The sequence below is a fragment of the Pseudoalteromonas sp. 68 DY56-GL68 genome (genome assembly GCF_041414825.1).
In the GTDB taxonomy this organism is placed as follows: Bacteria; Pseudomonadota; Gammaproteobacteria; order Enterobacterales; family Alteromonadaceae; genus Pseudoalteromonas.
The window spans coordinates 461,373-519,043 of sequence record NZ_JAOCZL010000006.1 but is presented as its reverse complement, the minus strand read 5'-3'; the positions used below and the strand labels follow the sequence as shown (position 1 = coordinate 519,043).

The following is a 57,671-nucleotide window of genomic DNA, read 5'->3' as shown; positions in this document are numbered from 1 at the left end:
AAATCCCCACGGCCTAAATAAGTGTTTAGGATCATTCTTGTTATAATCAAGATCGAGTTGCCAGTCGTGAGAATAATGCTCCCAAATAAATTGTCGGCTATGTTCAGTTAGTTTAACCGTAAAGGTTTCTGCAAGTAGCTTGGCTCGTGCTAAGTAGCGGGCATTATTTGTTGCTTCAAAACACATGAGTAAAGCTTCGCATAAATGCATATTGGCATTTTGACCACGGTAGCTATCTGCTTGACTCAAGTCACCTGTTCGCTCGTCTAAATACGCGTTGTGATGTTGTTCAAAGTAATGTTTTTCGAGTAAATCCCAAACTCGCGATATTGTTTGCTCACATTCAGTTACTCCTGCCTTAAGAGCAACTGCATTAGCAAGTAACACAAATGCAAGTCCATAACAGTGGTTTGTATCATCTAAAATAGTGACGCAACCGGCTTCGTCTTGCTCTAACAGCCATGCGTAGCCACCCGAGAGTTGTTTATGAACATTTTCAAGATGATCTAGACCATGTTTTGTCAGTGTCAGGTAGTCAGGGTTTTTAAACTCGATATAAGCCATTGCATAGTTGAACACAAAACGCGTACTAGATACTAAATGGCGAGTTTGTTTGTCGTAAACTTCACCATCATTTTTAAAATATTGGTAAAAGCCACCGGCCCCATTTGAAGCCTGATCAACACAATGAGGGTGATAAAAAGCAAGCGTATCTTTTATGTGCTGCTGTAAAAAAGGCACCGATTTGAAGTTGATGGTTTGCACATCTTCTCCAGCTGAATATTTAAGATAATACAATCATAGCAGGAAATTAAATAATTGGAACGTTCCTATTAAATCCTTGTGCTATTTTTACATCAATGTGTAGAATCGAACACAACTTGTTAACGGAGTGAAAACCACGTGAGTGAAATTAATACAAACCAATCGTTTGTCGCTGATGGCTCGCAGCAAAATAAAAACTATCTGCTACCACTGACGGCAATGACAACCCTGTTCTTTTTATGGGGCTTTATCACAGTTCTTAATGATGTGTTGATCCCACGCCTAAAAGGGGTGTTCGACTTAACTTATACAGAAGCGATGCTGGTTCAGTTTTGCTTTTTTGGTGCTTATTTTATTGTGTCATTACCTGCGGGTATGTTGGTGAAAAAGCTTGGTTATAAAAATGGCGTACTAACAGGCCTTGTGGTGGCATCAATTGGCTGTATGTTATTTTACCCAGCAGTCGTTGTGCATGAATACTGGTTATTTTTAGGTGCATTATTTGTTTTAGCCTCGGGTATTACGGTATTACAAGTGTCAGCTAACCCTTATGTTGTTGCGCTGGGCCCAGAAAAAACTGCATCATCACGTTTAAACTTAGCACAAGCACTTAACTCACTAGGTACCACTGTTGGCCCTTATGTAGGGGGGATTTTATTCTTCGGTACAGCAGGCACGTTAGCTGCGAATGCTGCAACAGCTGAGTCTGTTAAAGTCCCTTATCTGATGTTAGCTGCAGCACTTTTAACGATTGCAGTGGTATTTGCATTTTTTAAATTACCAGTGATATCTGAGCATTCAGAAGAGCAAGACTGCAAAGCAAAAAATCACAGCCTTAAAGAAGCGCCACATTTAATAATGGGTGTTGTGGGGATTTTTTGTTATGTGGGTGCTGAGGTATCAATTGGTAGCTTCTTAGTTAACTATTTTGGTGAAGCACACATTGCAGGCCTTGAAGAACATGCAGCAGCAAGCTTGATTGCTTACTACTGGGGCGGTGCAATGGTAGGTCGCTTTATTGGCTCTGCGGCACTACAAAAAGTGGCCCCTTCAAAAGCATTATTTTTTAATGCAATGATGGTAATTGTATTATTGCTCGTGACTATTTTCACAGAAGGTGATGTGGCACTTTACTCTGTACTGGCAATTGGTTTATTTAACTCAATTATGTTCCCAACAATCTTCTCAGTTGCAATCGAAAGCTTGGGTTCACTGACGAGTAAAGGCTCGGGTTGGTTATGTTTAGCCATCGTTGGTGGTGCACTTGTACCATTAGTACAGGGTGTTGTTGCCGACACTGTGAGTATTCAACAGAGCTTCTTCGTTCCTGTAGTGTGCTACGCATTTATTGCTTGGTATGGACTAAACGTGGTTCGCTTAGCGGATAGCTGGAAAAAGCGAATTGCATAGTCACTTTTAATGATGGAAAACCCCGCACAATGTTGCGGGGTTTTTTATGCCTAATGAACACTGGACAAGTAAATTTACATGATATAACTGTTTAATGAATACGTATTCAAGGTGCAAATATTGCGTTGGCCGTAGGAACGTTCCAATTGTTAATTTGAACATAGTTCATTTATTAACTTTAGAAGCAAAGCTGCCAGCCGTTAACAAAGTAATTGATTTATATAGAAAGCGTTTACTTTAAATTGGGACGTTTTTACTGTTTTAGCCTAAATTTATAAGACAAAGAGGTTTTAATTTGTTAAAAATAAACAGCTAACAACGAAAAAAATAACAAATAGGTTTGTCATGCAAAGCACTCTTAAATTTACCACCAAGGTAACTGTGGCAGCATCACTGGTTTTAGTGATAGTGCTCGGTTTATTTACCATTAACAATTTCATCTCTATGCGTAGCCAAACGCAGGAGCAGCTTTCGCTCGTTCTTCAAGAGATTTCTCAATCGGTATCGCAAAATATAGCAAATTGGCTAAACGCGAAGCTGGCTATTGTTTCATCTGTTGCCGAAACCTATCAGTTAGGAGACAGTAAAAGCCTAACACTGACACAGCTAAACACAGCGGATAAAGCAGGCGATTTTAAAAACACCTACATTGGTATTACCGATGGTACCTTTGTTTTGAATGACCAATCAGTTGTATTACCACCTGATTACGATGCCACGACCCGCCCGTGGTACAAGCTTGTTGAAAACAAAACAAACACCGCATTTACTGCACCTTATATTGATGTAACCACTAACGAGCTAACTATTTCTGCTGTTGCGCCTATGCAAGCCAATGGTGTTTTTAGTGGGGTTGCAGGTGCCGATATCGATATGAAAACCATTACAAAGATCGTTAACGAAATTGACTTTTTAGGGTTTGGTTATGGCTTTTTACTCGACAGTGAAGGGCGCATATTAAGCCACCCAGACACAAAATTTAACGATAAGAACATGCGCGATTTGTTTGGTAAAAGTCTGTCTTTACAATCTGAGTTTGTTGAAGTGCAAGTTGGTGGTTTAGAAAAACTCGTGTCGTTCACTAAAATTAAAGGAATTCAAAACGTTGACTGGTATTTAGGCGTGGTGATTAACGAAGAAATTGCTTACTCATCGGTGGCTTCATTTAGAAACATGGCGGCCATTTATATGTTAGTGGGTATCGCCGCCATTGTGCTAATGATGCAGTTTTTACTTCGTTATTTAATGCGACCAATGCAGCGTTTAAACGATGCCATTAAAGACATTGCTCAAGGTGAAGGGGACTTGACCCGCCGCCTTGAAGTTGAAAACAATGATGAGTTTGGTGAACTAAGTCACTACTTTAATGCTTTTATTGAAAAAATTCATGGCTCTATCGAGCAAGTTAAAAACACCACAGTAGAGTTAGAGCGCTTGGTAGAGAGCTTGGTTAATCAAACCCAAGGCACATTAGCTATGTACGCAGATCAAACTAAACGTACTGATAACGTGGCAACCGCAATTAACGAGCTAACTTCAAGTGCAGTGGAAATATCCAACAGTGCAAGTCATGCATCAACACTTGCTACAAGTGCTAATAACCAATCGCTTCAAAGTCAGGCTGCACTGGCAGATAACCTTGCTGCAATTAATGCACTGTCACGCAATATGGAACAAGCACAAAAAACAATCAACAGCCTAGATGCACATACCGTAAGCATTGGTCAGATCCTTGAAGTGATTAAAGGGGTGAGTGAGCAAACTAATTTACTGGCACTAAATGCTGCGATTGAAGCTGCTAGGGCTGGTGAAGCAGGGCGAGGCTTTGCCGTTGTGGCAGATGAAGTGCGTCAGTTAGCACATCGTACACAACAATCGACGCAAGAAATTGAAGAGATGATTTCGCAGCTTCAGCAGGGTTCTGCCTCGGCAGTAGAAGTAATGACTGCGAGTATAAAAGACAGTGAAAAAAGTGTGGTACAAGCCAATGTTGCGGGCGAAAAAATGTCTGAAGTCACCCATGCTATAGAGTCAATAGATGAAGTAAATCATAGTGTTGCTAACGCTACGACGGAACAAAATCATGTTATACAGAGCCTCGATAGTGATATTCACTCAATTAGTGAGTTGTCTAACCAAGGTCAAAACAACTTAAATAACACCTTGAATGAGTGCACTAAACTCAAAGCACAGTTTTATGAGCTAGAAAAGCTCGTGTTAACCTTTAAAGTTTAATTAACAACGGAATTATACTGTATTGGACCAAAATTGGCTTACAGCCGTAACCACAAAAACCGTTGACACGGCGGATAAACAACGCCGTGCCTTTACCTTGTTTACAATGGCATTTTTTGCACTTGTATTGATTACATCGTTAGTCATTTCTAATTTCCATATTTATGAAATGCCACTAACTGTGATGTTAATTGTTAGTGATATAACAATCGTGCTTTGTTTGTTGTATTACTTTAAAACAGGCAACCTAATGACAATTGCCTGTATTATTATGTCGATCGTTTTACTTTTGTGTATTTCTCTTATCTACACTGGAGGAAAAGAGAATACAGCTCTTTATTGGGTTATGTTTTACCCTGTGGTTTCTTATGTCACATTGGGGTTGATGTTTGGCAGTGCATTAATGGCTGTGATGTATATCAGTACTTTATTAATGCTATTTGGCCCCAACTTTGGGCAAGTGCAGTATGGCGATGTTGAAGTTTCTCGTTTTTTGGCCTCATTTTCGCTGGTTATTTTATTTTCTGCGATAAGTGAATACTTTAGAAAAAAGAGCCATCAAAAAATTGCAGATATTACATTGATAGAGAAGCGAGATGCATTAACCGATCCCCTAACTGGCCTTGCCAATCGGCGTTATATTTATGAACACATTCAGCCAAGGCTTGATACAGAAGCGAACAGTTATTTACCTATGTCTGTGTTATTAATCGACCTAGACAACTTTAAAGTGCTCAATGACACCTATGGCCATGACTTTGGCGACCAGGTTTTAATTGCCTTTACCTCCATGCTTCACGATAAACTACGTGGCACAGATATAAAAGCACGCTATGGCGGTGAAGAATTTATGATTCTATTACCAAAAGCAAGTTTGAAAACAGCCCATGGTGTTGCTGAAAAACTACGTGAATACGTATCAAATAAGCAAATAGCTTATGATGTTGGCCAGTCTATTTCTATTACTTGCAGTATTGGTATTGCAAACCTTGAACAGGGTAGCCAATTTAGTAAAGCGATAAAGCAAGCTGATGATAATTTGTATAAAGCCAAAGCAAAAGGGCGTAATGTGGTGGTGTCTGATTTCCATGAGGTGAGCTAAATGGCAAAGCTGATTTATGTATATGACCCAATGTGCAGTTGGTGCTGGGGTTATAGAGAGACCTGGTTAAAACTGAAAGAAGCCCTAGGGGATAAACTCGCTATTGAATATAAAGTGGGTGGTCTTGCGCCCGATTCTGATGAACCAATGCCTGAAGATATGCAGCAATTTTTACAGCAAACATGGCAACGTATAGAACAGCAGCTTGGCACTAAGTTTAATCATAACTTTTGGTTGAATACTCAACCACGCCGCTCAACTTACCCTGCATGCCGTGCTGTGCTTGTTGCAAGGCAATACAACAAAGAGCTTGAGATGCTCTACGCAATTCAAAAAGCCTACTACCTAAATGCACAAAACCCATCTGACATAAGCACGCTTGCCAATCTAGCCGAGCAAATTGGTTTAGCAAAAAACACCTTTATTACAGAAATTCAAAGTGAAAAAATCAATTCTTTACTAATGAATGAAATAAACGAGGTTAGGAGCTTGCCTGTCCAAGGTTTTCCGTCTTTAGTTATTGAAAATAAAGGAAATTACTATGCTGTGCCTGTTAATTATCAAGACTGGCAAAGCACTTACCAGCAGGTTATGCAATTTGTGTCAGCGCCACCAAATTAAAGAATAACAGTCAATTTAAATAAAAATATGCCATAAGGCATGCCAATAAAAACATTGAGCTAAATGTTATAAATAAAACATAATAAAGCTCAAACCAAATCTGCAAGTTTTTGGGAACATTTTCTCTTTTCTCCATTACTTTATAGCGTCTTGCATACCTGTCGAATAGAAAGATAGAATCATAGTGCAATGCGCCGCTACCAGCAGTTATGATATTTAATGAGTAAAAACGATTACCATCATCAAGAGTATCCTCTATTAGCTGAGTTTTCTTATCTTTTATAGCTATTAGCATCGGTAATATTATAAAAAAGAAAAGGCCAGCTGATGTAAGAAATAGAGTTAAAAACCACAACTTAAGAGGTTCCATTGCTTTTCAACAACCTCATATATTTAACTTGCCTGTAACTATACTACACCACAAAATAATGTTCCTTCAAAAGGTAAAACCAAAAAATTACATTACATTAATGTATAACCTCCAAGTTAGCCTAGCCCTGCACCTCCAGCTTTGCCTGTCTCAACATATTTAGCCTAGTACAAGCTTACTAATTTCATTCTGTGTAATTTTAGTGCAACATAATCTATTACATCACTCTAAAATTGATTGCCTATTTTCACCTAGACTATAGAATGCTGACAATATTGACATGGAATGTGGATATTCTGCGTGCAACACTTTTTTACGCAATACCTCGTAATTCCATTTATAAATTAAGAGGTTCAAATGTCACTCATCGATAAACTCCAATCCTTTAGCACAATAATTCAGCCTCTTTTAGATAAGTTTGGCACATATAAAGTGCATTTGTGCCCAGAGGTTACAGGCCGCTTAACAAATAATGGTGAACCTTTGGCCAACGTAAAAATTGAGCGTGGTTTATATTTTTGTGACGGAAAAGCAAGAAAAGATGCGACTTACACAGACGCACATGGAAACTTTAATTTTCCTGAATGGATAATACGTTCTGATCAACCAGGTATTCCTTTCGTCGATATGAGAACTGCTCAACAGATTAAATTTTTTTATAAGAAGCAGGAATATTTATTATGGGCTGTAACCCTATACAACATACATCCTATGCACGAATACTCGCAAAAATTAAAGGAATTAAACGGAGATATTAATAATAAAGAAGTCTTTTTTAAGTTTGATAATCCAGAGCAACCAAACTTATTGCTTACAGGTTCATCAATTTGTAGGTGGGATCAAGACTTCACTATAATTGACCCACAGCAAATTATTGATGAAGCTAATAATTTAAACTAAAAATTCAACATTTTATTACGGAAGATAAATATGATTTCATTACAACCAACACAAGCAGCACATTTTGCCAACATTGCCTATGCAACTCTTAAGCAGGGCGGATTAAAAACTTCTGCTAGCTACCCCTATCTAAGCCCTTTATTTAATTTTGATAACTACAATATTACAGGTATCAGTGGCTCTATTTTAGAACGAATTTTTCGGCACCAAACTCCATTTGGCTATATTGCTAAAGGAAGAACAGGGGGCGTTTAAAGATCATTATGTACTAGCACTTCGTGGTACAGCAAAAATGCGCGATTGTCTCACTGATTTACATTGCGGTGTCGCAACAGGACCTAATAATCAGAGTGTACATGCGGGATTTAATTAAACTTTTTATTCACTTAAATCACAACTAGAGCAATATTTTTCGCAAAACCCTTCGGCACCAGTCCATGTTGTTGGCCACAGCTTAGGTGGAGCGTTGGCTAAAACAACGCTTTAAAGTACCTGTGAAACTGTATACTTTTGGTGCACCTAGAGTTGGTTTTTTAAGTTTTGCAAGTCATACTGAGCAAGCGTTACAAGGTGTATATCGCTGTGTTCACGCAGGTGATCCCGTACCTATGGTGCCTGTTTGGCCTTTTGTACACACCACAGACGAATATATTTTAAATTCGGCACAGAATATCTCTCCTGGTGCACATAGTATGACTAACCCGACCCCTGGATATTTAAATACGGCATCAAAATACAAAAGCTATGCTGATATTCAAAAAGGGTTTGAGTTACGTCACCAAGAAGCTATTCGCCTTGATTTTGAAAAACGTCATCAAGCTCACTTTTCTGTTCGCTGGGCCAAAAAGATAGGCGCCGCGCTGCTCGACTTTTTAAATAAAAAAGGTGTATTACATTCGATACAAGCAAGTGTAACGGGCTTACTCACTATTTATGATGCTATTGCGACCTATTTAGCAAATGAGATAGAAACAACTCAGGCCTATGCAGCTGAAGTAAAAGGGATAGTGGGTCATATGTATGTATTCTGTGGCCTGCCCGCAGGAAAGTTCATAGATTTTAGTTACCGTGGTATTCGCTTGATTTTTAAGAAGATGCTTATGAAACTTTCTCAATTAGCTAAATTTTCAATAGAAATGGCTAGTCATACAGCTCCTCTACTTGTATAAACTTATCATATGCCAGCAGTTACTAGTGCTGGCATATTTAAAACAACTTCTATTATCAAAAGACATAACTTTGTGAAAAATATCTGTTGGTCGCGCTCTATAGTTGATTAAACTAACTTCAACCCAAGCGGAATTTGTTATCACTTTTCTTAACTGTAACCCCAAATAATAATCCCATAGTCTAAACAAAATAACCCTTAAACTTCATACCAGTATCACTTCCTTTTTAGCCTAATATAAACGAATTGTTACAGCTGTCATATTTTTGTATTTTTTGCGCAACATGCTTGTCATTTTTCATCGTTATCCTTTCGCACATTAAAACAAACCCACTAGCAAATTAAGCTAACTTAACGAGTAAAGGTGTATGCGATGAAAGGCGTTAAACCACTGATTTTAGCAGGTATTGTAGCGGCATCTGCAACAGTACATGCAAACGATCTAGATAAAGTAATTGATAAAAGCAGCGAAATAAACAACTCTGCCGCGCAATCACAAACAAAAATCGACAAGATTGCAGATTCAATGCAAGGTCGTTTACAACAATTTAAAGCCCTTAATAAAGAAATTGATGGCTTAACTGTTTATAACGCGCAGCTAACTAAGCAATTAAACAATCAAATTGCAGAAATGGACGCGTTAAACGAGTCAATGGATCAGGTATCAGTTATTGAGCGTCAAATTACGCCGTTAATGATGCGCATGATCACAGGTCTTGAGCAATTCGTTGCATTAGACGTGCCTTTCTTAACTGAAGAACGTAGCAAGCGTATTGCATCATTAAAAGAAATGATGGACCGAGCAGACATCACTTCAAGTGAAAAATTCCGCCGCTTACTTGAAGCATACCAAGTAGAAGTTGATTACGGTCGCACTATCGAAGCGTACACATCATTACTTAATGTAGATGGCCAAGAACGCGAAGTAGATTTCTTACGCATCGGTCGTTTAGAACTTATTTATTTAACACGCGACGGCAAAAAAGCAGGTAGCTGGGACACACAAACAAAATCGTTTGTTGAATTACCAGATTCTGCAATCAGCCAAATCAATAAAGGTTTACGCATTGCACGTAAGCAACTTGCCCCAGATATGTTAACACTGCCAGTCCACGCTGCTGAATAAGAGGTTTGAGATGAAATTATTAACGAAAATGACAAAAATGGCCGTGTTTGCAGCTGGTCTTGGTTTTGCTGGTAGCAGCCTAGCGGCTGAGCCAATGGATTTAGATTCATTACTAAAAACATTAGAGCAAGGTAAAGCACAGCAAAGCGTTGAGAATAAACAACGTGAGCAAGAGTTCGTGGCGCGTCAAAACGAACAAGTACAAATGCTTAAAGATACGCAAGCAAAACGTACTGCAATGCTAAACGAGTCGGAGCGTTTAGAAACTCAGTTTGAAGAAAACGAAGTAAAACTAGCTAACTTAACCGAAACACTTTCAAACCGCATGGGCTCACTTAAAGAGCTATTCGGTGTGTTACAACAAGTAGCGGGCGATTCAAGCAACAAATTCATGACGTCAGTTGTTTCTGCAGAGCTTCCAGGTCGTAGTAACTTCATGGATGAGCTAGCACAAAAAATGGGTTCAACGTCAAAGCTTGCTTCTATCGATGATATCGAAAAAGTATGGTTTGAATTACAACGCGAAATGACTGAACAAGGTAAAGTATCTCGCTTTACAACAGATGTTATCGTTGAAGGTGGCAGCAAAGCACAAAAAGAAGTGGTGCGTGTTGGTGCATTTAACTTAATCGCTGATGGTAAATACCTAGAGTACACACCGGCTACAAATACAATTAGCCAGCTTACACGTCAGCCTAGCAGTCGCTACACAGCAACTGCGACTGACTTACAACAAGCAAATTCAGGTGTTGTACCGTTCGCGCTTGACCCTACAGGTGGCTCAATCTTAGGTCTTTTAGTACAAGCACCAGATACTGAAGAGCAAGTTCACCAAGGTGGTACGGTTGGTTACATTATCTTAGGTGTTGGTTTAATCGCTTTACTAATCGCACTTGAGCGTTTTGTATCTCTGATGATTATGGGTAGCAAAATCCGTCGTCAGCTTAAAGACACAGTGGCACGTGATGACAACCCACTTGGTCGCGTAATGAAAGTGAAAGATCAGTACCCAGATGTAGCGTATGACACGCTTGAACTTAAATTAAGCGAAGCAATCATTCGTGAAATGCCAAAAATTACTCGTAACCTGACGCTAATTAAGATTATCTCTGTGGTAGCACCATTACTTGGTCTACTAGGTACGGTAACCGGTATGATTAACACCTTCCAAGCAATTACCTTGTTCGGTACAGGTGACCCTAAACTAATGGCGGGTGGTATATCTCAGGCACTTGTAACAACGGTACTTGGTCTGGTTGTGGCTATCCCAACAGTATTCTTATACACACTTCTTAACACGCGTTCTAAAAACATGCTGTTGATTTTACAAGAGCAAAGCGCAGGTATCATCGCAGAGCGAAGCGAGAAAGGAGCATAAATCATGGTGCTATTGATTGATGCAATCAATGCTCTACGTGATTTCCTCGACACAGGTGGCCAAGTTCTCTTGGTCATCGGGGTCCTCATCTTCGCGATGTGGTTATTGATACTTGAGCGTTTTATGTACTTTTTTGGTGGCTTTAAACGCTACAAGAAAGACGTAAAAAGCACTTGGAGCAATAGAGCAGAGCGTAACAGCTGGAACGCAGAGCAAATTCGCCAAGCGATGATTTCACGCGCTGGCATGCAATTAAATAATAACCTTGCGCTTATCAACGTAATGGTTGCGTTATGTCCACTTTTAGGTCTGTTAGGTACCGTAACCGGCATGATCGAAGTATTTGATGTAATGGCAATCACAGGCACGGGCAGTGCACGTTCGATGGCATCAGGGGTGTCTAAAGCCACTATCCCAACAATGGCCGGTATGGTGGGTGCACTTTCAGGGGTTTTCGCATCAACGTTCTTACAACGTCGTGCAAAACGCGAAGTGCAATTACTTGAAGACAACATGGTCTTAGACCACTAAACGAATTTTAGGGTGATGTGAGCATCACCCACTAGGAGACTAACAATGAGAGCGCCACTAGGTAACTTATTTCAAGAAGACGACGCAGAAGAAATCAACATGACGCCAATGCTAGACGTTGTTTTCATCATGCTTATCTTCTTTATCGTAACAGCATCATTCGTAAAAGAAGCCGGTATTGATGTAAACCGTCCTGAAGCGGCAACAGCAGTTAAAAAAGAGCGTGCCAACATCTTAGTTGCTATTTCTGACAAGGGTGAAATTTGGATCAACAAGCGCCAAGTCGATGTTCGTGCTGTTCAGGCAAATATCGAGCGCTTAAAAGCTGAAAACCCACAAGGTAGCGTGGTTATTCAAGCAGATAAAAAAGCCACAACCGATGTACTTATCAAAGTAATGGATGCATCGCGAGCTGCAGGCGCATTTGATGTGTCGATTGCTGCGCAAGAAGCATCATAAGGAATGTGAGCGATGCGTTATATAGTTGCATTAATCATCGCTGGTATCGTGACTGTCATGCTGTTTTTAGGCATGCAGGCACTGATCACCGGTGGTGAAGGGGCCATGTCTGAGCCTGTAAAAGGAAACGTACTTGATTTTGTTCGTCTGAAAAAAGAAGAGACGGTGCAAAAGAAAGAACGTAAACCGCAAAAGCCACCAACGCCAAAAGAGCCACCTCCGCCAATGGAATCACCGCAAATGCAAAACAGTGATCCTAACGCGAGCAATGCCAACTTTGACTTTGGTGCCAGTGTTGAAGCCGACGTTAACTTAGCCGGTGGCTTAGCCCTTGAATCAAGTGACGGTGAATACCTACCGATTGTAAAAGTAGCGCCTGTTTATCCGCGCCGAGCTTTATCGCGTGGTATCGAAGGCTATGTGATTGTTGAGTTTACAGTAACTAAACAAGGCACAGTGCGTGACCCGAAAGTAGTGAAAGCTGAACCTGAGTCACTGTTTGACCGCGCTGCGATGGATGCAGCACTTAAATTTAAATATAAACCGCGCGTTGTTAACGGTGAAGCTGTTGAAGTAGCGGGCGTACAGAACAAAATTTCTTTCCAAATTAACGGTTAGAAAAGAGGAATGCGATTATGAAACCTTTAAAAGTTGCCGTGATTTGCGCGGCTGCTTTCACAAGCAGCCTGGTAGTGCCAAGCGTTGTTAGCCTATTACCCGGTGTCACACTGGCAACAGCTTACGCTGAGGACCAAAAAACCAAACGCGTACCTGCACTGCGCGAAAAAGTGTATAGCCAATTAGCGCGTGCACAAAAGCTAGCTGATGATGGTGATGCAAAAGCAGGATTAGCAGCACTTGATAGTATTCAAGAGCGCTCTTCAAGCATGAACTCGTATGAAATTGCCATGATGCATAATTTCTATGGTTTTATTTATTACAACGAAAACGACTTAGATAAAGCCATTGCGTCGTTTGAAAAAGTAGTAAACGAAGATGCAATTCCAGAAACATTACGTCTAAGCACCACCTTTAGCTTAGCGCAACTTGCGATGGCTAATAGCGATTACGAAAAGGTAATCAAATATTTAGCGCAGTGGGATGTGATTAACGACAAGCCTAAAACAGATGCTTATTACGTATTAAAATCACAAGCCTATTATCAGCTTAAAGATTACCAAAAAGGCATTGAAAACATTAATCTTGCTATCGCAGAAGCCGACAGTAAAGGTGAAATGCCAAAAGAAAACTGGCTAATTTTACAACGTGCTATGTACTACTCACTTAATCAGTCTGACAAAGTGGTCGAGGTACTTGAGCGCTTAGTGAAGCTATACAATAAACCTGAGTACTGGGTTCAATTAGGTGGTATGTACGGTGAAACAGGCGCAGAAAAAGAGCAGTTAGCGGTTTTAGAAGCAGCATATCAGCAAGGCTTTTTAACATCTAAATCTGATTTACGCCAATTATCGCAAGTGTATTTATACAATGGCCTTGCTTATAAAGCGGCGAGCGTAATGAGCAAAGCGATGCAAGATGGTATTGCCGAGCAGTCAGCTAAAAACTACGCATTCGTAGCCGAGGCTATGGTACAAGCAAAAGAGGCTGAAAAGTCGCTTACTTATTTTGCCAAGGCTGCTGATTTAGTAACGCATGGTCAGTACGAGCAACGTATCGCAGAGGTAAGCATTAACCTTGAAAAATACGAAGAAGCAGCGGATGCAGCACGTAAAGCCCTCGATAAAGGCGGCTTAGAGTTTGAATCAAATGTGTATGTGGCTCTAGGTATGGCGCAATACAATTTACAAAACTTTGATGCCTCGATTTTAGCGTTCGAGCAAGCGGAAAAACACAAAAAATCACAGCGTTTAGCTGAGCAATGGATCAAGTATGTGAAGCGTGAAAAAGTACACGCCGAAACATTACGTACTGCATTGCTATAACCAGCTTCAACAGGTAAGCGTACAAAAGAACTCATTTATAATCGCAACACCAAAGCTGCCTTCGGGCGGCTTTTTTCGGTTCTTCAATTTTACTTAACCCTCTAATTTTAAAGTCAATTACATTGTCATTTTATGTTTATGAAAATGTAACTCGCCTGTAACAAACTGTCAGTATCTTAAGTCTTAGTTTTTTAAAGCTTAACAATAATCGAAATTCAACGGAGTACAATAATGAAACTATCTGACTTATTTAAGGTCAGCCTGCTTGCTTCTGCAGTAACACTGACAGCGTGTGGCGGCGATATCGAAATCACACCAACGGTAAATGACAACAGCACTAATACTGATAATAGTACTAATAACTCAAACAACAATACTGATAATGGTTCAAACGATGATTTTGAATGTGCTAGCTATGAGTCAGATGCTGGTACTGTTCAAGGTGTTTTCGATGGTAAAGATTGTACTTACAATGATTCTTTCGCAAGTAAATCAATAGAAATTACAAGTAATATCACATTCCAAGAAATCCCTGATGGCGGTGTTCATTTATTTGCTGATGCTTTATTAATCGGTCAAGATGGCGACACAACAAGTGGTTTTGAAGTGCCTCAAAATGGACCTACTTTAACAGTAGAGCCAGGTGCCACACTTGCTTTTCAGTCTGGAGAAGCAATAATCCGAATCGCCCGTGGCGCTAAAATTCAAGCGAACGGTACTGAATCTAAACCTATTACTTTCACATCTGCCAATGCGTTTGATCGTTTCGATAGCACAGGCAATGGCCCGCGTTACGCTGATTGGGGCGGTATCATCATCAACGGTAATGGTATTACTGACCAATGTACTGATGCAGAGCGCGCTGCAAGCACCTGTAATGTACCTTCTGAGGGTATAACAAGTTATTTTGGTGGTAATGATAACGCAGATTCAAGTGGTAGCATCAAGTGGGCTAAAATTTGGTACGCAGGTTCAGGCCCTAAAGTAGGTGGTGAAGGTGACGACCTTAACTCACTAACTCTTAACGCGGTAGGTTCAGGTTCTGCGTTTGATTATTTACATATTCACCAGGGCTTTGATGATGGTATCGAGTTCTTCGGTGGTGCAGCGACAATTAAACATATTGTTGTGACTGATACACAAGATGATTCATTTGACTTTGATGCAGGTTGGCAAGGTAAGGGTCAATTCCTCTTTATCAAACATGGCACTGTAACGCTTGCTGATGGCACAGTTGCAAACATGGGTAACAATGGGTTTGAGTCAGATGGTGTTAAAGGTGAGTCTTCTGCTGAAGTAGCACCAAGTAACCCTACGCTAGCGAACATCACGGTTATTACGACTGATGGAAAATCAGTACGTGATGATGACCCTTCACAAGCCTTTAAATTTGATGATGAATTTAATGCTAATATCTACAATGCATTGATATTTAAGAAAAATGCAGTGAATTCAAGCTGTATCGAATTTTCTTCTGATGGTGAAAAGCAAGCTGATAAAATTGCATTTAATAGTTCAGTTATGGCGTGTTCATCAAACTTCGCAGATACAGACACATTTGCAGGCGGCCCTTTAGCAGGTCAAACAAAAGCATCATGGTTTGAAAACAGCGCTAGCAATGAAATTTTAACTGATGATGTTGCAGTATTTGCTGATAATGAGTTTGCGACTAATACAGCCTCTACAGATGTAACTATCTCTGCGAATGACTTATCTATGCTTAACGATAGCTTTTTCGAAACGGTTGATTACATCGGTGCAGTATCTGATCAAGATACTAGCTCAAGCTGGTACAAATGGGTAGAAACTGCACTAGCAGCTGCTGCTCAAGACTAATACCTGCTCATTTAGAGTTATGAAATGTAGGCGCCATAATGCTTATTTCAAAGCAACTGGCGCCTGTTTTTTATCAAATTGATTAGGATGTAAATCATGTCAAAACAACATAGGCTGAGTAAACTTTCACTCGCAATTGGCCTGGGATTGTTTGTCCACACTAGTTATGTAAGTGCAGCTGAAGAACAACTCGAAAATAACGAAATTGAAGAAGTTGTTGCTGTGGGCACACGCCTTCAAGGTAGTGCTGCTGCGGTCGTTGAAGAACGAAAAAATCAAGCTTTTGTTGCGGATATTCTCGGTGCTGAACAACTTTCAAGAACGGGCGATAGTGATGCCGCATCAGCACTTCGTCGTGTTACTGGCCTAACACTCGTAGATGGTAAATTTATTTATGTGCGTGGTTTAGGTGAGCGTTATTCCAGTGCTCGTTTAAACGGTGCATATGTCCCAAGCCCTGATTTAACTCGTAACGTACTACCATTAGATATATTCCCTGCGAGTATTATTGAAAGTATGGCTGTACAGAAGGCCTACTCACCAGATATGCCTGCTGCATTTGGTGGTGGTAACATAGATATTCGTACTAAATCTATTCCAACAGAATTTACTGCGGGCGTTGAGCTTGGAGTAGGGTATAACACTTCAGCAGATGATGGGTATACCTATTCAGGTTCAGATAGTGGCATACCACAGGCGTTAAAAGACGCTATTGTGCGATACCATGGTAACTTCAGTGTCAGCAATATTGTTAACAGAGATCTATTAGTTGATAGTGAGCAAGGAACTCGTGCCGAGCAAGCGACAGCAATTAACAATCAATTACTAAAATCGTTGCCACGAAATTATGCGTTAGAAAAAGACTCTATTGATCCTGAATATGGTGTTAAAGCACATTTAGGTAATAGCTTTGAGGAGTCTTATTTCGGTGGAAAAATTGGTTTTTTACTCTCGGGTGCGTATGCCAATGAATGGGATTCTAGAACACAGTTCTCATCTGTTATTACACAAGACCAAGAAGATTTAGAAAACTGTTCAACGACATTGAAAACCGCTGATGATGTGGCTTCGTCTTGTTACAATACATTAAAAGACTCTACAGTTACTACTGAAAATGAGCGCTATAACTTAACAGGTAGTATTGGTTATTCGTATAAAACGCACAGTATTTCAGCACAGCATTTATACATTGTCGATAACGAAGATGAAACTGAAGTGTCAATTTCTCAAAGCCCTGCAGGCAGCTCTACATTTAGTATTGCAGGGAATGGCATTGCAAACCGTAATCATGAGTTTAATCTTGAACAAAGAGAGTTAAATGTTAGCCAATTTTTAGGTCAACATACTTTTCTTGATTACTGGGGGATTGGCTTTGATTGGCAATACACTCGTTCTGAAGCAACAACAGATATCCCAACTAATGCGGACTACAAATTCAGAGATCAATACGATAGTGAAGGAAACTACGCAGGTTCGACAATTACAGGTGATGACAACCGTGTAATCATGTCTTATACAGACATGGAAGAGCATGTGACGTCATATGGTGGCAACTTTAACTTGCCACTTAGTTTTGATGCTCTGGATATTGAATTTAAGCTTGGTTATGACTTCTCAGATAGAGCCCGTGTTTATAACACGTCAAGCTTTACCATTAATAACAGCTCAGGTTCGCCTATATCGATTAACGACGGTACAAATGATCCGCTTGCAAACAGTGGCTACTTATCTGACGAATTTATTGATAATAATGGCGTCTTAGTTGACTTTAATGAACCTACAGCACCTGATGCCGATGATTATATCGCTGCACAAAAAATAGATGCAGGCTACGCCTCATTTGATGTTATTTATGAACAGTGGTTACGTATAAGTGGTGGTGTTCGTTATGAGCAGTTCCGACAAACATCGGTTGGTACGTCAAGTTTAATCTTTGATGGTGACGATCTGCAAAATATTTGGTCTCCAGAGAATATTGAAGATGGTACTATTATTGAAGATGATTGGTATCCTGCACTGTCATTAACTTACCTCGGTGGTGAAAATTATCAAATTCGTGCAGGTTATGGTGAAACGGTCGTACGTCCTGATTTTCGTGAAGTTGTACCTGTCACTTACTTTGACCCACTCACTGATATTCGTACTTTTGGGCGTGTAGGACTTAAAAGCAGCCCAATTAAGAACTATGACTTACGTTATGAATATTACGGTGAGGCGGGTAATTCATTTAGTGTGGCTGCATTCTATAAAGATATCCAAGCACCAATCGAAACTGTATTAAGAGTTGGTGATGATGACTACTCGGCTAGCTTTGTAAACGGCGAAACAGCAGAAGTATACGGTGTAGAAGCTGAGTGGTTACAAGATCTTACAATGGTAACTGAAGGTCTATTTACCAGCGGTAATATCACACTGAGTGACTCAGAAGCGACGATAGATCCTGCATTTGCTGGCAACTTAACGAATCCTAAAAAGCGTATGACAGGTCACTCACAATACGTTGTTAATATGCAGCTTAACTATGATTCGCCTGATGGTATTCATAGTGCTTCGCTAGTGTACAACGTATTTGGTGAGCGCATACTTGCTGCAGGCGTTGCAGGACGTGATGATGCTTATGAGCAACCCTTTAATTCATTGGATTTAGTTTATACTTGGTATCCTGATTTTAATTCTAAAGTTAAATTCAAAGTGCAAAACTTACTCAATGAGGATAAAGAAGTGACTCAGTCAGATATTATTGTGCGTTCTCGTGATGAAGGCACAGAGCTAAGTATCAGTTATTCTTACGAGTTTTAACTTACTCTAGCCAAGGAAGGATATAATAATAAATCCTAACATTAATTTAGCCCTGCAATAGCAGGGCTTTTTTATTTTTGTCGAGGGATTTATATAGCAACTATTTAAGCTAACTAGCAAAGTTAGCTACATCACTTTTGTAAAATCATTTTTCAGGACAGTGATTCTATTATTGAGACGTTTTTAATAAGCTTAGGATTTAAAAGGCAGGTAAAAATTAGTGGCTAGATTGCTAATACAATTACTGGATAAGAACCCAGAAAGCACTGGGTTCTTTTCTAAATTCTAATTACCACATTTTATGCTTGCATAGAGTGGGTAACACTGGTTTTTGCTCCCCGTGCTTTTTGAAACCCATGCGCTATCATACCAGTCGTATTCTGCATAAGAAGATTCATCTTCGCCGCATTTTACGCTACTTCCTGTTACTTCCTCTTTATGGCCTTGCTCTTTGCAAAACTGGTTGCCAGATAATGAGCCTATGAAAAAGTTTCTATAACTGTTATTTACTCTAACTACTGGGTTTAGGTAAGTTGCAGTAGATAGGCTTGTTGCAGAACCCGCCACTTGCTCGACACTGGTTGTAGAGCGTGTGAAAGATGTATTCGTCTCCACATCAATTTCGTTAGTGTTTGCAGAGACTCCACAAGATAGCAAAGCCGCAACTAGACCAGAAAAGTATTGGTTTTTCATTTATTTGATTCCTTTTTAAAAATAAAAAATACACAGTACTTCCTACTACAAAGTGCGAAATGATTATGAATCTTGTTTATGGCATTTGTATTAATTGCATTAAGAAATCAGCTCAGTTTTTACATCATAAGTGACTAGAGTTCGCTAGAACTAGAAAAAGTATGAGCAACAAATTGGGTATTTGAGATGAGATTACTAAGCCAAGATGAAAAAATTTTATATTCTATGACTAGCACTAGTTTTGCTTGGGCCGCAATGCTAGATTACCTCTGTAAAAATTAAATTCTCACGCAATGGACTTTAATTTTTAACAGTTTAGGTAATTTGAATGAATCAAACAGTGGAACAAACAATGAAAAAAGTAGGATTAGTCGGTTGGCGGGGCATGGTTGGCTCTGTGTTATTAGAGCGTATGCAGCAAGAAAATGATTTTTCTAAGATCGACACGACTTTTTTCACCACCTCACAAACCGGTCAATTAGGCCCTGATATTGCGGGTCCTGCTAAGCCTCTTTTAGATGCGAATGATATTGCTGAGCTTGCGAAGATGGATATTATTGTGACTTGCCAAGGCGGTGATTATACCAAAGCCGTTTACCCGCAGTTACGCGAATCAGGTTGGCAAGGTTACTGGATTGACGCTGCATCTGCACTGCGTATGAGTGACGATAGCATTATTGTTCTTGATCCAGTCAATAAAGACGTTATAGATCAAGGCTTAGAGCAGGGGGTTAAAACCTATGTTGGCGGCAACTGTACTGTATCGTTAATGTTGTTAGCGCTAGGTGGTTTATTTGAGCAAGACTTGATTGAATGGGTTAGCCCAATGACGTATCAAGCGGCTTCTGGTGCTGGTGCCCGCAATATGAAAGAGTTAATCGCACAAATGGGTGCAATTCACGAAACGGTTGCTGACAAACTGGCTGATCCTAGCGCGGCAATTCTTGAAATTGATAAATTAGTCACTGAAAAAATCGCCTCAAGTGATTTACCACAAGACCAGTTTGGTGTGCCTTTAGCCGGTAGTCTTATCCCTTGGATTGATGTACCAATGCCAAGCGGTCAGAGTAAAGAAGAGTGGAAAGCACAAGTTGAAGCAAACAAGATTTTAGGTAGTAGCCAGCAACCTATCCCTGTTGATGGTTTATGTGTTCGCATTGGTGCTATGCGTTGTCACTCACAAGCAATGACGATTAAACTACGCAAAGATATCAGCGTGGAGAAAGTAGAAGAGATTCTGGCTTCTCACAATGAATGGGTCAAAGTTATTCCAAATGACCGCGACATTACGGCTACAGACCTAACCCCTGTAAAAGTAACGGGCACCTTGTCTATTCCGGTAGGCCGTATTCGTAAATTGGCCATGGGTCCAGAATACATCAGTGCATTTACAGTGGGTGATCAACTTTTATGGGGTGCTGCTGAACCTCTTCGTCGTATGTTACGCATAATTGTTGATGGCTAAATAAGGCTATGCTTGAGCAATAAAGCCTTGCTCAAACAATCTATTCTATAGAGGCTCTTTTACAGAGCCTTCATATCGCAGTTTTACAGACCTTGTGTTTATTTTTGTGCAATGGGCAAATAGTACACATTTGTGTGTTAGGTAATTTATGCCGTAAACAACACATAATACGCGGGTAGTCACTATTTTTAAGTCTAATTTTACGCCATAAGGGGTGTGGCAAAGTAGCGCCTTTAGCGAGTAATAATGTGTCTTTACTAAATAACTGGTTTAGTAAATTAAGTTTAAATTCCTGAGCTAACGACATTTCTGATAAATACCAATAAAAACAGTACGCAACATGACTATAAAATAACTTTTCTGACACCGGCGACAGGGCACTTAGTTGTTTTATAATAGGGTTTATCAGCTTAACAAGTAACCGCTCTAGCAATGTGATGGGTAACTCAGTCGGTCTTTGAATTTGATCTTCTCTAAGCACTAAATAGAAACATTCTACTCGCCCCGTTTGATGATAAGTCCAATGCCAATTTTTAAGGTTCATTGCAGCATGTAATACACTCGTCTGGCTTTTTAATGCGTATTCTAATAGTGGCGGAAGTAAAAAGCCGAAAAACCATTGGCTCCACATAGAATGTAAAGCGCTAAGATCGATTGCTTCTTGCTGTTGTTGATAGCTCTTAGAAAAAGTCATAAGCGCTTTGGTATAATGTGGTTTATTTAATCGTTGTGATAATGGTTTGCAGTTTTCGGGGAGAGGTTGATGTGGCTCAATAATTTTAAAATGCTGACTATAAAATGGAGCTTGTCGCTCCAGTAAAGAGTTTAGCTCAGTGGTATCGTGTAACGCCATGTATGTTTGTACTTTCATTGTGCTGGGGTGGAAGTTTCTTCATAAAATTGCGTCTTTAAAGTGTATATTATGCCGCCTCATACAGAGGCGGCATAATGGCAATTCGCAATAATGTCGAGTTACTTAGAAACTATATTGGGCAGTGATGCTAAAGTTTCGTGGTGCGCCATATTGAAACTGGTTATAAAAGCCTAATTGGCTGTAATAACGTTTATCGAATGCGTTGTCTAAATTAGCGCGCAATGTTAGTTGATCGTTTACATTGTATCTTGCCATTAATCGAACAAGCCCATAACTTTGCTGGCTAACCTCCACTGAGCTTCTATCTGGCTTAGTGACATCTCTGCGGATCTCACTTTGCCAATTAACACCAGCACCCAGTTGTAAGCCATTTACCCAGTTATCCAATTCATAGGTAGTAAAGAGCTTTATTTGATGTTTTGGGCTGGTGGTCGTTACTTTTTCACCATCAGGGTCTTCTGTTTCAAATTGACTATAACCAAAATAGACGTTCCATTGTTCATTGATTGAACCATTTGCTTCAAATTCGAATCCCTGCGTTTTAGTGCCATCAATACCGCGGTATATAGGAACTGTTGTTCCTGGTAAGGTTTCCCCCGTTGCTTCACCAACATTATCTTGACGGATCTCAAACACCGAAAGTGAGGTGTCTAATGCTTCTTCAAATAGGCTGGCTTTTATACCTGCTTCATAGTTTTTTCCTTTAACAGGATCGAGGTAACTGCCATCAGCTTGCACTCTACTTTGTGGTGTAAAAATATCTGTGTAGTTGGCATACAGTGATACATTTTTCCCAATAGCATAGGTGGCGCCGACATAGCTGGTAAATTCATTATCAACTTCGTAATCATGAACGGTGCCAAAATTGTCTTGGTCAGTTTCCCAATTATCAATACGCCCACCTATTACCATTGAAAGTGCGTCGGTTAACTCAATATCAGAGGCAAGGTATATTGCTTGTTGCTTTGTTTCCCCCCATGAACCATACAGAACTTCATCGCTCCATGTAGGGGTCGGATATGTAAAATCTTTATCTCTAAAGTCACCTAAAGGTGGAGCCTCATCTAAAGAGCCATAATATGGATTGGCAAACTCTTGCTTCTGTTGATTTGCACCAATTAGAATTTGTTGTGAGCGATCAAAGAGGGTAAAGCGGCCCGTTAATTTTAAGTCGAATGTATGTTGGGTTCGATTACCATCAATAAATGCCAGTGAGCCAGGTATCATTCCTTCGTTGGTTATTGGATCTGGGTGACCTGTAGCCCATAACACATCATATTCTAAATCGTTATCGCCATAGATGTAACTTGCTTTGAGTTGCCAGTCATCACTAAAGTTATGTTCAATCGTGACAAAGCTATTCAATGCTTTGGTTTTGGATGACGCCCAGCGTGGAGCTGTTGACGTATGGTGGCTGTAGTTAGTTCTATTGCCTTGGTTGTCGAATAACGGTAATCCGCCAGACATTGAGCCTTCAGGTTTGGTGTCTTGATAGTCAGCACCTAACGTCAGCAATGTATTACGACCTATATCTGCTTCGATAATACCGTAAAGAGTTTGTCGTTGCTGCTCGTAACGATGCTGATAGCTTTCACGATCTTGATACGCTACGACGACTCGACCTCGAACACTTGCGTCTTGATTTAAGCCTCCCGATAAATCAACAATACCGCGTAACTGTTGCCATGAACCTGTACTTAAGCTTACGCTTGCTTGAAACGCTTCTGTCGGACGCTTACGAACTAAATTAATCGCAGCCGATGGGCTACCCGCCCCGAGCATCAAACCTGTTGCACCGCGAACAACTTCTATGCGCTGATAAATTGCGCTATCCATTAAGTTGTCACCATAGTTAAAGCGTGTATCGTAGGTTGTTGCCACGCCGTCATACAAAATGCTGCTTACGCCAATACCGCGGGCACTGATTGAGTAGCGGTCGTTGTCAGAAGGGCGGGTATTAATCCCTGTTACGCTGTTCATCACTTCAATAACTGAGTTTAGTTGTTGATCTTTTATCGCTTGCTCTGTCACGACCGTGGTTGATTGTGGTGTTTCTAGAAATGATAATTCTAAACCCGTTGCGGTACTCATTTGCTCAACTTTATAGCCTTGAGCATTGCCTTGTTCACCAACGACTGTGAGTACTTCCATATCGTGATGCTTTTTTTGCTCAGCCTGTAAAGAGTGGCTAAATATCGCTAAACAAGAAAGTGCGACAGGCGTGAGTTTAAAGTAGTTAGTTTTTTTCATTTTTATCCGTAGTCCTATTACGTCTATAAATAGTGAGGCCTATGCTTAGGCCATTGTTGTGTCATGTTGAAAGTCATGACGAGTGGCAAAATCATGCAGTGGGTTTTTGATATCCCCAGCAAAACGGAGATTTTTCTCTCTATCTTCAAGGTCAATCATCTGCTGATTATTATTCAATTGAATGCGGTTTAAGCAGGTACGCGTAAAGTGAGCCTTAAATAAGTTGTAACGTGTGTATTTTTCGGAAAATTGCGGGTTTTCATGCTGATACTGATAAACTTTATCAGCGACTAATTGCCAAAAATCATGTTCAGTTAAACAATTTTGCGCATCAAGCTGAGGTGCGATAAAGCGGAAGATACAGTCGAAAATATCTAGCAGTATATAGTTTAATTTCATGTCCTCTTCTAGGCTCACCGCTAAGTCAGCGACATGACCAGGTAAAGGGGAATTGCCGTTTAGAATCGCCACTTCTTCGCCAATATCTTTCATTAAAATAGTAACTGGTTGGTGTTCTTCTAAAACAAGGATGAGGTTTTCACCATGGGGCATAAACACTAAATCATACGCAAAGAACGCATGTAATAGAGGTTGTAAATAAAGATCCAGCAATTTGCTTACCCACTCAGTTGCTGTGAGTTGAGAGGTATTAATGAGTTCAACAAGCAAGCTCTTTTGTTGGCTGTCTTGATGTAGCAAGGCGGCTAATGTCAAAAGTTGTTGGTTTTCTTTAACTAACGGTTCTCCCTGAAATGTTAAATTGAAAGGGCTTTCTCGCCAAAGTGCACTGAGCATTTTTTTATAAGGCGTGTCTTTTTCTAAAGCTTGCTCGTAATATTTATGGTGATAACCAATTGCGACGGTTTCTCTTAAAACGACAAAGCGTTTTTTAGCAAAGTATGGGTCGTTGTTCACAAGCTCAGCAACAAAGGTGTTTATTTCGGGCGTTCGGCTCATATAATAAGGAGATAAACCGCGCATAAAGCCCATGTTCAATATAGATAACGCGGTTTTCACATAGCAACGCTTGTTGTTATCTAAGTTGAAGAATGTGCGAATCGACTGTTGTACCTGATAGTCATCTTCACTGTGACCAAGATAAACAAGTTGCTTACGAGCAAGATCAGCAGCAAAAATTCGGCTAATTTTTTCGCGCCACTGCCAAGGATGCACGGGCATAAAGTAATAGTCTTCAGCTTTTTTACCATGCTCAGCAATTATGTTATTGAATGCTGCAATTTGCTGGTTGCCTAATTCGCTTTCAATAAAACGCTCGTAATTAAGCTCTTCTATCATTGCTAGGCTTGTGTTTACCCGCGCAACAGCTAACCAGACTAATTTCATTGCTTGACCACTTTCAGGTGTAAGCGCGTGGCAGTCATCCATATCAAAGCCAATACGACCATTGTTAGCAACAAATACTGGGTGGCCTTCGGTCATGGCCGCTTCAATTTGTTGATAATCGCAATGTACCAGCTCTGAAACGGGTTTATTTTGGTGAAGTAATTTAAATGCTTTACTGTATAAAGTGCTGGTGATTTCCTCTAAATAAGTTGGTAAGAGGCTATCGGTAATACCTAAACGATCTTTTAGGGCAATAATGAGCGTTACGGCATCTAAATCTTGGTTAATGCCATCTAGTTTGCAGACGATTGATTCTGGGTGAATATGTAGGTGATCTAGTTGATAGTGACGAGCACTAAAGTCATAACTTAAAAGCCCTTGGTTGCTTTCTAATAATAACTGAAATTGCTGCACTGTTTGTTTTCTATCTTCTTTTGCTGCAATAGGTTTTATTAGTTTTTCATGACTAAACTCAGAGAGTATTTTGGCGACTAAATGTTGATTAGCACCTTGCCATAAAGATTCAGACAAATGTTGAGGGAATGAATTTTTAATGATTTCCATAATTAGTCTCCTTGTGTTGTAGCTGCTTCAAAGCTTGCTAGATCAGCAAAACCTAGCCATGCATCTTTGTTTGTAAGGCGAACGATATGACTACTCTGAATGCCTATTTTTTTATTTAGCTTATGTATTTTTTGATTGTTAATGTCAGGCTCAACAACCAATCGAGTAAAACCTAATTTAGATAAGATGAGTTTTGCTGTTGCTGTAATAGCACGTCGACTAAAACCACTTTGCGGGGTGATTACGGGGGCAAGTAAAAGGTGCATCCCACAATCACTAGGCTGGTTTTCAAAATGTTTACCGATTTCGTCAAACTGCGGGTCATACAATTCAATAAAAAAAGCAGGAGTCGCCTCTTGGTAAGCTATAAGTGCTAGTTTATGAGGTGCGGGAGCAAGTTCACTTTGGCGTTGCTCTGCATTCATATTTTGCATTCCCCAAAAGTGGGCATAATCTTGAGCAAGCCAGCTATTTAATAAGGAAAAGTGCTTCTGTGCTTGGTAAATGTAAAAACGAAAGTCATCTATAACAAAGGCGTCTGTGTTTATTATTGCTTGGCACTGGCTAGCGAAGCTTTTACTGACCTCTGCGTGGTTACAACTGCTCACATAGCCTCCTGTGACATTGAAGTTGTTTTACTACGTGAGGGCGTAAAGCTCTCTTTTTTAGGAATGCCAAATTGTTGGAAAGCGATGCGTTCTTCAATGCTGTAAGGCGCTTTCCCTAATACTTGTTTTAAAATGATGGCATTGCGATAACACACCATTCCGAGATCTGGCACGGTTAATCCATGGCTGTTAAGGCCTAGGTTTTGTGCAAAAATGCGACCCTGATCATCAATGTTATAGTTACGTTTTACTTGTAACTCGCCGTTCTCATCGAAATTTAATTTATGACGTAATGGTTCAATGAAGGTGGGTAACTGGTATTGATAGCCTGTCGCCATTACAAGTGCATTAGTATTAAAGCTAAAATCTTGCTCTAGCTCGTTATGTAGGCATGAGAGGGCAAGTTTTTGGCCTTCTTGTTTAATGTTAGTTAATGAGGTATTCGTTAAAAGCTCGGCTGAGAAATCGCAATTCAGTTTCTTTTGATAGAGCAAATCGTAAATATCGTTAATGAGCTCTGAATTAATTCCTTTATAAAGCGACTTTTGCGAGTGGATAAGTTGTTGTCGCTTCGCACTTGGTAAACTATGGAAATAATCAATATACTCAGGCGATGTCATTTCCAGAGTAAGCTTGGTGTACTCTAAAGGAAAGAACCGCGGTGAACGCGTCAACCAGCGTAATTGATAGCCAAATTTATCAATATCTAGCAGTAAATCATGGAAAATCTCTGCTGCACTCTGACCACTGCCAACAATAGTAATGTCAGACTTGCTTTGTAACATTGCTTTGTTATTAAGGTACTGTGAAGAGTGAGTTATGTGCTTATCGGTCGGGCAAAATTCAGGTAGCCAAGGTTGAGTACCGGTACCAAGCACTAAATGTTTACAATAAAAATCTTGTACCTTGCCAGTCACTTTATCTTTGCCTGAGACTCGGTAACAGTCGAGCTGTTGCTCGTATTCGAGGTTTTCTACGTGAAAATTAAACTTGAGATTATTTAACTGACGGCACACCCACTGGCAATACTGATTATATTCTTGTCGCGGTAAAAAGAAGTTCTCGCGAATATAAAACGAATACAATTTACCAGTCTGCTTGGCAAAATTTAAGTAACTGAACTGACTTGTCGGGTCTGCCATCGTCACTAAATCTGACATAAAAGGGGTTTGCAGACTCGCAGAGTCTAATAACATACCAGGATGCCAATCAAATTTAGGGCGACTGTCAACAAATAGCGTCTTCAAGTCTGAAAGGGGCGAAGAAAGCGCTGCTAAGCTTAAATTAAATGGGCCTACACCTATTCCGATTAAATCATAAATTTCTGGTTTCATTGTCTTTTCCTTAAGCTGTGCACAGTTGTTTGCTTTTGCAGTCGATCACATATTGTTCGCCAATTTTGCAAATTTCATTCAATACGTCGTCTATGCTGTCTATCGATGCATGAGGGTTCAATAAAGTGAATTTTAAATACTGAATATTGTTCACTTTTGTTGCTGCAATCATGGCACGGCTACTTTGAGCTAAGGTCTTGCGAATAGTGCGGTTGCATTCATCAAGCTGAGTTTGGCTCAAGGCGCTATCGTTAAATCGAAATACGAGTGTAGTGAGTGATGGAACTTGTGCAGCTTGTAACAGGCTATGACGTGTTAAGCGTTGGTATACCTGTTGTGTTTTTTCAAGCAAGGTATCGAACATGGCACCAATCGCATCAGGCCCTTCTGTTCTTAAGCTTAACCAGAGCTTTAACGCATCGAATCGGCGCGTTGTTTGTAAGCTTTTATTTATTAAATCAGGAACGCCGGCTTGTGCTTGAGCCTTTGGATTGAGGTAATCGGCGTGATAAGTTAGAAAGCTCAATAACCGCTTGTCTTTAACCAATAGGGCAGAGCAACATACTGGCTGGAAAAATGTTTTGTGAAAATCAATACTGACAGAGTCAGCTAAATCAATGCCTAACAAACGTTCGTTATGGCGTTGTGATACTAACAAAGCGCCACCATAAGCCGCATCGACGTGTAAATAACAGTTATGCTTTTTACATAAATGAGCAATGCTTGCTATCGGGTCGATTGCGCCAAAATCTGTTGTACCAGCCGTGGCGATTACCGCAATTGGTAATAAATTTGCTCTTTGAAGTTCATTTAATGTGTTTTCGAGGCTATGGGTATCAATACAGCGATTTTCATCACACGCAACACTGATAACAGCATCATGACCAAGACCCAATAATGCGGCTGCTTTTTGAATACTAAAATGGCTATATTCAGAACAAAGAATGCGATAACGATGTGCATTACTGCTTAAGCCTGAAGTAATATTTGTATGGCTTTGTGGTTCTAATTTGCCTGCCAACTCACGTGCAAGTAATAATGCCATTAAATTTGACTGGGTTCCGCCAGTGGTAAACACGCCGTCTGTGCCTTCATCGTAACCGATTCTTTGGCATGTCCAATCAATCACTTTTTGTTCTATAAGTGTTGCGCCTGCACTTTGATCCCATGTTTCAACAGCGGTGTTTATCGAAGAGCTAAACAACTCTGCCAGCAGGGATGTAAGCATTACTGGGCAATTTAAGTGAGCAAGGTAATCTGGATGATGGAAGTATATCGCGTGTTTTAAATAAAGGTGATCTAGCTCTTCGAGGACTTGATTTATGTCACTTAAAGGTGTGTTTAGATCAATGGCTGCAAATTCGTCTTGCAACTGTGCAGGTTGCACTCCGCTGGTCGGGGAATTAACTTTTTTAATGCGCTCGCTTAGAGTGCTTATACCCAATTGCATTAATTGTGAGTAATCCTGCATTGGCGAAACACCAAAAAGTGGGGCATCAGTTTGTTTGGTTTTAGTTTGATAGTTAGAATCATTAATCCATTGATATTGCGGCGGTTTAAAATTTTCCATTCTGTATATCCTTTAACATTGATTTAGTAACCAAGAGACAAGAAAAGCTTTTTCCGTCTCCAATTAATTAAAATCCGCAACACCCTGTACCGATAATTAGGAAGGTATCATGCATTAAATGTTAATGCAAACAATTATCATTTAATTATTTTACTCTAATTTAACGGTATCTTGATTTGTTAGTTTTCCGAATTGGTTAAAGGGCATGACACTATTTGTGCTTTAAGTTGCGGGTAAAGACTAGTAGAAAATTCTTTATCAATTACAATGATAGATTCAAACAATCAGAGCAATTTTAACAATATGAGAAAAGCATGCACACACCCAACAAGTGGAAAATGACACCAGAGCGAGTCTCACAATTTATAAAAAACTATAGCTTTGCGCTGATGATAGACAGTGAATTTGAAGCCACACATTTGCCATTGGTGTATAAACCAGACGAAGGTGAGTTTGGTACTTTATATGGTCATGTGTCACGGGCGAATCGTCATGGTAAAAGCTTGCAAGATACGCGTGTATTAGTGGTTTTTAATGGTCCGCGTATACCCAAACCACCTCAAGATCCGAGTTTCAGTTGGAATTAAAAGTGATTTAGGCAAGGCATTGACTGAAAAGAATGGTTTTTCCCTTGTTAAAGTCAATAACGCCGAATAAATCGCTTTTAAACCAACCCTTAGGGCGTTTCTCAAGAACTTACTCTCTGCGTTGTTACTTCTTAAAAGGGAGTGCCATTCTTACAAAGTAACGCCTTGACATTAAGCCCATGAGAAACGCTGAATTCTGTATCTTGAGGTGGTTTGGGTATAATGTATCACCCACTTGGTATGCAGAAAAGCCCGCTGTATCGACGTGGAACTACGCCGCAGTTCATACAAAAGGCAAGGTTGAATACCTTGATGACGACAATACCTTAGCTTGCTTAGATGAGTTAATTAGCCAATACGAACCGAGTATTTTAAACGACACTAATTTGCTGCCAGATGACTATCAAGCGAAGCTACTACGAGGGATTGTTGGTATTAAAATCAAACTTGACTCAATTCAGGCAAAAGAAAAGTTAGGCCAGCATAAATCAGTAGCTGATCAACAAGGTGTTGTAGCAGGGTTAAAAAAAGATAAGCATCCTGATGCGCAAAGCTTATTATCATATATGTTGAAAACTGAGGTAGGTATAGGAAAAGATATCAATAGCTAAGTTTTACTTGCTGTAGCGTGTATCTTCTCCTATTGCTAAAGCTAATTTAGCTATGGCTTAGCTGTTTAACATAGTGCTGAAAATCATCAAAACCACCAATATGTTCATCATTAATAAATATTTGTGGGACAGTTCTACGACCACTTAGTGAAACCATTTCCTGAAAAAGTCGGTCGTTATCTGAGATTTCTATTGCTGTGTATTGCCAACCTAACTTTTTAAACAGTTGCTTTGCCGCTCGACAGTATGGGCAATAGTCTTTGTGGTACATTTTGATCTTAGCCATGAGTTAGTCCTAAGTGATTTAACCGATGTGGCTAGTTTAAGCTGTGTTAATTTTTTCTCTATGTTGCATGTAGCTAAAATTATGTCTGAAAGTCCAAATATTTATTTAAATGATCCTGATCCGCTTAGTGTGTTACTTGAGCGAATGTCCTTGAGGGCCGAAGTATACGTTAATGGTGATTTTTGTGGCTCGTGGGCTGTTGATACATCGGGCTCTCGCCGGATTCCATTTCATTTAATTGGTAAAGGGCAAGCATGGCTGCATTTTGAGAACGAAACTATCGTATTGAATGAAAAAGATCTTGTTGTTTTCCCAAGAGATCATCAACACATAATATCGAGCTCACCGATTAAACCAGCAAAAAAATTAGTCAATCAGCCTGCAAAAGGGGCGGGTGAAACAACGAATATGGTTTGTGGTTTTTTTCAGTTTAATCACACCCTAGTTAATCCACTTTTAGATGCTTTACCTGAGTTTTTACACATTCCCGCTACAAGTTCATCGTGTAATTCAAGAATAATGCAATTAATTGATATGATGATTGTGGAGTTACAGCAAAGGCGCACAGGCTGTTATACCATAGTCGATCAACTCTCTAATTTGGTGTTTATAGAAATACTTAGAGAGCAAGTTGAAGCTGGTAAGTTAAATAATGGTATGTTGGTGGCGTTGTTTGATAATCGTATAGGCAAAGCACTTAATGCAATTCATCAACAACCAGAATATGCGTGGAATTTAGCGTCACTTGCCAGTAAAGCTTCAATGAGTCGTTCTAATTTTGCAGATAAGTTCACAAAACTAGTTGGCTTAAGTCCGATGAAATATTTGCTTAAATGGCGTTTAATAGAAGCCCGTAAATTGCTGATTTGTAGTGATATTAGTATTGCAGAAATAGCACAGTTAAGTGGTTACGAGACAGAAGCCGCTTTTAGAAAAGCGTTTAAACAGCACCAAGGCGAAGCCCCAGGTGCTGTTAGAAGTGCGATGGTTGGTCACTAACTATAAATTAAAGGTCATCAGCACTTACATTTTCAACGTCTGGCCAATGATCATTTGCTTCTTTAATATGTTTAGGAATGTTTTCAGCCCATGCTTTATAAACATCCATATTTTTATTTACATAGAGTTTTCCGTCTTTGATTTCAAATGCTTTGCCATCAATATCAAACTTTTTACCAAAGGTTACGCCATAAGCACAAAAACCACCGTATTGAGGCGCGTATTTCTCTGGGTTTGAATTAAACATATCTCTATTTTTAGCAGACTGAAAACGGTAAATCGCATCATTGTATACCGCTGTATATTTAGCATTCCCTAATACAGGTTTATTTTGCTTAAAATAAGCAATGACATCATGACCCGCTAAAATTACCCCATTCTCATCTGTTTCGGTGTCATTTCCAGCGTAAGATAAAGACGATAGACCTAAAAGAGCGACAGCAGCGATCCTTTTAAATGCGTGGTAAAGTTTCATAGTTATTCTCCAATTATGTTTAACTTAGGAAACATAGTAGTGAACAATCAACGAACTAAATATATCTGGCATTACTGAAAATATGTCCGAAAGTCCTGATTACAATTTGAAGAAAAAGCAAGCTTTGACAGTTAAAGTAGAATAGGCAGCACATTAGCATCCTGCGAATGCTGCCAATATTGGTTGGATGGCACTCAACATGATTGTTATAATTATGTTAAATGCTATAGGTAAATTTAGTACAGTTCATTTCAGTGTCAACTAACTGCCATATTCAAGTTCAACGACGCTCTACTTAATTCACACAGTACTTTTTCATTTTATTGAAATCTAAATCTAATAACTTGCTGAATATAAAGATACTCACTATATTCTTGTGAGTCATACATTGGATTTAAATCATGAATATCTCTAAGAAGTTAAAGCTGTCATTTGCATCCGCAATAGTTTTACCATTAATAATCATCGCCGTTTTAGTCATCACACAAACAAGGCAACAGGCATTAGATGGTTTTGCCCAATTAAGTGAACGAGAAGCAAAGCAAGTAGATAACGGTATTAATATGTTTTTTTCAGAGATTGAAAAAAATGTAGACTACCTAGCTTCGCACCCCGCTATTTTAGAAGCCAAACAAGACGTTAAAACACATATGCAATCGCCCAATGCAGTTAAACTTGCGCATATGTCTGGCAGTGATACAGAACAAGCTGCTTATACATTATTTGACCACTTTGGCGATACGCATCCAGGCCTTGCTTATATTTACATGGGGAATGAGCAAGGTGGATATATTCAATGGCCAGAAGGCGAAGTAACCGCTAATTATGATCCTAGAAAACGGCCATGGTACGAAGCAGCGAAAGCCGCTGACGGAAGCACAGTAAGAACGAATGCTTATTATTGGGCTGCTGATGATATGGTGATTGTATCAACGGTGAAAGCAATTAAACAAAATAGTCAGATTATTGGTGTTCAGGGCATGGATGTATCTCTGCAAGGTCTAACAGATATTATAGCTAATATTAAGTTAGGTGAGACCGGTTATCTTATGCTCATTGAAGACAGTGGTAACGTGCTGGTGGATGTTAAACATGCAGATTATCGCTTTAAGCAATTAGCAGAGGTTAATGAAGGTAAATATAAACAGCTAGCAAATAACAGCAGCGGTCAATTTGAAATTAACCTCGAAAACACTGAATATGTGGCGAATATTTATACCTCTCAAAAACTTGGCTGGAAATTTATTGGCTTAGTTGAAAAGTCTGAAGTAATGAAAGCTGCAAACACGATGACAATTACCATTGTGATCATTAGTGCAATTTTAATCGCCGTGTTTATTTTGTTAGCCAGCTATATTTCAAAACTCATTTCTGCACCTATTGTCGAAGTGAGTGATGGGTTGACAGAAATATCACAAGGCGGCGGAGATTTAACCAAGCGGTTAATTATTAAAACGCGTGATGAAACTGGGAAGCTGGCAAATAGCTTTAATTTATTTTTGAATTTGATTTCTGAGTTAGTCACACAAATAAATGAATGTGCGCATAATGTAAGCGACACATCAGCGCAAACATCAGCACAAGCAGGGCAGTTATCAGGTTCTACTTCACAGCAGCAACAAGCTTTAGAAATGGCTGCAACGGCTATTAATGAAATGGCGGCTACCGCTAATGAAGTCTCGGCGAGCTGTGCAAATGCTGCTGAGCTTGCAACACAAACACAGCATGCCTCAGAGCTTGGTCAAAGTGTGATTTCAGAAACGGTAGAGAGTGTTGTATCGCTCTCCGAGGTCATAACTAAAGCTACTCAAGATATTAATCAGCTGGACGCTGAAAGTGAAAATATTATGTCGATATTGAGCGTGATTAGAGGCATCGCAGAGCAAACTAATTTGCTTGCATTAAATGCTGCAATTGAAGCCGCCAGAGCAGGGGAACATGGTCGCGGTTTTGCGGTAGTTGCTGATGAAGTTCGCGCACTGTCACAAAGAACCTCAGAGTCAACGGAAGAAATAGCAAGCCAGTTAGACACATTACGGAAGATGTCTGACCAAGTGTCAAAAGAAATGACAACCAGTTTGAACCGCACAAATAAAACAGTTGAGTTAGCCCATTCAGCACAACATCAATTTAGCGAAATAACCGCATCAATCGTTAATATCAGTGATTTAAATACTCAAATAGCGACGGCAGCAGAAGAGCAGCAACATGTAGCTGAAGATATCAATCGTAATGTTATTGAAATTAAAAATGCGGCTGATGATGTGAGTGAGATTGCAGACAGTGCACGTGGCAACGGAGATAAATTAAACTTGTTATCCAATACACTGACTGATTTAGTGGGTAAGTTTAAGGTGTAAAATACTCATTTGTTTCAAAGACCTTCACATGCTTTAATGGAGTAATTAACTAAAACGACTAACGAATCCTTTTGTTATTTCATCTGAGAAGCATAAGGCTGGATAGCTCCTATAAAATGGCAAACAATGAAAATAGATAGTGCTAACGCTGAAGATTACCCAGAGCTACTTGATGTATGGGAAAATTCAGTCCGAGCAACACATGATTTTATAACAGAAGATGACATAGCCTTTTTAAGCCGATCATCATTGAGCAAGCTTTTCCTCATGTTACTTTAAAGTGTATTAAGGATGAGCATAAGGCAATTTTGGGCTTCATTGGCGTACATGAATGCAAAATAGAAATGTTGTTCATCTTAGATGCAGCAAGAGGTAAAGGGGTTGGTAAAGCGCTTCTTAACTATGCGGTTGATCAATTTGCTGCCAACAAAGTTGATGTTAATGAGCAAAACCCACTTGCAGTTGGTTTTTACCAGCATATGGGGTTTAAAGTCGCCTCACGCTCGCCTTTAGATGATATGGGCAAACCATTTCCAATATTGCACATGATACTCCGGTAGGAATTGCTTTAGTTGTGTACCGCGGTTATTCGGCGAAAAAACACCTCTTGCAAACTTTTCCCTTGTTGCTCGCTAACTTTACTTTTAATGTGCTAAAAAGCACGACCTTCAAGCGCGCGAAACAAGTTTCACGCCTACGATGGGAACCCGTAGGAACGGCTTTAGCCGAGAAGTTCACATGTTCGGTGTTAAAGTGCATTCTACAAACTTTCCCCCAGTAACTCGCTAACTTTAACCCCGTAACTCGCTAACTTTAACCCCGTAACTCAATAATTTGTTACAGCTTATCTTTTGCTTAATTGGTTTACGCGATATGCTGATGAAAAGAATATTGCATTACATTGGAATAGCGAATGAACCTCAATCAGGTAACCTTACCAGTAACGGATATGAATGAAGCGGTGGCTTTTTACTTAACATTGGGAATGATTCAGATTGTAGATACCCCGCATTACGCACGCTTTCAATGTCCAGATGGTGATGCCACATTTTCGCTGTCATTAGAAACTGAAGATTATAGTAATTATGCGGTAATTTATTTTGAACATGAGCAGCTCGATAAGCTGTACGAGAGACTTGTTGAAAAGGGCATTAATTTTGAACAGCCACCAACCGCTCAGCGCTATTTGTGGACGGAAGCAATTTTAAAAGACCCATCAGGGAATAAGATTAAACTATATTGGGCCGGAGAAAACCGCTTAAACCCACCATGGAAAGTAGAAAAACGAGGGTAAAAAAGGCGTTAGGGTCTATGTCCTAGCGCCTAATATCTTAAAAGCCAATCCTTTAAATGTTACTGCTTTTCTTTCAGTAACTGCTTTAATTCAGCTACTTCAGCCTGTAATTGAGTTATTTGTCCTTTGGTTGCTGGCATATCATCGTCGTTTATCTGCTCTTCTCGCGCGTTACGATGCTCTTCAGACATAACCTCTAAAATTGCTCCTACCATCATGTTTAAGAATACGAATGCAGTTAAGAAGATAAATGTTAGGTAGAAAATCCAGCTAAGTTCATACACGGCCATGGTTTCGTACATGACATCTGTCCAATCTTCGAATGTCGCTATACGGAAAAGGGTGAGCATGGATATTGATACATCCCCCCATAAAACGGGGTTAATGTCGGCAAATAACATGCTTCCCATGGCGGCATAAATATAGAAGATTACAAACATCAGTAGGGCAATATAGCCCATTTGTGGAATCGCTTTTAAAAGCGAGTTAACCAGCAGCCTAAGTTCTGGGATCATGGATACAAGTCGCAGGACGCGGAATATACGTAGCAAACGAGCAATAAAAATCGTAGAGCCCGCGGCAGGGTAAAGACTACCCACTACGATGATAAAATCAAAGATATTCCAGCCTTTACTGAAAAAGTCTTTAAAGCCGCGGCTTGCAATAAAGCGGATCACAAGCTCAACAAGGAAAAATACGGTAATACCCATATCCATCCAATAAAGAGCTAACTCTACAGTTGGGTGAAGTGAATAAGTATGAGCCCCGACGGTTAATGCTGAAATAACAATAACGGCAATAACGAATGATTGAAAAACTTTGCTTTTATCGATACGCTGAAACAGCTCTTGTAACTGCGACAACATCATATATGACCCTTTGGTGATAGTATTTAAACCCACGCAATATACAATAAATCGCAGTACCAATGTATAACTGAAGAAAGGAAATTTAATGTTTTTAAACGCTATAAAGTTTACTGGGATTGCATCAATGTTTATTTTGTTAACAGGGTGTAGTTCAAATGCGCGTTTTCATGAACTTCAGTCTGCACGCTTAACTGAATGCAACTATTTAGCTGATAAAGAATATCATGAGTGTGTAAAGCGCCAGCAAGATAGCTACGAAAACTTTAAAAAGCAAAAGTCAGAACAATGACCAAAACTGAAAAACGCCTCGATAAAGCTATTCGGACAGCGCTAACGTCGGCATGTGAAAATCTAAAAGACATAAGCGACAACTTTTTATGGTTAACTCACACCGCTGACTTAAAGAGACTGCCATCATCTATGAAAGTAAGTTGTTATTTTGCTGAGCAAATGCCTCTATCAAATTCGCCGCTTGCAAACCAAATAAATCAAGTCATTATAAAAGAGCTGAAAGAGATAGACGTAGTGATATCAGCAAAAGCTATTCTATTTTGTAAGGATTAAATACGCCGTTTATTTTTTCCTTACAATAGACACAGCTTTGACTGACACCATGTCAAGTGCATGAAAACATACACATCAAGTGAGTTTAACATTGGTAACACAGTCGCAAATGGCTATAATCTGCAAAAATATTGTAAGAGAGTTTATTATGGCCGTACCAACACGCTCACAAATAACCCTAGGCTGTGAAGTTAATATTGTTCTTAAACAAGATCAACGCACAGGTCATTTAACGCAAGGTGTGGTGTCACGTATATTAACTAAGTCACCAAACCACCCCCATGGCATTAAAGTACAACTCGATGACGGTCAAGTTGGTCGTGTTAAAGAGATCCTATCATGAGCGTTCTAACCGAAAGTGAATTTTGGGAATTAGTGACCGCAGAAGATAAAACGGCAGAGCCAGAATCTGTGTGTAATGCACTAAGAGAAAAGCTAACACATCTATCCGATGAGCAACTTATGGAGTTTGACAAGCAGTTTAGTTTGCGTATGCGTAAAGCTTACACTTGGGACTTATTTGGTGCTGCGTTTGTAATGGCTGGTTGTAACGATGATTATGGATTTTCAGAGTTTTTATGTTGGCTTATATCTCGCGGTGAAGGCGCATTTTTAAAAGCCTTAGAGAACCCAGACTCTGTTGCTGACTGCACACCCGTTTATCATTTGAATGAACAACCTTATCCTTATTTAGATGAGTATGATTTAATCGCCGGTATGCTGTTTGAAGAGCGTAATGACGATGAGCTACCATTTATTCCCTCTGGGCTTGAACAGCCAAAAGGCAAGCGTTTTAAAGATAAGCCGAAATTTTTAAAACAGGCATATCCTCGTCTGTTTGCTAAATATTGGCAGTAGCAACCATTAAAATGGCTTTTTGTAGTTGAAAGAGATATCGAGAGCTAAAGTTTATTTATTTTTGCTAGTTAAAAAGTATTAAATTTAATTGTATTATTAATTTTTAGTTCCTTAAATAGTATTATTTATGGTACTTTTGTTCATGTTGGATTCAGCAATAGTTTCAGTTGGATCTAATACAGTGCAAAAATTATTTTTTGATTAATCAGTAAGCTGCACGGAGTGGTAGCCTTGCTAAAACCAAAGTAAAACTCAAAAGGAAATGACAGTGTCAGAAAACGTTTATCAAGCTCCTGAATCAGATGTTGCTAATATTTCAACAGATACAACAACCATGAGTCGCAAAGATATCTTATTCTCTTTCCAAGGTAGAATCCCGCGTAAAACTTATTGGTTATCAGTATTAGTATTAATGCTAATTAGTGTTTTAGGTATGCTTGTGTTAAGTGGTATTGGCGCAATGATTTCACAAAATGCGGCCATTTTCCTGCCACTTTTAATTTACATCCCACTAATTTGGTCATCGCTTGCTATTCAAGTTAAACGCTGGCACGACCGCAACAAGTCAGGTTGGTGGGTACTAATTGGTTTAGTACCAGTGATTGGTGGTATTTGGGTACTGATTGAAAATGGCTTCTTAGCGGGTGATGAAGCAGAAAACCGTTTTGGTAAGCCAACGGTTTAAGCCGTATTCGTTGTGTGCTCTGTCTGAGCACACAATAACTCTGCACATAATCTTTTATGAAATACCTCACTAGCATTCAAATCGCTCGATTTATTATCAGCTTTAGTTGGCTTTATCATGGGCTGATGCCAAAACTTATTCACATTGCCCCCCTTGAACTAAAAATGACAGCCAGTTTTGGTTTTAATGCTGAAATCTCAACGCTGATTACCCAAGCAGCTGGGGTTGGTGAAATGATTTTTGCCGTGCTGTTTTTTATTTTCTATCGTTCAATCTTAATCAATATTCTCAATATAGCTGCTTTAGTAGGGTTAATGCTGTTTGTTGCCGTTTTACAACCCGCACTCTTAATCGAAGCGTTTAATCCAGTGACTACAAACCTTGCCATGATCGCGTTTAGTCTCGTGCTTTTAAATGAGCAAAAAGCTTTAAACAAAAACACTAAACTGCGTAACAGCGCTTAATTTCATCAATCATGGCGTTTGCTAAAGGCGAACTGGCATTTGTTTTTGAAGTGATCAATACCACAGGAATATCGTAGTGATATTTACTCGGTTGAATAGCTTTAAAAATACCTTTATCAACCCAGAACTGTGCATAGTGATCGGGTAAATAACCAATAAACTCACCCGATAAAATTAAATGTGCGATACCTTCATCGTGATAAGCAATAGCACTGTTTTGGTAGTTTAAACCGTCGTTTCGGCTTTCTTTATCGCGCATGTAGTTACTGGTAATGACTTCGGCTTCTTTAATGAGCTCATTTATTTGTTTGTCTTCACAGTCAAATAATGGATGACCGACTGCGCAATACAAAAAGTTAGTTTCGTTGTGTAGAGCGGTGTAATTAAGTCCGCGAATATGATGGCGGCTGACACCAATCCCCACTAATGAACGGCCATTGGCTACTGCGGTTTCTACCTCTCGTGCCTCACACACATTAATATCAAACTGAATGTTCTTACCTTTGCCTTTTAACCTTGCTATAGCACGGGGAATGGCACAGCGTGGGTCACTGACCATGGTATCTATCATGGCAATACTTAAACGCCCCGATAACTCGTTTTTAGAGCTTGCTACGGTATTAGCAAAGGCTTCGCATTGCTGAAGCAGTTCAATTGATGCCTGATAAGTGATTGCGCCCGCGTCTGTAATTTCAAAACCACTGCGGCCACGTTTACATAATTTAATACCAAGCCTTACTTCTAAATCTGATAAATGCGCACTGATGGTTGAACGGCCAATATTCAAACGTGACTCTGCGGCTGAAAGCCCGCCACACTCAACAATTGCTACAAAAACGCGCAATAAGCGCAGGTCTACGTCATGAACTTGCATAGCACTTCTTTTAGTTCGATAAATCTGGAATGAATAACGATAATTATGCATTTGTAAAACAACGAGGGCAAGCTAGACTCCATCTAAATAAAACTTATCCTGTTCTTTAGGAGTTATAAATGACATTTAAGTATGGTGTTGACCAATTAACGTTAGACAGCGTTAATGCTATTGCAGCCGGTACGTTACAGGCAGAGCTTTGCCAAGAAGCAATTGATAAAATTAATAAAAGCCGCCAAAACGTAGACAAAATGGCTGCCTCAGATAAAGCCATTTATGGTATCAATACGGGCTTTGGTCCATTGTGTGATACACAAATTTCTCCAGAAGAAACCAACCTATTACAAAAGAACTTGTTGATCACACACGCGGTAGGTGTGGGTGAGCCAATCGCTAAACCTATTTCAAAGCTGATGCTCATCACCAAAGTACATGCATTAAGCCAAGGTTTTTCAGGTATTCGTTTAACCGTTGTTGAGCGTATGCTTAAGTTTATTGAACTTGATATTATTCCTGTTGTGCCAGAGCAAGGCTCAGTAGGCGCATCGGGTGACTTAGCACCGTTATCACACTTATTCTTACCTCTTTTAGGTGAAGGTGAGTTTTGGGTAAACGACACAATCAAGCCAGCAGCAGAGGTATTAAAAGAGCACGGTTTAGCACCTTTAGATTTACATGCTAAAGAAGGCCTAGCGTTAATTAACGGTACTCAGTTTATTTTATCGCATGCCATTACTGCGCTTACTAAAATGCGTTATTTATTAGACCTTGCAGATATCGCAGGTGCTATGAGTATTGAAGGTATGCAAGGTAGTCAATCACCGTTTCGTGAAGAACTACACGCAATTCGTGCTTTTAAAGGTAACGTCGAAGTTGCAGCGCGCATGCGTAGCTTTTTTGCAGGCTCTGAAAACATGGCTTCACACACTGATTGTGACCGTGTTCAAGACCCTTACTCATTGCGTTGTATTCCACAAGTTCATGGTGCATCACGTAACGCGTATTACCACTTAAAAGAGCTTGCTGAAACAGAAATGAACTCTGTAACAGATAACCCAATTGTGATCAGCGAAGAAGAAGCCATTTCGGGTGGTGGTTTCCACGGTCAACCACTTGCGATGGTATTAGATTACGCATCAATTGCAGCGGCAGAGCTTGGTAACATTGCTGATCGTCGTTGTTATTTACTGCTTGAGGGCTTACACGGGTTACCACGTTTATTAACGACATCGGGTGGCCTAAACTCTGGCATGATGATCCCGCAATATGTGACTGCGGCGTTGGTAACAGAAAATAAATCATTGTGTTTTCCACCATCAGCAGACAGCGTACCAACATCAATGGGCCAAGAAGATCACGTATCTATGGGTAGTATTTCTGGCCGTAAGTTAAACCAGATTTTAGGTAACCTTGATAAAATCTTCGCTATTGAGCTGATGTATGCAGCGCAAGCAATCGAATTTAGACGTCCTAACACGTGTTCAGACATCATTGAAGAAAACTTTGCGCTCATTCGCAGCAAAGTTGCCAAACTAGAAGAAGACCGCTTACTTAAGCCTGACATTGATGCCATGGTTGCACTTGTTAAATCGCAAGCGTTTAAAGTTAACTAAGGGAGCAAATAATGACTTTTCAAGAACAAATTAAGCAAGGTATCCCAAGCGTATTGCCAGAGCCAAAACCGCATCCAAGTGATGCAAACCGTGCTCCAAAACGTAAAGACATTTTATCGGCTGACGAAAAGCAATTAGCTATTCGTAACGCATTGCGTTATTTCCCTAAAGAATGGCACAAAGAATTAGCCGCCGAATTTGCCGCTGAGCTGAAGCAATTTGGCCGTATTTACATGTATCGCTTTAAGCCTAACTATGAACTTAAAGCGCGCTCAATCAGCGATTACCCGGCTAAATGCGAACAAGCTGCTGCTATCATGTTAATGATCGACAATAACCTTGATCCAGCAGTAGCACAGCACCCTGAAGAGCTTATTACTTACGGTGGTAACGGTGCGGTATTCCAAAACTGGGCGCAGTACTTATTAACCATGAAGTACTTAAGCGAAATGGAAGAAGACCAAACGCTACACATGTACTCGGGTCACCCTATGGGGTTATTTCCATCATCAGTAGAAGCACCGCGCGTGGTTGTGACAAACGGTATGATGATCCCGAACTACTCAAAGCCAGATGACTGGGAAAAATTCAATGCACTAGGTGTAACTCAATACGGTCAAATGACTGCGGGTTCATTTATGTACATTGGGCCACAAGGCATCGTGCACGGTACAACTATTACGGTAATGAATGCGTTCCGTAAAGTGCTCGAAAAAGGCGAATCACCAAAAGGTAAAATCTTCTTAACTGCTGGTTTAGGCGGTATGAGTGGTGCCCAGCCTAAAGCGGGTAACATTGCTAACTGTATCACCGTATGTGCCGAGGTTAACCCTAAGGCAGCGATTAAGCGTCATCAACAGGGTTGGGTTGATGAGCTAATCGATAACATGCCAGAGCTTGTCGAGCGTGTACGTAAGGCTCAGCAAAATGAAGAAGTGGTTTCAATTGCCTTTATTGGTAACGTGGTTGATGTATGGGAAAGCTTCTTAGCTGAAGATATTTTCATTCACTTAGGTTCAGACCAAACTTCACTTCATAACCCATGGTCAGGCGGTTACTACCCGGTTGATATTAGCTATGAAGAGTCAAATCGTTTAATTCGTGAAGAGCCAGAAGTATTTAAAGAAAAAGTACAAGTGACGCTTAAGCGCCACGCCGATGCTGTTAACAAGCACACGGCCAAAGGCACTTACTTCTTTGATTACGGTAATGCGTTCTTGCTAGAAGCATCACGCGCTGGTGGCGATGTAATGGCTGAAAACGGTATTGATTTTAAATACCCATCGTACGTACAAGATATTCTTGGCCCAATGTGTTTTGACTACGGTTTTGGCCCATTCCGCTGGGTATGTACGTCAGGTAAAGCAGAAGATCTTGATAAAACAGATGCGATTGCTGCAAACGTATTAAATAAAATTATGGCTGACTCACCAGAAGAGATCCAACAGCAAATGCAAGACAACATCACGTGGATCAAAGATGCGAAGCAAAACAAACTTGTTGTTGGTTCGCAAGCGCGTATTCTTTATGCAGATGCACAAGGCCGCGCTGAAATCGCTAAAGCGTTTAATGATGCCATTAATCGTGGCGAAATTGGTCCGGTTGTACTTGGGCGTGACCACCATGACGTAAGTGGTACAGATTCACCTTTCCGCGAAACATCAAACATTTATGATGGTAGCCGCTTCACAGCAGACATGGCGATTCACAATGTAATTGGTGATGGCTTCCGCGGTGCTACTTGGGTATCTATCCACAACGGTGGCGGTGTTGGCTGGGGCGAAGTGATCAACGGTGGTTTTGGTATGCTACTAGATGGCTCTGAAGCCGCTGAACGTCGTTTAAAGTCAATGTTACTGTTTGATGTAAACAACGGTATTGCTCGTCGTAGTTGGGCGCGTAACGAAGAAGCTAATTTTGCGATTAAACGTGAAATGGCTCGTACCCCAAAACTTAAAGTGACCTTGTCTAATAATGTTGATGATGACGTTTTATCAAATTTAGATTTCTAATTTGTATCAATTTAAAAGGCCATGTTGTAAACGTAACATGGCCTTTTTTATTGCCTAAAATTTTTAAATAGCGCATTGTTTAGGTTATAAATTTTTGACTTAGCTAATGAGGAGATAGAGATGACTAGACTACTTACTGGCGGATGTTGCTGCGGTGACGTGACTTTTAAAGTAACTGATAGCTTTAAGCGTTTTTTCTTTTGTCATTGCGAGCAATGTCGAAAATTGTCTGGCACTGCGCACGCTGCGAATTTATTTACTTCACCCGATGCTATCGAATGGATTAAAGGTGAGCATCATATTACGCGCTTTAATTACCCTGGTCGTGCGCTGTCACGGGCCTTTTGTAAGACTTGTGGCTCTGCGCTGCCATTTACATCTCAAGACAACAAATACTTACTTGTGCCTGCAGGCAGCTTAAACGAAGAGCCAAGTAAAGAATTAGATGCGCAAATATTTTGTGAAGAACAAACCGAATGGCATAAAAAAGGGTTAAGTGGCAAAAAGGTCATTGGTTTTGGTCGGTAAAAATTAACATAAATGGTATATCACAATAAGAAAATATAATTAGCTCAAATACAGTGTATATTGTTAGCACTGCCTTTAGTTTTTTAGCTAAGGTCTGAGCTAAAAAAGGCATAATTAATAAAATCATGTCAGACTTTGCAATTATGGTCTGTTGTATAACAAAACTAAAATAAGGATATTTTTGGGATGCATGATTGTATCTTTTGTAGAATAGTTAAAGGTGAAGAGCCGTGCCATAAACTCAGGGAAGATGATGAACATTTGGCTTTTTTATCTATTTACCCCAATACGCGAGGTGCGACGGTTGTTATTCCGAAAAAACACCTCTCTAGCTATGCTTTTGCCCAAACGGATGAAGATTTATCAAAATTAATAATAGCCACTAAAAAAGTCGCTATTCTTCTTGATGATGCATTTGAAGATGTAGGGCGTTCGGGTATGTTTTTGGAAGGCTATGAAATTGATCATTTACATAGCAAGCTGTCCCCGCTGCATGGTACTGGAAATTCGTCTGACTTCACCCATATTGAGCCTACGTTTGGCCCATTTATTGAAAAGTATGAAGGTTATTTATCATCACACGATTGCGAAAGAGCGTGTGATGAGGAGCTGGCTGCCTTAGCTAAAAAAATTAGAGGTGAAAAAGCGACTTAACTCAAACGAATTTTTGACTTATTACGTATGAATGTAAATTGTTTGGAGATTCAACAAGTATCATCAGCATGCTATGCTAGTTGAACATGTATAAGCTTTCGGATTTTTAATGAGATATTACGCCTATTTAATACTTTTTTTATTTTCAACGTCGCTTTTTGCAAGTGCTTTGCTTGATGTGAAACCAAGTAATAAAACGCAGTTCTTATCTCTTATAAAGACTAAACAGGGTGATTATCAAGCGAAAGAGGGCAGTAATGAACTATGCAAAGGTGCCCCTTTCAAACTTGTTCAGCAACCTACGCAAGGCTTTAATTTAGGTACTCTTATTGATTTTAGTGATTTACATAACGGCACGCGTACGAGAAAAATACCGAACTTTTGTATTGTTAGTTCAAAACTGAAATATTTCGTAAACGGTATTGTTAGAACTAAACGTTATTTTCGTTGCGATGATGAAAGTGATGCTACAACCATAGTGGAAGATTTACGCTTTAAAGATTCGAACACCATAACTTACACACTTAACCAACCAGAAATAAGCTGCGTATATGAAAAGTTATGAGGTTGTGCGCACCAATAAAGTGCGCAAAAATAGCTTATGAATGAAAAGCTGCTGACTGATCTGTGTTTATCATGTGGCAACTGCTTTTAACAATTTCCTTCAATTTATCTGTTCTGTAAACCGATGGGGCAGAGCCAAACTCTCGTTTAAATGCATTACAAAAAGTGGCTGAGTTACTAAAGCCACTCGATAGTGCAATCGCTTTCACTGAAAGCTTTTTATCATCTAACATCTTAATGGCAACAGCTAAGCGTTTTTCCATCACATAGACACGATAAGTAGTATTTAAGTTGCGCCGAAAATCTCGTTCTAGCTTTTTTCTATTGGGGTAGTTGAGTGCGTCAACTAGCCAGTTCATCGTTATTTTTTTGCCGGCAATAATGCCTTCGTTTAGGGTTTTATCTACACACTCCTTAAAGTTGTTAGAAGAAGGTGAAAGGGCTACTCGTTTACCTAAATCATTCATTATTTAACCTAAATTTATGTTAGTAATAGATGCAATGGTCAGTATTTTGTGGTGTATTTTTGACCTGATTTTAAATTTAAAAAGGGCAGCATCCGTTTCTAAAAAGAAAACAATGAGATGATAATAAAAATCATTACTTTGTTCATCGTGTAGTCATTTTTAATTGCGACAATTACAGTAATATCTGATTTTTCTGATCTGTTTGGCTTAAAACTGCTCAGTCTAACTAGTATTTAAGTTTTGGGTTGTGGTGAGGGTAATAGAATAAAAAAAAGCAGCTGGCGCTGCTTTATTGTAGATCAAATTAGTATCACATTTGCGATTGCAGGTAATTCTCAAGTCCTGCGGTTTTGATTAGCTGCTGTTGTGTCTCAAGCCAATCAATTTGTTCTTCTTGCTCGTTTAAAATGTTATCTAACGCTTCACGGCTAATATAGTCTTTTTTCTCTTCAGCAAGTTTAATGGCTGCTTTAAGATCAGGGAGTGAGTCAAGTTCAAAGCCCATGTTTGCTTCGATCATTTCTTCAGAGTTTTCGCCAATACGAAGACGCCCTAAGTCTTGTAGGTTAGGTAGACCTTCTAAAAATAAAATACGCTCAATTAGACGGTCAGCGTTTTTCATTTTTTGAATAGATACTTTGTAATCAGCTTTATCTAGTTTAGAAAAGCCAAAATCTTTAAACATGCGTGCATGTAAAAAGTATTGGTTAATACCAACTAGTTCGTTGGCTAACACTTTATTTAATGCTGCAATTACGCTTTTATCGCCTTTCATACGTTTAGCCTCTATTCGCCCATTTGAGATTGGTGGTAGTTCTGGCTACCAATTTTGTCGATTAAGCCAAGTTGCTGTTCAAGCCAATAAACATGATCTTCTTCGGTATCAAATAATAGCTTTTCAAGTACTTCACGAGATTGATAATCTTTCTCTTGCTCACAAATTGCAATGGCTTCTTTAACGCAGTCAACGACTTCTAGTTCAAGAGTTAGGTCATTTTGCATCATACTTTTCACGTCAGAACCAATTAATAGGTCACGACGTTTCGTCATGTTAGGCACGCCCTCTAAAAATAAAATACGTTTGATTAGCCAATCTGCGTGATCTTTCTCTTCTTCCATTTCATGGTTAAGGCGCTCGTACAGTTTATTTAGGCCCCAATCATCATACATGCGAGAGTGGATAAAGTATTGATCTATAGCGGCTAATTCGTTAGCGAGAAGTTTGTTAAAACTGTCTATGACTTTTTGGTTACCTTTCATCGTGCTGTCCTCAAATTCCAAGTTGCGATAATTGTAGTACATTAAAACAAGAATGCAAATATTTTCCTTGCAAATCAGTTGGTTACTATTGATTGTGATTCTCGTTTAAGTTTGCGTTAGTGATCGATTTGTGAACAATTTATTGTTTGTATTTTCACAAATAAAAAAGCCCTTACTAGAAGGGCTTATAAAGTAATATTCAGTTAAATATTAAAAACTATATTTAGCACCGAGTGTTACTGTGGTGCCTAAACCTTTAATGTTATAGCCACCATATGTATATGCTTGAGCACGAGCAGGGAAGTAATCATTATTAAAGAGGTTTTCTACGCCCATAAATGCTTGCCAATTGTCAGCAAAATTGTAACGACCGCTCAAATTGAAAATGTTATAGCTATCAATAGGGCCCTGATCACCTACGTAATCACCGTCTGCATTTGGTTCAAAGCGTTTACGCGAACCTACATAGAGGTAGCTCACACTTAATGAAAGCTCATCGCTTGGCTGCCAGTTTAAGTTAGCTGTGCCTTTTGGTGGGCTAATTTGTCGAGAGCCAAGGTAGATATCGTCTTCTGTGTTTTTACCTTCAACATAGCTGTAAGTAGCAACTAGACTTAAAGTTGGGTTGATAGTGTAGTCAACTATTGTTTCGTAACCCCAGATCTCTTGTGGTGCACGTACAGGCTCATAAACACCCGTTACTTCATTAAAGCTATTCGTTGTCCCGAACTCTGACGTACTACGGTAAGCTGCAAATTCAAAGCGTACATCATCAAATTGAGATGTAAAACCAACTTCATAGTTATCAATGATTGAAGCTTCAGTTTGAATTAACCCAATATCGTTCACAGTTGCAGAACGTAAAAGGCGGCCAATATCAGAAATATCAGAGCCTTGCGAGTAATTTGCAAACGGGCTAAATGCATCCGATAAGTTGTATTTTACGCCAATGTTGTAGGTTGTAGCGTCGTAATCAATGGTATCGCCTTTAACACTCAATGGTACTGAGCATTGTGTTGCTGAACGGCAAAGCTTTAAAGTGTTGTAATCATCAACCGTTAAATCAATGCTTTCTTTACGAACACCCGCTTTAACAATGATGTCGTTGTTGATAACCCATTTAGTTTGTAGGAAGCCAGCAATACTTTCCATTTCCATTTCAGGAACCCAAACGCGACCATCTACAAGCGGTTGAGAAGTGGTATCGTTCAAAGCATCTAAACCATAAATAAATGTTGCCTCAACAGTGTCAAAATCAACCAGTGTGTTAAATGTAGCGCGTGCACCTTCTTTTTCAGAGCGGATGATTGATTGACCGCCATCGTAACCTTCGTCAGGGTTAGCAAGGTTTGGTGAAAAGAAAAATATATTTTCGATATCTTGCATATACAGATCTAGGGTCATTTGGGTGTTTTCAAATAACGCGTAGTCTGTGTATTTTAAAGTAATGTTTTCATTACCGTCTGGGCCCTGCGGCTTACCACGTTTTTGTAGCTCTTTTGGTACGTGAATAGCGTATGTTTTCTCGCCTTTGTTACCATCACCAACTACATCACCTAAATCAGTTTTTTGTTGTGAGCTGAAGTAGTTATAGCTAAATTGTAGTTGTTTTTCGTCATCAAAGTCATAACTTAGCTTTGTGAAGTAGTTTTCAGTTACAGCATCAGATAAGCCGTACTGAAGGCCTAAAATATCGCCTTCTGCGTCACGTTGCACACCATTTTCTTCATAACTAGCTGTAAATAAGTAACTTAATTTATCTGCGCGACCATTAATTGCAGCTGAGATTCGTGCTCCCGCACTCTCTTCTAATTTAACTGCACTAAAACGTGACGATAGGCTGATTTCACCTTCTGTTTCACCATCGCTGCTAGCTTGCTTAGTGATGTAGTTAATAATGCCGCCTGATGCGCCATTACCATATACCGATGTAGCACCTTTAATTACCTCAATGCGAGCAATGGCACTAGGGTCGAGTGTTTTAACGCCTAATGAGCCATTTCTAAGTGGTGTTGATTGTGGCACACCGTCAATCATAACCAGTGGAGCACGACCACGTAAGCTCTGACCCGTATTACTTGAACTATTTGTATCTGGTGCAAGCCCTGGAACCATCTGTGATAGTAAGCTTTGTAGTTCTGGATTAACCTTTAAATGCTCTTCGATTTGCTTTTGGTTAATAATGGTTATTGACGCAGGAACTTCATCGATGCTTTCAAATACGCGGCTACCAGAAACAACAACGTGCTCCATTTCTTCAGCGGTTAATTTTTTATTGATTGAGTCATCAGCGAAAGAATAGCTACTTACTGCCAGTGCAATAAGTGTTAACGACGTTCTTAACATGGTTGTCCTTGTTAAAAAAAGATAAATAGACTGTTTAGTGGGGCAGAAGTGTAAATGTAAAGAAGTGTAAAGGCAAGGGTAATGATAATGATTTGCAATAATGGGTAAAAAATAAAATATAAAAATGGTTACGAGTACCTTGGCTAATAAATTAGTCTAGGTAGTGTTTTAAGTCCTCAGGTACTGGCATTACTTTAAATGGATTAACGTCAGTTCCTCCTGTATTTCCCTTAGGAACCCATAAACGAGAAAATATAACCGATGCAAAAATGCGCATAAACTGGCCGATAACTTCTTTGTAATTATGTGTTTTAAAGCCAATTTTACACATCCACCAGTGCGATAATGTGTGAGGAATAATATAAGATTGGCCTAGAATATGGGCTCTTTCTAGATGTGTAAAAGCCTGCGTGTATTCGCCGTTATTGTATGCTGATTTTGCTTGCAGCATTTCGTTATTGAACGCGTTTTTGAGTTTAGTTTTCATAATCAGTCCATATGAAAAAGAGCAATCAAGATTAAAAGCTTGCTACTTATTGTGCCTCTTGTACCAAAAGTAAACGCCCGAAACCACAAAAAATAAAGGAGAAATAGCAAGTATTAACCACAGTAATTGCACAATCGGTCCTGCAAAATCACCTATATGAAACTTATATTTAAAGTTCCATGTTTGTGTGGTCCAAGAGCTTTTACTGGCATCATAACTTGCCACAATATCCGCTGAGTATGGGTTAGCCCATACCCAACTATAAGCATGACTTTCACCTGGGTTCTCTATCCTAAAACCAATGTTGTCACTTGGCTTTTTAGGTAAGTAAATTCTAAATAACTGACTTTTCGGAAATACGGTTAGTGCATTATCAAATGCTTTTTGAACTTGATGAGGTGCGTTCTCTGAAGGGGGAATCACTGCCGGTGGTTTAGGTCTGTCTTCAACAGTGCCTTGCATCACAAACTCTAATACGGCTTTTGTTTGTTCTTTCCAGTTAAACGCCATACCTGTATAAGCAATTAAAATAAGAGGAATTAAAAAATACACGCCCAGAACGGTATGCAGCTGATACATCAACACTCTAAACTTTGCTTTACGCTTAATAGCCAAGCGTTTCATACGATTTTTTGGTTTAACCCAGATATAAAAGCCAAGCAAAATTTCAATAATAAGAATGAGCGCACACACAGATACCCAGTTTCTTAAAGGGCGGTTTTTATCACCATCTTCATAAAGCAGCCAACGATGCAAAGCCATGGTAAAGCCATAAATAGTGCTGTAGTAATCGTATTCATATAAAATTTGGCCGTTGTAAGGGTTAACACTTACATAGCGGGTATTGGCCAGCTGTAATTGCCACGCAAGATCACTTCGCTGCTCAGGCATTAACAGAGTGACGGGTTGCTCGGTTGAAGCTGAAACGTGTTTGATAAGACTATCAAAATCAAGTGTTGATGCTGCTGGGGTAACTGTCCACTTATCGCTTTGAGTAAGGTATTGAATGTCTTTTGCGTAAATAAGCAATGCACCGGTCAAACTTAAACAAATTAAAAATAAACCGCTTATTAAGGCAAAGAATAAATGCGTACGACGTAAACACAACTTCAACAAGGTTTGTTCCTTCAGTATGCTGTTAAAACAAAACTGAATAGTAAATGATAACGCGTAACATTTACACTAAAACTTGTTCAATAGTGCAGCTTTCGATGGCAAAATTAGCATGTAAAAAGTGACGAATTTCATCGTTATTGATGTTTTGCTTGGCACTAAATTTAAGCTCACAATGAATATGATGGTCATCTATCTGCCATGTTTTAAGATAATCAATTTCAGCCATTGTAAATTGTGCTTTCAACTGGGTTATAGCTTCTGGTGAGTTAAAGTTATCAGGGGCCGCTTGCATTAAAATTTTGCTACTGGCAATCAACAGTAAAATACCGTGGTAAATGACATAAATCGAAATCAGCATGGTGGCAATTAAATCAACAATGTACCACTGATACAAAATGATTAAGGTACCGGCGATTATCACCACCACCGAAGCCATTGCATCCGATATATTATGAATAAATGCAGCACGAATGTTCATACTGTCTTTTGCACCCGCCTTGTAAGTTAAAAGGGCGGTGACTAGGTCAATAATGAGCGCAAGGCCTGCAACCCAAATGATGATCCAGCCGTCAATGGGCTCTGGGTTTAAGTAGTTGGAGATGGCTTCAACAATTAGGTAACCGCCAATCACAATTAAACTTAGGCTGTTAAACAAGGTTGCAAGGATCTCGGCGCGTTTATAACCATATTGGTAGCGTTCATTGGCAGGTTTTGCGCCAATTTTGCGCGCAATCAAAGCAATAAAGAGTGACGACGCATCGCTTAAATTATGTAATGCATCGGCAATTAAGGATAAGCTTCCAGAAACAAGTCCGCCAATCACCTGAGCGACAGTTAATAACACATTAATCGCAACAGCCAACATAAGTTGGCGGGTGCTTTGGTTATTTGTATCGTGATGATGGTGGTGTCCGTGTCCCATAAAAATTACCTAGTTTTTGTTTTGCCTTATTTTTATATCATGCGAATACGCTTTTTGAAATGTTTGTAATCATTTGCTTGTGTACACTAATAATTTACTGTTCAAATGCAGGTGGATTTGTTAGTTTAGCGTCGTTGTACCAATTTTTAGATTCTAATTTTTAGGTTCTGTGTGAAAGCTGCATTTATTATTTTGATTAGCGTATTATTGCTCCAGCCATTGCTGGATAGCTTTGATGTGGCCGATCATAATGCTGCGTTTAACCAAGCTTCGGTCCTGTTATCTGAAGAAATCGACCTTGAAGCCCATTGCGCTGTCAATGGCGATCATCAACTACACCAATCTGAACATGCCGAGCTTGCAAAACAGTTATCTGACTCAGCTGAGAAAGGCCATTGTCACGTTTGTCATAGCCCTGCATTTGTAGATTCGCTGCAATTGTCTGAGCCTACTGATATCTATTTTACTAAAATAGAATCACTCGATTTAAACTTCAAATCAGCTGACTTAGCACCGCTACATCGCCCACCAATTTTGCTCTTACTTAACTCTATCCTTTAGATTCGTTTTGGGCCAAGCCCATTTTAAGTAAGAGAAAATATATGTTTTTAAGAAATTTTATGCGTTACGCATTGCTGTGCGTATGTTTTATGTATGTCACAAATAATAACGCTTCAGAGCAGGCGCATGATCACCAAGAAAATGAGCAAGCTAATGAAGTAAGTTTAACTGAGCAACAACAGCAACTAGCTAATATAAAGGTTGAACGCCTTGTACTAAAAACACACAATCAAACTTTGTATGCCCCAGGTGAAATTAAAGCCAATGGCTATGCCAGTTATGTGGTATCACCGCGTGTTGATTCAATTGTTGTAAAGCGCCATGCTTTGCTTGGGCAACACGTAAATAAAGGAGACTCTTTAGTCACCTTATTTAGTGGTGAAGTTGCCAGCCAACAAACTGAATTTAGATTAGCAGAAGCTGAGTGGCAACGAGTCACTAAAATGACACGCGGCACACTGAGCGAAAAGCAAATCCTGACCGCTAAAGCCGAATATGAAGTCGCCTATAGCCGACTTGTTGCCTTTGGTTTATCGAAACAAGCCATTGCGCAAACACTCACTATAACGCCTGAAAAACTCGGTGAATACACCTTGTTTGCACAAACATCGGGTGCTGTTTTAACTGATAACTTTGCCCAAGGTCAGCGTGTTGATTCGGGTATTGAGCTGATGCTTATAGCCGATGAGTCAGCGCTTTGGGTTGCCGCACAGCTTTCAGCTAATCAAGACCGTACTATCAGTAATGGTTCTAAGGCGCAATTAGAAGTAAATGGCCATCGCTACCAAGCAACAGTTATTCAAGAAGCGCATACGATTGATGAACAAACACGCTCGCGAACAGTCAGGCTCGAAGTAAAAAACACGCAACATAGTTTGCATCCGGGTATGTTTGCGGATGTGTATTTCCATTTTGAAACAGAGCAAGCTGTACTTGCCGTACCGGAAAATGCGTTAACACGCAGTGCCGATGGCGACTGGCAATTATTTGTTGTAGATGATGATGGTGGCTTTATCGCAAAAGAAGTGACTCTCGGCCGAAGCTTTGGTGATTACCGTGAAGTGTTTGATATTGAAGCTGGGCTTGAAGTTGTCACCCAAGGTGCTTTTTTTATTGCATCACAACTAGCTAAAGGCGGATTCGATCCGCATAACCACTAGAGGTGACGCATGTTTAATTTATTAATCGAGGCGGTGATAAAGAACCGTCTACTGGTGGTACTTGCCTTGCTTACAGCGATCGCGGTGAGTGTATTTATGATCCCAAAGCTCAATCTAGATGCGTTTCCCGATGTGACGAATGTACAAGTCGCGGTGAATACCGAAGCGCCAGGGCTTGCGGCTGAAGAAGTAGAGCAACTGATCACATACCCGATAGAAGCGGTTATGTATGCACTGCCCGATGTAGAGCAGGTTCGTTCTATTTCTAAAACGGGGCTATCGGGCGTCACTGTGGTGTTTAAAGAAGGTGTTGATATTTACTTTGCTAGGCAACTGGTTTTTGAACGGTTGCAGTCTGCTAAAGAGTTGATACCAGATGGCGTGGGTATGCCAACAATGGGCCCTAACACATCAGGGCTTGGACAAGTCTATCAGTATTTACTTGAAGCAAAGCCGAGTGCCAACATTGATAGCATGGCACTGCGTAGTTTGAATGATTGGGTTGTCAAATTACTTATTTTACCTATTGATGGTGTGACCGATATTCTGTCATTTGGCGGTGAGGTAAAGCAGTATCAAGTAAATTTAAACCCCAATAAGTTATTAGCTTATGACTTAACACAACAAGATGTTAGTAACGCACTAGGTGCTAACAACTCTAATGTGGGTGGCTGGTATATGAACCGTGGTCAAGAGCAGCTTGTTATTCGTGGTACAGGTTGGTTTACCCCAGGCGAAAAAGGGCTTGCTGAGATTGCACAAACACCTATCAAAACCATTGATGGGACGGTCGTTAAAGTGGCTGATGTTGCGAATGTTGAGCTTGGCAGTGAAATTCGTCAAGGTGCTGTCACCTTGTCAAAACGCAATGATCAAGGCGAAATAGTCAATCGTGGTGAAGTGGTTACTGGTATCGTGCTAAAGCGAATGGGCGCAAATACCAAGCAAACAATTGATGGAATCAACGCGCGTATCGAGATGATAAATCAAGCACTGCCAAAGGGGGTTGAATTTAAAGCAATTTACGACCAAGCAGAGCTTATAAGCCAAGCGGTACAAACCGTTATTGATGCACTGCTTTTAGCTTTTGTATTTATTATCATAGTATTAGCGCTATTTTTGTTGGATTTAAGAGCGACATTTTTGGTGCTGTTGTCGATCCCTATTTCGATAGGATTAGCACTAAGTGTCATGGCATGGCTTGGATTATCGGCAAACTTAATGTCGTTAGGTGGTATTGCTGTTGCCATCGGTATGCTGGTAGATGGCTCAGTGGTGATGGTTGAGAATGTATTTAGGCATTTAGGGCTAAAGCATAATCAACATAAGCCTTCTTCACAGCTGGTTGCTATTGCTGCAAAAGAAGTGGCACGGCCTATCTTTTTTGCCTCTTTGATCATTCTAACGGTATTTTTACCGCTGTTTAGCTTTGAAGGCGTTGAGGCGAAGTTATTTCAACCAATGGCAGTGAGCATCATGTTGGCAATTATTAGTGCTGTGATCGTTGCCTTGGTTGTAGTACCAGCTCTGTGTGTGTACTTATTTGCTAAGGGCGTGACAGTAAAACAAAGTATTCTGTTAAAACCTATCGATATGCTTTATCAACGGGCTTTACAAAAAGCATTGCAGGCTAAACGCAGCGTTTTAGCTATAGCAGGGTTATTACTGATTGTAGCGGCCGTAATGCTACCAAGGCTGGGTACTGAATTTGTGCCAGAGCTTGAAGAAGGCACTATTAATCTACGTGTGACACTTGCTCCCTCTGCAAGTCTTGATACAGCAATCTCAGTTGCGCCAAAGCTTGAAGCCATGTTGCTTGAATTTAGTGAGGTTGAATATGCGCTAAGCCGAATCGGTCGTGCTGAAGTGGGGGGCGATCCTGAACCGGTTAACAATATTGAAATCTATTTAGGCTTAAAACCTCATGAACAATGGGTAAATGCGAAAACGCGTGTTGAATTGCAACAGCTAATGGAAGCCAAGCTTGAGCAATTCCCTGGACTTTTGTTCAATTTTTCACAGCCTATAGCTACCCGAGTAGATGAGCTTTTATCGGGTGTTAAAGCGCAATTGGCAATTAAGTTGTTCGGTAGTGACTTGGCGGTGTTGAGTGAAAAAGGCCAACAAATTGAGCAGCTAGTTCAGCAAATACCTGGCGCTAAAGATGTCGCGATGGAGCAAATAGGCGGTGAAGCACAGCTCATAGTCAAACCCAACCGTTTAGCATTATCGCGCTTTGGTTTATCGGTGGCTGATTTGATGGATGTGGTTCAGCATGGTATTGGTGGACAATCGACAGGGCAAATCATCAATGCTAATGAGCGTTATGATATTTATGTGCGTATAGCAAAAAGCTATCGCCAAAACCCAGATGTGATTGCTGATCTTCGACTGCGAACCCCTGCGGGTGCCATTGTTAGGGTGGGGGATGTAGCCGATGTACAGATTGAATCTGGCGCTCCACAAGTTCGTCGTGATGATGTGCAAAGGCGGGTGGTTATTCAAGCAAATGTGCAGGGGCGAGATATGGGCTCTGTGGTTGCTGATATACGCGCTGCCATTGCTGATAGAATGCAGCTGCCAAGTGGTTACAGTGTGGCTATTGGCGGGCAGTTCGAAAACCAGCAACGGGCACAACAGCGGCTGATGATTGTAGTGCCTGTGGCATTGCTACTCATTGCATTATTGCTTTATTTTGCATTTAGTAACTTATCGCAAGTATTGCTAATTTTAGTTAATGTTCCTCTAGCTGTGATTGGTGGGGTGATAGCATTATATGTTTCTGGGCAATATTTATCAGTGCCTAGTTCCGTTGGTTTCATTACCTTATTTGGTGTTGCGGTATTGAATGGTGTAGTGATGGTTGAAAGCATTAACCATCGAGTTAGTGCTGGCGATAGCAAAGATAAAGCGGTATTTGAAGGCGCTGTTTCAAGGCTTAGACCTGTACTCATGACCGCGCTCACTTCAATGCTGGGGCTTATTCCGATGCTGCTCAGTACCGGAATAGGGGCTGAAATTCAAAAGCCCCTCGCTACTGTTATTGTTGGCGGTTTGGTCAGTGCAACCTTTTTAACTTTATTTGTACTTCCGGTACTTTATAAGTCGATGAGTAAGTAAAAATAAAGCAAAATGGGGCTAACTTTTAGTTGCCCCATTTTTAATGCACTGTATTTCTGTAAAGGGCGTTTACACTATGCTGAAGCCCTTATAAAATGGGCGTTACAATAATGATGTAAAAAGGAATACAGAGTGAGTAACGCAATTACAATTCGTCCAGCAGTAGCAAGTGATGCTGCAACAATCCTACATTTTATTACCGAGCTCGCTATCTACGAAAAAGAGCCTGACGCAGTTAAAACAGACGAACAAGCTATTTTAAAAACGTTATTCAGTGAAGGTGCAACGGCGCACAGTGTTATTTGTTTAGAGGGCAATACACCAATTGGTTTTGCTGTGTATTTTTATAATTACTCAACCTGGCTTGGTAAAAATGGTTTGTATTTAGAAGATCTTTACGTCAGTGCAGACAGCCGTGGTAAAGGCGCTGGTAAGCAGATTATGCAATACCTAGCTAAGCAAGCTCTCGAAAAAGACTGTGGTCGCTTTGAGTGGGTGGTACTTGATTGGAATAAACCAGCCATTGATTTTTACGACAGCATTGGTGCTAAACCACAAAACGAATGGATTATCTACCGCTTAACAGGTCA

56 protein-coding genes and 2 pseudogenes (2 of these 58 cut by a window edge) are annotated in these 57,671 nt (G+C 39.9%); 38 read left to right on the top strand and 20 right to left on the bottom strand.

Annotated features, from left to right (window positions below; genetic code table 11):
* Nucleotides 1-756, bottom strand: partial view of an AGE family epimerase/isomerase gene (locus tag NYF15_RS03150; RefSeq protein ID WP_371352969.1) — the 5' portion only. Its footprint begins 456 nt before the window's first position; the window shows 756 of its 1,212 coding nt (coding positions 1-756); the start codon lies at nt 754-756; the stop codon falls past the left edge of the window.
* A gap of 147 nt (nt 757-903) precedes the next feature.
* On the opposite strand from NYF15_RS03150, the gene NYF15_RS03145 reads away from it, so the two are divergent.
* The 4 genes from NYF15_RS03145 to NYF15_RS03130 all read left to right on the top strand — a co-directional run bounded on the left by NYF15_RS03145 (nt 904) and on the right by NYF15_RS03130 (nt 6,133).
* Nucleotides 904-2,175, top strand: a complete 1,272-nt coding sequence (locus NYF15_RS03145) for a sugar MFS transporter (RefSeq protein ID WP_371352760.1) — start codon at nt 904-906, stop codon at nt 2,173-2,175.
* 345 nt (nt 2,176-2,520) lie between these two features.
* A complete protein-coding gene (locus NYF15_RS03140) occupies nt 2,521-4,410 on the top strand; it encodes a methyl-accepting chemotaxis protein (RefSeq protein WP_371352759.1) in 1,890 nt (629 codons plus the stop codon).
* 22 nt (nt 4,411-4,432) lie between these two features.
* Nucleotides 4,433-5,512: a GGDEF domain-containing protein gene (locus NYF15_RS03135; RefSeq protein WP_237118937.1), complete on the top strand. Its 1,080-nt coding sequence runs from the start codon at nt 4,433-4,435 to the stop codon at nt 5,510-5,512.
* Nucleotides 5,513-6,133, top strand: coding sequence for a DsbA family protein (locus NYF15_RS03130; RefSeq protein ID WP_371352758.1), 621 nt, complete (start codon nt 5,513-5,515; stop codon nt 6,131-6,133). It begins immediately after the preceding gene.
* Nucleotides 6,134-6,143: 10 nt separating this feature from the next.
* On the opposite strand, the gene NYF15_RS03125 is transcribed toward NYF15_RS03130, so the two are convergent.
* A complete protein-coding gene (locus tag NYF15_RS03125) occupies nt 6,144-6,503 on the bottom strand; it encodes a hypothetical protein (RefSeq protein WP_371352757.1) in 360 nt (119 codons plus the stop codon).
* A 357-nt stretch (nt 6,504-6,860) separates the two neighbouring features.
* Between NYF15_RS03125 and NYF15_RS03120 the strand changes: the two genes are divergently transcribed.
* The 12 genes and pseudogenes from NYF15_RS03120 (at nt 6,861) to NYF15_RS03065 (ending at nt 18,643) form a co-directional block, all read left to right on the top strand.
* A complete protein-coding gene (locus NYF15_RS03120) occupies nt 6,861-7,403 on the top strand; it encodes a DUF6795 domain-containing protein (protein ID WP_371352756.1) in 543 nt (180 codons plus the stop codon).
* A 30-nt stretch (nt 7,404-7,433) separates the two neighbouring features.
* A complete protein-coding gene (locus tag NYF15_RS03115) occupies nt 7,434-7,658 on the top strand; it encodes a hypothetical protein (RefSeq protein ID WP_371352755.1) in 225 nt (74 codons plus the stop codon).
* 169 nt (nt 7,659-7,827) lie between these two features.
* Nucleotides 7,828-7,890 (top strand): annotated as a pseudogene (locus NYF15_RS03110) (hypothetical protein); the annotation flags it as partial.
* Nucleotides 7,891-7,897: 7 nt separating this feature from the next.
* Nucleotides 7,898-8,572, top strand: coding sequence for a hypothetical protein (locus NYF15_RS03105; protein ID WP_371352754.1), 675 nt, complete (start codon nt 7,898-7,900; stop codon nt 8,570-8,572).
* A 372-nt stretch (nt 8,573-8,944) separates the two neighbouring features.
* Nucleotides 8,945-9,697, top strand: coding sequence for a DUF3450 domain-containing protein (locus NYF15_RS03100; RefSeq protein WP_341804749.1), 753 nt, complete (start codon nt 8,945-8,947; stop codon nt 9,695-9,697).
* Nucleotides 9,698-9,707: 10 nt separating this feature from the next.
* A complete protein-coding gene (locus NYF15_RS03095) occupies nt 9,708-11,075 on the top strand; it encodes a MotA/TolQ/ExbB proton channel family protein (protein ID WP_371352753.1) in 1,368 nt (455 codons plus the stop codon).
* 3 nt (nt 11,076-11,078) lie between these two features.
* Nucleotides 11,079-11,606: a MotA/TolQ/ExbB proton channel family protein gene (locus NYF15_RS03090; RefSeq protein ID WP_054552070.1), complete on the top strand. Its 528-nt coding sequence runs from the start codon at nt 11,079-11,081 to the stop codon at nt 11,604-11,606.
* Between the two features lie 45 nt (nt 11,607-11,651).
* Nucleotides 11,652-12,065, top strand: coding sequence for a biopolymer transporter ExbD (locus tag NYF15_RS03085; protein WP_036971869.1), 414 nt, complete (start codon nt 11,652-11,654; stop codon nt 12,063-12,065).
* A gap of 12 nt (nt 12,066-12,077) precedes the next feature.
* Nucleotides 12,078-12,683 (top strand): energy transducer TonB, encoded by a 606-nt coding sequence (locus tag NYF15_RS03080; protein ID WP_062568031.1) that lies wholly within the window; start codon nt 12,078-12,080, stop codon nt 12,681-12,683.
* Between the two features lie 17 nt (nt 12,684-12,700).
* The gene (locus NYF15_RS03075) at nt 12,701-14,008 is read left to right on the top strand and encodes a lipopolysaccharide assembly protein LapB (RefSeq protein WP_237115653.1); all 1,308 of its coding nucleotides are present in this window, start codon (nt 12,701-12,703) and stop codon (nt 14,006-14,008) included.
* Nucleotides 14,009-14,239: 231 nt separating this feature from the next.
* Nucleotides 14,240-15,844 (top strand): hypothetical protein, encoded by a 1,605-nt coding sequence (locus NYF15_RS03070; RefSeq protein WP_371352752.1) that lies wholly within the window; start codon nt 14,240-14,242, stop codon nt 15,842-15,844.
* A 96-nt stretch (nt 15,845-15,940) separates the two neighbouring features.
* Nucleotides 15,941-18,643 carry a TonB-dependent receptor domain-containing protein gene (locus tag NYF15_RS03065; RefSeq protein WP_062568028.1) on the top strand — a complete coding sequence of 901 codons (2,703 nt, stop codon included), beginning with the start codon at nt 15,941-15,943 and terminating at the stop codon, nt 18,641-18,643.
* A gap of 285 nt (nt 18,644-18,928) precedes the next feature.
* On the opposite strand, the gene NYF15_RS03060 is transcribed toward NYF15_RS03065, so the two are convergent.
* Nucleotides 18,929-19,336: a hypothetical protein gene (locus NYF15_RS03060; protein ID WP_371352751.1), complete on the bottom strand. Its 408-nt coding sequence runs from the start codon at nt 19,334-19,336 to the stop codon at nt 18,929-18,931.
* A gap of 328 nt (nt 19,337-19,664) precedes the next feature.
* Between NYF15_RS03060 and asd the strand changes: the two genes are divergently transcribed.
* Nucleotides 19,665-20,801, top strand: a complete 1,137-nt coding sequence (gene asd, locus NYF15_RS03055; RefSeq protein WP_237118930.1) for an aspartate-semialdehyde dehydrogenase — start codon at nt 19,665-19,667, stop codon at nt 20,799-20,801.
* A gap of 70 nt (nt 20,802-20,871) precedes the next feature.
* Here the strand turns inward: asd and fhuF are convergent, their stop codons facing one another.
* The 6 genes from fhuF to NYF15_RS03025 all read right to left on the bottom strand — a co-directional run bounded on the left by fhuF (nt 20,872) and on the right by NYF15_RS03025 (nt 29,345).
* A complete protein-coding gene (gene fhuF / locus NYF15_RS03050; RefSeq protein ID WP_371352750.1) occupies nt 20,872-21,654 on the bottom strand; it encodes a siderophore-iron reductase FhuF in 783 nt (260 codons plus the stop codon).
* A 123-nt stretch (nt 21,655-21,777) separates the two neighbouring features.
* Nucleotides 21,778-23,925, bottom strand: a complete 2,148-nt coding sequence (locus NYF15_RS03045; RefSeq protein ID WP_371352749.1) for a TonB-dependent siderophore receptor — start codon at nt 23,923-23,925, stop codon at nt 21,778-21,780.
* A gap of 45 nt (nt 23,926-23,970) precedes the next feature.
* Nucleotides 23,971-25,833 carry an IucA/IucC family siderophore biosynthesis protein gene (locus tag NYF15_RS03040; protein ID WP_371352748.1) on the bottom strand — a complete coding sequence of 621 codons (1,863 nt, stop codon included), beginning with the start codon at nt 25,831-25,833 and terminating at the stop codon, nt 23,971-23,973.
* Nucleotides 25,834-25,835: 2 nt separating this feature from the next.
* Nucleotides 25,836-26,441: a GNAT family N-acetyltransferase gene (locus tag NYF15_RS03035; RefSeq protein ID WP_371352747.1), complete on the bottom strand. Its 606-nt coding sequence runs from the start codon at nt 26,439-26,441 to the stop codon at nt 25,836-25,838.
* Nucleotides 26,438-27,775, bottom strand: coding sequence for a lysine N(6)-hydroxylase/L-ornithine N(5)-oxygenase family protein (locus NYF15_RS03030; RefSeq protein ID WP_371352746.1), 1,338 nt, complete (start codon nt 27,773-27,775; stop codon nt 26,438-26,440). The genes NYF15_RS03035 and NYF15_RS03030 overlap by 4 nt, the downstream gene beginning before the upstream one ends.
* A 10-nt stretch (nt 27,776-27,785) precedes the next feature.
* Complete coding sequence (locus tag NYF15_RS03025; RefSeq protein WP_371352745.1) at nt 27,786-29,345, bottom strand: aspartate aminotransferase family protein; 1,560 nt, start codon at nt 29,343-29,345, stop codon at nt 27,786-27,788.
* A 314-nt stretch (nt 29,346-29,659) separates the two neighbouring features.
* Between NYF15_RS03025 and NYF15_RS03020 the strand changes: the two genes are divergently transcribed.
* Nucleotides 29,660-29,932, top strand: a complete 273-nt coding sequence (locus tag NYF15_RS03020) for an FMN-binding negative transcriptional regulator (protein WP_371352744.1) — start codon at nt 29,660-29,662, stop codon at nt 29,930-29,932.
* Nucleotides 29,933-30,111: 179 nt separating this feature from the next.
* Nucleotides 30,112-30,543 (top strand): FMN-binding negative transcriptional regulator, encoded by a 432-nt coding sequence (locus NYF15_RS03015; protein ID WP_371352743.1) that lies wholly within the window; start codon nt 30,112-30,114, stop codon nt 30,541-30,543.
* A 46-nt stretch (nt 30,544-30,589) separates the two neighbouring features.
* Here the strand turns inward: NYF15_RS03015 and grxC are convergent, their stop codons facing one another.
* The gene (gene grxC / locus NYF15_RS03010; RefSeq protein WP_062568018.1) at nt 30,590-30,829 is read right to left on the bottom strand and encodes a glutaredoxin 3; all 240 of its coding nucleotides are present in this window, start codon (nt 30,827-30,829) and stop codon (nt 30,590-30,592) included.
* 81 nt (nt 30,830-30,910) lie between these two features.
* Between grxC and NYF15_RS03005 the strand changes: the two genes are divergently transcribed.
* The gene (locus NYF15_RS03005) at nt 30,911-31,828 is read left to right on the top strand and encodes a cupin domain-containing protein (protein WP_371352742.1); all 918 of its coding nucleotides are present in this window, start codon (nt 30,911-30,913) and stop codon (nt 31,826-31,828) included.
* 7 nt (nt 31,829-31,835) lie between these two features.
* Here NYF15_RS03005 and NYF15_RS03000 read toward each other — a convergent pair whose 3' ends face one another.
* Nucleotides 31,836-32,303, bottom strand: a complete 468-nt coding sequence (locus tag NYF15_RS03000; RefSeq protein ID WP_371352741.1) for a YHS domain-containing (seleno)protein — start codon at nt 32,301-32,303, stop codon at nt 31,836-31,838.
* A 401-nt stretch (nt 32,304-32,704) separates the two neighbouring features.
* On the opposite strand from NYF15_RS03000, the gene NYF15_RS02995 reads away from it, so the two are divergent.
* From NYF15_RS02995 to NYF15_RS02985, 3 genes and pseudogenes are all read left to right on the top strand, one after another.
* The gene (locus NYF15_RS02995; RefSeq protein WP_371352740.1) at nt 32,705-34,663 is read left to right on the top strand and encodes a methyl-accepting chemotaxis protein; all 1,959 of its coding nucleotides are present in this window, start codon (nt 32,705-32,707) and stop codon (nt 34,661-34,663) included.
* Between the two features lie 126 nt (nt 34,664-34,789).
* Nucleotides 34,790-35,223 (top strand): annotated as a pseudogene (locus tag NYF15_RS02990) (GNAT family N-acetyltransferase).
* Nucleotides 35,224-35,576: 353 nt separating this feature from the next.
* The gene (locus NYF15_RS02985; RefSeq protein WP_062568013.1) at nt 35,577-35,957 is read left to right on the top strand and encodes a VOC family protein; all 381 of its coding nucleotides are present in this window, start codon (nt 35,577-35,579) and stop codon (nt 35,955-35,957) included.
* Between the two features lie 59 nt (nt 35,958-36,016).
* Here the strand turns inward: NYF15_RS02985 and NYF15_RS02980 are convergent, their stop codons facing one another.
* Nucleotides 36,017-36,823, bottom strand: a complete 807-nt coding sequence (locus tag NYF15_RS02980) for an ion transporter (RefSeq protein ID WP_346729899.1) — start codon at nt 36,821-36,823, stop codon at nt 36,017-36,019.
* An 88-nt stretch (nt 36,824-36,911) separates the two neighbouring features.
* Here NYF15_RS02980 and NYF15_RS02975 point away from each other — a divergent pair, with 88 nt between their 5' ends.
* The 6 genes from NYF15_RS02975 (at nt 36,912) to NYF15_RS02950 (ending at nt 39,397) form a co-directional block, all read left to right on the top strand.
* Entirely contained in the window at nt 36,912-37,115 is a 204-nt protein-coding gene (locus NYF15_RS02975; RefSeq protein WP_130152194.1) for a hypothetical protein, read from the top strand.
* The gene (locus NYF15_RS02970; protein ID WP_371352739.1) at nt 37,112-37,390 is read left to right on the top strand and encodes a hypothetical protein; all 279 of its coding nucleotides are present in this window, start codon (nt 37,112-37,114) and stop codon (nt 37,388-37,390) included. Before NYF15_RS02975 ends, NYF15_RS02970 begins: the two co-directional genes overlap by 4 nt.
* Nucleotides 37,391-37,538: 148 nt before the next feature.
* On the top strand, nt 37,539-37,733 hold the full coding sequence (locus tag NYF15_RS02965) for a YwbE family protein (protein WP_130152192.1): 195 nt from the start codon (nt 37,539-37,541) through the stop codon (nt 37,731-37,733).
* Entirely contained in the window at nt 37,730-38,248 is a 519-nt protein-coding gene (locus NYF15_RS02960) for a DUF4240 domain-containing protein (RefSeq protein WP_130152191.1), read from the top strand. Before NYF15_RS02965 ends, NYF15_RS02960 begins: the two co-directional genes overlap by 4 nt.
* A gap of 268 nt (nt 38,249-38,516) precedes the next feature.
* A complete protein-coding gene (locus NYF15_RS02955; RefSeq protein WP_341804764.1) occupies nt 38,517-38,933 on the top strand; it encodes a DUF805 domain-containing protein in 417 nt (138 codons plus the stop codon).
* A gap of 56 nt (nt 38,934-38,989) precedes the next feature.
* The gene (locus NYF15_RS02950; protein ID WP_371352738.1) at nt 38,990-39,397 is read left to right on the top strand and encodes a DoxX-like family protein; all 408 of its coding nucleotides are present in this window, start codon (nt 38,990-38,992) and stop codon (nt 39,395-39,397) included.
* Here the strand turns inward: NYF15_RS02950 and NYF15_RS02945 are convergent.
* Nucleotides 39,375-40,271 (bottom strand): LysR family transcriptional regulator, encoded by an 897-nt coding sequence (locus tag NYF15_RS02945; protein WP_371352737.1) that lies wholly within the window; start codon nt 40,269-40,271, stop codon nt 39,375-39,377. The genes NYF15_RS02950 and NYF15_RS02945 overlap by 23 nt on opposite strands.
* Before the next feature lie 119 nt (nt 40,272-40,390).
* On the opposite strand from NYF15_RS02945, the gene hutH reads away from it, so the two are divergent.
* From hutH to NYF15_RS02920, 5 genes are all read left to right on the top strand, one after another.
* Entirely contained in the window at nt 40,391-41,884 is a 1,494-nt protein-coding gene (gene hutH, locus NYF15_RS02940; protein WP_371352736.1) for a histidine ammonia-lyase, read from the top strand.
* Between the two features lie 11 nt (nt 41,885-41,895).
* Complete coding sequence (locus tag NYF15_RS02935; RefSeq protein WP_371352735.1) at nt 41,896-43,896, top strand: urocanate hydratase; 2,001 nt, start codon at nt 41,896-41,898, stop codon at nt 43,894-43,896.
* A gap of 120 nt (nt 43,897-44,016) precedes the next feature.
* Entirely contained in the window at nt 44,017-44,424 is a 408-nt protein-coding gene (locus NYF15_RS02930) for a GFA family protein (protein WP_371352734.1), read from the top strand.
* Nucleotides 44,425-44,610: 186 nt separating this feature from the next.
* Entirely contained in the window at nt 44,611-45,078 is a 468-nt protein-coding gene (locus NYF15_RS02925; RefSeq protein WP_371352733.1) for an HIT family protein, read from the top strand.
* 109 nt (nt 45,079-45,187) lie between these two features.
* Nucleotides 45,188-45,643: a hypothetical protein gene (locus tag NYF15_RS02920; RefSeq protein WP_371352732.1), complete on the top strand. Its 456-nt coding sequence runs from the start codon at nt 45,188-45,190 to the stop codon at nt 45,641-45,643.
* Between the two features lie 34 nt (nt 45,644-45,677).
* On the opposite strand, the gene NYF15_RS02915 is transcribed toward NYF15_RS02920, so the two are convergent.
* From NYF15_RS02915 to NYF15_RS02885, 7 genes are all read right to left on the bottom strand, one after another.
* Nucleotides 45,678-46,109: a helix-turn-helix domain-containing protein gene (locus NYF15_RS02915; protein WP_371352731.1), complete on the bottom strand. Its 432-nt coding sequence runs from the start codon at nt 46,107-46,109 to the stop codon at nt 45,678-45,680.
* 310 nt (nt 46,110-46,419) lie between these two features.
* Nucleotides 46,420-46,884, bottom strand: coding sequence for a bacterioferritin (gene bfr / locus NYF15_RS02910; protein WP_237118909.1), 465 nt, complete (start codon nt 46,882-46,884; stop codon nt 46,420-46,422).
* Between the two features lie 11 nt (nt 46,885-46,895).
* Nucleotides 46,896-47,369: a bacterioferritin gene (gene bfr / locus NYF15_RS02905; RefSeq protein ID WP_054552096.1), complete on the bottom strand. Its 474-nt coding sequence runs from the start codon at nt 47,367-47,369 to the stop codon at nt 46,896-46,898.
* Between the two features lie 210 nt (nt 47,370-47,579).
* On the bottom strand, nt 47,580-49,715 hold the full coding sequence (locus NYF15_RS02900) for a TonB-dependent receptor (protein WP_371352730.1): 2,136 nt from the start codon (nt 49,713-49,715) through the stop codon (nt 47,580-47,582).
* Between the two features lie 151 nt (nt 49,716-49,866).
* Nucleotides 49,867-50,202, bottom strand: a complete 336-nt coding sequence (locus NYF15_RS02895) for a DUF3703 domain-containing protein (protein WP_371352729.1) — start codon at nt 50,200-50,202, stop codon at nt 49,867-49,869.
* A gap of 42 nt (nt 50,203-50,244) precedes the next feature.
* Nucleotides 50,245-51,315 carry a PepSY-associated TM helix domain-containing protein gene (locus NYF15_RS02890; RefSeq protein WP_371352968.1) on the bottom strand — a complete coding sequence of 357 codons (1,071 nt, stop codon included), beginning with the start codon at nt 51,313-51,315 and terminating at the stop codon, nt 50,245-50,247.
* Between the two features lie 64 nt (nt 51,316-51,379).
* Entirely contained in the window at nt 51,380-52,240 is an 861-nt protein-coding gene (locus NYF15_RS02885; RefSeq protein WP_371352728.1) for a cation diffusion facilitator family transporter, read from the bottom strand.
* Between the two features lie 171 nt (nt 52,241-52,411).
* Here NYF15_RS02885 and NYF15_RS02880 point away from each other — a divergent pair, with 171 nt between their 5' ends.
* From NYF15_RS02880 to NYF15_RS02865, 4 genes are all read left to right on the top strand, one after another.
* On the top strand, nt 52,412-52,801 hold the full coding sequence (locus NYF15_RS02880) for a hypothetical protein (RefSeq protein ID WP_371352727.1): 390 nt from the start codon (nt 52,412-52,414) through the stop codon (nt 52,799-52,801).
* 41 nt (nt 52,802-52,842) lie between these two features.
* On the top strand, nt 52,843-53,961 hold the full coding sequence (locus NYF15_RS02875) for an efflux RND transporter periplasmic adaptor subunit (RefSeq protein WP_237118904.1): 1,119 nt from the start codon (nt 52,843-52,845) through the stop codon (nt 53,959-53,961).
* Nucleotides 53,962-53,970: 9 nt separating this feature from the next.
* A complete protein-coding gene (locus NYF15_RS02870) occupies nt 53,971-57,081 on the top strand; it encodes an efflux RND transporter permease subunit (protein ID WP_371352726.1) in 3,111 nt (1,036 codons plus the stop codon).
* Nucleotides 57,082-57,213: 132 nt separating this feature from the next.
* A protein-coding gene (locus NYF15_RS02865) for an N-acetyltransferase family protein (protein ID WP_371352725.1) crosses the window boundary here: on the top strand, nt 57,214-57,671 show its 5' portion. It continues 28 nt past the right edge of the window; only the first 458 of its 486 coding nucleotides appear in the window; the start codon lies at nt 57,214-57,216; its stop codon lies off the right edge, out of view.

Excerpts from the sequence above, each read along its gene's own strand:
- NYF15_RS03140 (WP_371352759.1), top strand. The coding sequence starts at position 2,521 with ATGCAAAGCACTCTTAAATTTACCACCAAGGTAACTGTGGCAGCATCA.
- NYF15_RS03130 (WP_371352758.1), top strand. The coding sequence starts at position 5,513 with ATGGCAAAGCTGATTTATGTATATGACCCAATGTGCAGTTGGTGCTGG.
- NYF15_RS03125 (WP_371352757.1), bottom strand. The coding sequence starts at position 6,503 with ATGGAACCTCTTAAGTTGTGGTTTTTAACTCTATTTCTTACATCAGCT.
- NYF15_RS03120 (WP_371352756.1), top strand. The coding sequence starts at position 6,861 with ATGTCACTCATCGATAAACTCCAATCCTTTAGCACAATAATTCAGCCT.
- NYF15_RS03115 (WP_371352755.1), top strand. The coding sequence starts at position 7,434 with ATGATTTCATTACAACCAACACAAGCAGCACATTTTGCCAACATTGCC.
- NYF15_RS03100 (WP_341804749.1), top strand. The coding sequence starts at position 8,945 with ATGAAAGGCGTTAAACCACTGATTTTAGCAGGTATTGTAGCGGCATCT.
- NYF15_RS03095 (WP_371352753.1), top strand. The coding sequence starts at position 9,708 with ATGAAATTATTAACGAAAATGACAAAAATGGCCGTGTTTGCAGCTGGT.
- NYF15_RS03090 (WP_054552070.1), top strand. The coding sequence starts at position 11,079 with ATGGTGCTATTGATTGATGCAATCAATGCTCTACGTGATTTCCTCGAC.
- NYF15_RS03085 (WP_036971869.1), top strand. The coding sequence starts at position 11,652 with ATGAGAGCGCCACTAGGTAACTTATTTCAAGAAGACGACGCAGAAGAA.
- NYF15_RS03080 (WP_062568031.1), top strand. The coding sequence starts at position 12,078 with ATGCGTTATATAGTTGCATTAATCATCGCTGGTATCGTGACTGTCATG.
- NYF15_RS03075 (WP_237115653.1), top strand. The coding sequence starts at position 12,701 with ATGAAACCTTTAAAAGTTGCCGTGATTTGCGCGGCTGCTTTCACAAGC.
- NYF15_RS03070 (WP_371352752.1), top strand. The coding sequence starts at position 14,240 with ATGAAACTATCTGACTTATTTAAGGTCAGCCTGCTTGCTTCTGCAGTA.
- NYF15_RS03065 (WP_062568028.1), top strand. The coding sequence starts at position 15,941 with ATGTCAAAACAACATAGGCTGAGTAAACTTTCACTCGCAATTGGCCTG.
- NYF15_RS03060 (WP_371352751.1), bottom strand. The coding sequence starts at position 19,336 with ATGAAAAACCAATACTTTTCTGGTCTAGTTGCGGCTTTGCTATCTTGT.
- asd (WP_237118930.1), top strand. The coding sequence starts at position 19,665 with ATGAATCAAACAGTGGAACAAACAATGAAAAAAGTAGGATTAGTCGGT.
- fhuF (WP_371352750.1), bottom strand. The coding sequence starts at position 21,654 with ATGGCGTTACACGATACCACTGAGCTAAACTCTTTACTGGAGCGACAA.
- NYF15_RS03045 (WP_371352749.1), bottom strand. The coding sequence starts at position 23,925 with ATGAAAAAAACTAACTACTTTAAACTCACGCCTGTCGCACTTTCTTGT.
- NYF15_RS03040 (WP_371352748.1), bottom strand. The coding sequence starts at position 25,833 with ATGGAAATCATTAAAAATTCATTCCCTCAACATTTGTCTGAATCTTTA.
- NYF15_RS03030 (WP_371352746.1), bottom strand. The coding sequence starts at position 27,775 with ATGAAACCAGAAATTTATGATTTAATCGGAATAGGTGTAGGCCCATTT.
- NYF15_RS03025 (WP_371352745.1), bottom strand. The coding sequence starts at position 29,345 with ATGGAAAATTTTAAACCGCCGCAATATCAATGGATTAATGATTCTAAC.
- NYF15_RS03020 (WP_371352744.1), top strand. The coding sequence starts at position 29,660 with ATGCACACACCCAACAAGTGGAAAATGACACCAGAGCGAGTCTCACAA.
- NYF15_RS03015 (WP_371352743.1), top strand. The coding sequence starts at position 30,112 with ATGAGAAACGCTGAATTCTGTATCTTGAGGTGGTTTGGGTATAATGTA.
- grxC (WP_062568018.1), bottom strand. The coding sequence starts at position 30,829 with ATGGCTAAGATCAAAATGTACCACAAAGACTATTGCCCATACTGTCGA.
- NYF15_RS03005 (WP_371352742.1), top strand. The coding sequence starts at position 30,911 with ATGTCTGAAAGTCCAAATATTTATTTAAATGATCCTGATCCGCTTAGT.
- NYF15_RS03000 (WP_371352741.1), bottom strand. The coding sequence starts at position 32,303 with ATGAAACTTTACCACGCATTTAAAAGGATCGCTGCTGTCGCTCTTTTA.
- NYF15_RS02995 (WP_371352740.1), top strand. The coding sequence starts at position 32,705 with ATGAATATCTCTAAGAAGTTAAAGCTGTCATTTGCATCCGCAATAGTT.
- NYF15_RS02985 (WP_062568013.1), top strand. The coding sequence starts at position 35,577 with ATGAACCTCAATCAGGTAACCTTACCAGTAACGGATATGAATGAAGCG.
- NYF15_RS02980 (WP_346729899.1), bottom strand. The coding sequence starts at position 36,823 with ATGTTGTCGCAGTTACAAGAGCTGTTTCAGCGTATCGATAAAAGCAAA.
- NYF15_RS02975 (WP_130152194.1), top strand. The coding sequence starts at position 36,912 with ATGTTTTTAAACGCTATAAAGTTTACTGGGATTGCATCAATGTTTATT.
- NYF15_RS02970 (WP_371352739.1), top strand. The coding sequence starts at position 37,112 with ATGACCAAAACTGAAAAACGCCTCGATAAAGCTATTCGGACAGCGCTA.
- NYF15_RS02965 (WP_130152192.1), top strand. The coding sequence starts at position 37,539 with ATGGCCGTACCAACACGCTCACAAATAACCCTAGGCTGTGAAGTTAAT.
- NYF15_RS02960 (WP_130152191.1), top strand. The coding sequence starts at position 37,730 with ATGAGCGTTCTAACCGAAAGTGAATTTTGGGAATTAGTGACCGCAGAA.
- NYF15_RS02950 (WP_371352738.1), top strand. The coding sequence starts at position 38,990 with ATGAAATACCTCACTAGCATTCAAATCGCTCGATTTATTATCAGCTTT.
- NYF15_RS02945 (WP_371352737.1), bottom strand. The coding sequence starts at position 40,271 with ATGCAAGTTCATGACGTAGACCTGCGCTTATTGCGCGTTTTTGTAGCA.
- hutH (WP_371352736.1), top strand. The coding sequence starts at position 40,391 with ATGACATTTAAGTATGGTGTTGACCAATTAACGTTAGACAGCGTTAAT.
- NYF15_RS02935 (WP_371352735.1), top strand. The coding sequence starts at position 41,896 with ATGACTTTTCAAGAACAAATTAAGCAAGGTATCCCAAGCGTATTGCCA.
- NYF15_RS02930 (WP_371352734.1), top strand. The coding sequence starts at position 44,017 with ATGACTAGACTACTTACTGGCGGATGTTGCTGCGGTGACGTGACTTTT.
- NYF15_RS02925 (WP_371352733.1), top strand. The coding sequence starts at position 44,611 with ATGCATGATTGTATCTTTTGTAGAATAGTTAAAGGTGAAGAGCCGTGC.
- NYF15_RS02920 (WP_371352732.1), top strand. The coding sequence starts at position 45,188 with ATGAGATATTACGCCTATTTAATACTTTTTTTATTTTCAACGTCGCTT.
- NYF15_RS02915 (WP_371352731.1), bottom strand. The coding sequence starts at position 46,109 with ATGAATGATTTAGGTAAACGAGTAGCCCTTTCACCTTCTTCTAACAAC.
- bfr (WP_237118909.1), bottom strand. The coding sequence starts at position 46,884 with ATGAAAGGCGATAAAAGCGTAATTGCAGCATTAAATAAAGTGTTAGCC.
- bfr (WP_054552096.1), bottom strand. The coding sequence starts at position 47,369 with ATGAAAGGTAACCAAAAAGTCATAGACAGTTTTAACAAACTTCTCGCT.
- NYF15_RS02900 (WP_371352730.1), bottom strand. The coding sequence starts at position 49,715 with ATGTTAAGAACGTCGTTAACACTTATTGCACTGGCAGTAAGTAGCTAT.
- NYF15_RS02895 (WP_371352729.1), bottom strand. The coding sequence starts at position 50,202 with ATGAAAACTAAACTCAAAAACGCGTTCAATAACGAAATGCTGCAAGCA.
- NYF15_RS02885 (WP_371352728.1), bottom strand. The coding sequence starts at position 52,240 with ATGGGACACGGACACCACCATCATCACGATACAAATAACCAAAGCACC.
- NYF15_RS02875 (WP_237118904.1), top strand. The coding sequence starts at position 52,843 with ATGTTTTTAAGAAATTTTATGCGTTACGCATTGCTGTGCGTATGTTTT.
- NYF15_RS02870 (WP_371352726.1), top strand. The coding sequence starts at position 53,971 with ATGTTTAATTTATTAATCGAGGCGGTGATAAAGAACCGTCTACTGGTG.